Genomic DNA, 57,671 nt, shown 5'->3' on the forward strand with positions numbered 1-57,671 from the left:
TCCCTGTCCCGGCAAATCACAGTACAGTGCAGGCAGTCGGCATTGGCTTGCTCGACAAACCGGTAGTCGGTAATCAGATGCAGAGTATGACTTGCGAGTACGCCATACGCGGCCTCGCCGGTATATCCGGTCAGATATCGGAGATTCTCCGCTGAAAAGACCAGCAGCGCCTCCATGCCATGAGACCGCATCAGCGCCTGGGCATTGGCAATTCTGGATTGATAATTGGGTATTGGCATGGTTAATACTGTCCGATTCAGCACAGCTGCCGACGATCGCATCTTCACGTCGCACCCGAAGCAATAGGCAAGCGATCCGGCGTTCCGGCCGGGGTCCTATTGCGACAGGCGCAACCATATAAACTGCGCGCCGGAATGAGTAATCAAAAAAAGAGGAGCCAGAAGCTCCTCCAATTTGCCATCGATGGGTTGACGCCGATACGCCCAAACCCTGGCAAACGTGGAGACAGGACCAGTATAGGAAGCAGCGCCTGCGCTGTCTTGACCTGGCGCCCGGGCAAAATGCGCTAAAACGGCAGCATCGTATGCAACACCCCGGAAACATGCGCGATGCAAGCGCCAGGTGCCGGCTCGCACACCCTTTCGGCAGAACTGGCCATGCTCGCCAGCCAAGGCAGGAATGGTGTCGTTGACGGCGCGGCACGGTACGGTACGGAGGCTTGCAAGGCGAATCGCATGAGTATCATGCACAATTCGAGCTGCCAGTGATGGGGCCTCGAGCGGCGTAATTGATCTGGGCGTGCGCTGCATGTTCGAAAAGCAGCGGCCGAAGGTCCGCTGGAATTTGAGCAAGCGTGTCTTGCGCAGATACGCTTCGCGCGCGCCGTGCGTTTGCTCGCCCGGCGCGACGACACGCGCATTGCCGATCGCGTTCGCAAACGGCGACGCGGCTGAGAACAATCCATCCCGATGGCGCAGGCGCGCTCGCTATGCCTGCGCCGAACAGTTAATGGCGCAAGGCGGACGGCAGACTGCTTACGCTGAGTCTACTGAAACTATTTGTAAACTCGCCGGTGAGATGGTGCTCCTTTTTTGCCCCGATGGTTTCACCGAGGATAGTAAAGGCACCGGCGAGCCCGACTACCCACAGCATTTTTCTACAATACGCTGCGCCACTGCCGCGATACGCTGGCAGCTCTTCAACCAAGGGACATCATATGAACACGAATAGCAACCCCCAATTTTCCCCAGCATGGCAGGGACGGGTCAATGACGCCGCCGAGGCCTTGCGTCGGTTAGCACTTGATGAAGGCGCTAAGGAGCGCTTCTGCCACGATCCCGCGCTCCAGCCGTTCCTGGCGAAGATGTCAGGCCGCTACGTAGCCGGCAATTCGATCGAGCAGGCCGTTGATGCCGTCCGTGCGATCGGTGCACGAGGCCATGCCGTTTCGGTGGAGTACGTTGGTGAGAGCTGCCGCGACCGCGCGAGAGCCGATGCCGAAACCACGGTATTCCTGCGCGTGGTCGCGGCGCTCGACGCGGCTAAGCTGGCGTCGACGATCTCGCTGGATCTATCTCACATTGGCTCAACAGTCGATCCAGAGCTGGGCTTCGTCAATGCCAGGCGTATTGCTGCCGCCGCCGCGCGCGCGGGGCGCGAGGTAATGATCTCGATGGAGGGATCGGAACGGGCGGACTTGATCTACGCGATCTACGGCCGTTTGCACGATGAGGACGGCGCGGCGCATGTCGGCATCACCGTGCCGGCAAAGCTGCATCGCAGTAAATTGGATTTTCCGAAGCTGATGCAATACCCGGGCAGAATTCGTCTGGTCAAGGGCGCCTTTGCCGAATCAGCCGACATCGCCCTCACGCGCCATGATCCCTTGCTGGAAATCCGCTATCGCGCCTTCGCGGACGAGCTCATCGCAAGCGGCCGGCCATGCTCGATCGCGACGCATGATGGCGCGATCCAGCAATATGTCGCCGAGCGCATCAGTCCCCAGGCGGCGCATCGGCAAGGGGTGGAGTTCGAATCGCTCATGGGCCTTGGAACGGAACAAATCGATGAACTGTGCCGGTGCGGCTACCCGACCCGCGAATATGCGGTATTCGGAACGGAATATTTTCTCTATGTGCTCAACCGGATTGCCGAGGAGCCCTTGCGCGTGTATCAAGCCGTGATCGATTTGCTGGCGCCAGGGCTTCCCGGTAGTGGCCAGGCGTGGCGGCCACCAGCTGTTTGAATGTGTGCTGGAAGTGGGCCTGGTCTGCAAAACCGAGGTCGATTGCCACGTCGGCGAGGGCCTTTCCCTCTTTGAGCTGGACGCGTGCCTGCTGGATCCGTCGATTGATCAGGTAGGCATGGGGACTCATGCCAAAGGTCTTCTTGAATTCTCGCATGAAGTGGGCGGACGAGAGACCGGCCACGTGACTGAGTGTGTCAATCGACACTGCTTGGCGAAAATGCGCATCGATGAATTCAGCGGCGCGCGACAGGCGGGATGTGCCAGGGTTGGCCAGCGGGCGAGACATCGCCAGGCACTGCACCAGTGCGGAAAAAAAATCGATGCTGGCGCACTGTTTTTGCAAAATGCTTGCATGCCTGTCCATGAGTAGCCGGGACAGCCTATTTAGCTGAGCGAAAAGCTTGGCGGTCAGCGCTTGCGCGAATGGCCGGTATTGCGTGTCGGCCTCGCCTGCAAGCATGCTTTGCAATTGGCCCAGCCACGCTGGGTCGACATACAACATCGAATAAGACCAGGCCTCGCCAAGGTGTGGGTTGCAAGCATGAACCTCGCCGGGGTTCATGATCACGACAGTGCCGGCGCCAACCGTTTCAGTACATCGTCCATTGAAGTATGTGCTTGTGCCAGAACGGATCGCGCCGATCGAAAACACATCGTGCGCGTGCTTTCCATAGCAAAGTGCGCGCCCATCGGCTACCGTACGCAGTTCCAGATAGGGCAAGGCAGCGTCGCGCCAGAAAATGCAGTCGGTGGCATCCATGCGAAGCTCTTTTAAGTACATTCGTCATCGGGATCTCATGATACATGCTTTCTAGATCGCTTTCTGCTGGCATCTACCTGTCTCTCGCAACAGCCTGGGGACGACTGCCGTAAACGCTGAGCGCGCTGAGCCCGGCATGCCGTGGCCGGAATGGCGACAGGACAAGAACTGGATACAGTCTACGCGCCGCCGTCACCGCTTTTCCGGTCCAGCGCTGATCCCGCTGCCACAGGAGCATGTTGTCCGAAGGCTGCGAAGACACCGTCTTCTCCTATTAGATCGAAAGTAGCCTCATAGTAGGATTTTCCCCATTCGATAAATTCGTCTGCGTCCATCTGCACCACGCCGAGCAGCCATTCGGCCCCATCATCGATCTCATCGGGAATATGCGCATTTCCGGTTTTCCAAGTTTGACCGTCTTCGCACCAGCAGCAGAATGTGGCGTGCTCGTATTCGGCGGCCTCATCCTGAAGCAGACTCAAAAACTCAGAAGGGATGCCGTCATAAATCCCGGGCCAGATCTCGTATTCGTCGCGTGCATGCGGACTGACTTCTGATTCATGATCAAACCCTTTGATCAACGCCTTTCCGTCCGATGTAAAGAAGGCGACTACATTGTCTCCAGCACCGTTGTCGTATTTACCCATCGAAATGCTGTCGGACCAGTTCTCGTGATACCAGAACGCTCTGAGCCCATCTTTCGAAGTGACCGCTGCGGCGCACATGGCTGCGCATTGCATGGCACGTCGAAGCTGAGCAAGTGACAGTTTTGGGGTATTCATCTGTTTAGCATCCTGAAGTCATTGCAACGGCGCCGCTGAACGTCAGCTCCTGGACATTTCCGGTCGCCCGCCGGCGCGGGCTGCACCAGATTTGAGCTGGACATATGCTGGCACTATACCGCCTCATGCGCCAGCTGCAGCCGACCGGGCGCTTGTGTTTCCGGGCCATCTTCTCGATGAGCGGCAGGAAGCGAATCGCCCACCGGTTAATTGACGCATGGTCGACCGACACGCCGCGCTCTTCCATCATTTCCTCAAGGTGCCGGTAGCTCAGTGGATAGCCGGCATACCAGCGGATGCAGACGAGGATCACATCGATAGGAAAGCGCATCCCTTTGACGTTGAGCATGTCGATTCGTCTTGGGTTTGGACGCCGCAGTTTACATGATTGCCCCGCCGACGTTCGCTAATGCGACAGAACCCCGCGGGCTCACCGGTTACTGATGGCGGGTGGATCAGACTGTCCCGCCGTGGGTTTCAATGATGGCGGCAAGCGGCCTACGCAGGCATTCGCCGTGCCGCTGCCTGATCGCACCGAGGCGCGCGAAGAAAACGATGCGCCGGTCGCCGCCGGCCAGGCGCTGCAATTCGCCGCGCGCCCGGTCGTGCTGCAGCATCACGCTGAGCGGGTGCAGCGCAAGTCCGAGCCGCTGCGCGTTCAGCCATACTTCCATTAGGCGCGCGCCGGCCTGGACCATCACCGTCGATGCAACGTCGTCCGACGGCAGGCTACACAACAGCAGTTGCGCCGAGTCTTCTACCAGCGCCGCCAGTTGCGCCGCCATGTTATGCGGCACGCGCACGATGCGCAGCACTTGCATGACCTCCGGCGCCAGCACACATTGCATGATGCGCGTACGCAGCGGCGACATCGGTCCCATCAGGCTATGCAGATAAAAACCGTCCTCGGCCGGCTTGCGCGGATCGAAATGCAGGTAGCGGTAGGTTTCCTTCCATGCGCGGTAGCTGGAGAAGTCCAGCGCCGCGAACTGCCGTACCAAATCGGCGGCACGGGCAATGAAGGCCGGGCTGCGTTCCACCCGGATATGCAGTGGGTCCCCGGTCAGCTGTTCCGGCCAGTGCCGTTCCAACAATGGCGCGAGCACCATGTCACTGCAACTGCCCTCGGCAAACGGCGCGCGATGAGTACGGCGCTGCCGGACGCTGTCTTGCAACCCGGCTAATGCCGTGGCATCCGGAACGCGCTGCGGCTGCAGAGCAAGCAACACCAGGCCCCGGCAGCCATGCCCTTGTTCCAGCGATTGCAAGAACGGCATGGCTGCCGGGGCCTGGGTATCGAGCATATCCAGCCAGTGCCAGTTGCAGTGAAAGCCCAGCGCATCGAAGGCCGCGCTCAACAAGCCGAGGAACATGCCGCAACTGAGCTGCATTTCCAGCGCAAGACTGGGTAATGCTCTCAACGTACGCTTGCGATCGATGCCCAGCAGCAGCAACTGCTCGTGCTCCGGCCACGCATGTGCCGGCAAAAGTTGCGCCCGCATCCGCCTGTCTTCGATGTGCACCAGCTTCCATGGCTGGCAGTTGTGCGACGACGGCGCCTGGCGCGCAATGTCGGCCGCTTGTAGCAGGTTTTCTTCAAATTCCATGAACGTCCCTTACCCGTGCCCGTGTGACACGCACTGTCCTACCAGCGCCAGCGCGTAATCGCCGATCAGCCCGCCGTAGCCGCTAAGCTGCGCTCCTTGGCTGCTCGGCAACTGTGCCACAAGGCGCGGCGACACGCCCCATGACAAGCGGCCGTCGCAGCCGATTGCTTCGAGCTCAATGTCGGCAAACCAGCCGAATATGCTTTTCCCGTGTGCCTTCATGAAGGCTTCCTTGAAGGCCCAGACCGCGGTACGGACGGCATCGCCGCCGGCGGCGCTGACGCGCAATTCATGCGCAGTAAATGCCATCTCGCGTGCTGCATCCGGAAACTGCCTCACACGCTCTATATCGATGCCGACCGGATAAGCACTGGCCGCAGCCACTGCATATCCTTGCGAATGGCTGATGCTGACATGGCCAGCGGCCGCCTGCGGCTGGCCGCGATTGTGTTCGGCACTGCTGTTGCCGATGACCAGCGCATGCAACGGCGATTCGGCACCGGCCAGCGCATGCAGATGCTGCAATGCGGCCTTGGCGGCGACGCGCCCGGCCATCCATTCGCGGCGCCGCTTGGCCAGCCGCAATCCGTGCAGCCGCTCGCGCTCGGCATTGCCAAACATGCGTGCGAGGTAAACATGATCATTTTCGCGCCGCGCTACCGCGTCGACCGACACTGCGCTGACAACGCAGTCACCGATGCCCACTGTGCAAGCCGTTTCCGTCTGCGGCAACATGATTGCGGCAATGCCGCTCATGCAGGCGCCCGGTAACCGGCGCCGAGCTGCGTGCCGGCGACTTCCTCCACCACTTCCGCCATCGTGGAAAAGCACTCCACCAGCCGCGCGAAGCTCGCGCTGCCCATGTCGCGCTTGAATGCCTCGTTGCTGCTCACCTTGATTACCTCGATATAGTGGAACGGCGCATCATGCGCGCTACTGACCCGGTGCACGTCGAAACTGCGGACACTCGGCAATTCCGGACAGGTCGCATAGTCGGTGTCCAGTACCCAGTTTTCGAAAGCCTGCGCATGGCCGATGTCAAGCAGGCGGATTTTATGGACGATGGATTGCATGTGAGACTCCCGTGGTTAGTGAACGCTGCCGTCTGCTTGCAGCAGCAGGTGGTAATTGATGCCGCCGGTGCCGAAGGAACTGACCGCCGCGCGCCGGCTGCCGTCGATCGCATCCCAGCGCGTGTTGGCGGTCACCAGTTCGGCCGGGATGCCCGCCAGCGGCAACTGCGGATCGATCCGGCGGCGCAGCAAGGTGGCCGGCAGCGCATGCCGCTGCAAGGCGAGCACCGTTTTCAGCAAGCCGGCGGCGCCAGCGGCGGCGAAGGTATGACCGATGTTGGATTTGACCGAACCGATGCGCAGCGGCACCGCGCGCGCGCCGCCGTACACGCTGCCGATCGACGTCAGTTCCGCGAGATCGCCCAGGCGCGTGCCGGTACCGTGCGCTTCGACGTACTGCACGGTCGCTGGCGCATAGCCGGCCTGCGCGAAGGCGCGGCGCATCGCCAGCGCCTGCCCGTCTGGATCGGGCGCGGTCATCGACACTGCATCGGCGGAGCCGCCAACGCCGGTGATCGTCGCATGAATACGGTCGCCGTCGCGCAGCGCATCGCTGAGCCGCTTGAGCACGAACAGCGCCGCGCCATCGCCCGGCGAGAAGCCGTCGGCATGCTCGGCAAACGGCGCTATCCTTTGTTGCGACAGCATCATTTGCGACGAACAGAGCACCAGATCGCGCAGGTTGGCCGGCAATTCGACGCCGCCGGCCAGCACCAGGTCGTAGCGATGCCGACGCAACGCCAGCACCGCATTGTTGAACGCTGCCAGTGACGACGCGCAGGCCGCTTCCACCGCGACCGGCATCGCGCCAAGGCCGAAGCAGGCCGACACCAGTGCCGCACTGCCGCTGGCAAGGTAGCCGTCCAGCGTGAAATGATCGATGCCATTGTCCGCCGTACCGGCATCGGGCACGCTTCCCAAGGTGCGCGCCAGTTCAGGCGCGTGCAGCCGGCACGCGAGTTCGCGCTCGCGGCCCAGGCTGAGATTGGAGGCGACGAACACCGCAGTGCGGCCGAGCTTGCCGCGCTTGTGCGCCAGGCCGAAATCGGCCAGTGCTTCGGCGGCGACATGCAGGGTCAGCTTTTGCGCGATATCCAGCCCGGCAGCGCGCTTCGGGAATATTTTATATGCGGCAAGACCGGCATCGTAAAGCTCGCGCTGCTTGAGGTCAGCGCCGTATTGCGCATAGCTGGACAGCACAGCGGCCTCGCCTTCGCCAAAATAGGCGGAGCGCGGCAGTACGTTTTCCGGCAGCGGCTGCACTGCATCAAGGCCGTCGAACAGGCGCTGCGCGAAGTCGGCGCTATTGCTGCAGGGACCGAAGGCACCGCCGATGCCGACGATCGCAATCGGTTCCTGCTGTTCTTGCGCAGGCGACATATCGGACGACAATGCATGACTGGCACTGTCGGGTGCCGACAGCATCAGATGCCATTGCACGCCGGTCAGGCTACTGCCAAAGACGCCGGCAAGCTGCGGCGCGTCGCCAGGCCAGGCAATAGCAGCATCGGGATACGCAATACCGGCACGCGCATGCAGCGCTGCCGCACTGCGCATCCGCGGCAAGGTTTTTTCGTGCAACGCCAGGCTGCTGCCCGCTACCGCGGCGAGCGCCGCATTGGCAAAGGTATGACCGAATGTGGCGACACTGGCGCCAAGGTGCAGCGGCCGATGCTTGCCTTCCGCACAGGCATCGCTCAAGACGCTCAACAACTGCGGCACCTGGCTGCCGATGCCGGGCAGCACGCAGTCGATATACTGTTGCTCCGCCGCTGTCACTTGCGCCTGTGCACAAGCTTCATTGATCACATGGAACGCCGCCGTGCCATCAACTGCATAAGCCAATGCCCCCGGCACGTCCTGCCTTGCCGCACCCATGCCGCGCAGCACGCTGTAGATGCGGTCGTTGTCGCGTCGCGCATCGGACAAGCGTTTGAGCAGCAGCGCGGTGGCGCCTTCGCCCATGGGCGTGCCTGCTCCGTCCTGCGCAAAAGGGTGGCCGCCGCAGGCGCCAGTAAAACCCTTTCTTGCCAGTGCCAACGGCGTCAGAAGGCTCTCGATGCGTTGTCCGCTGGCGACGATCACTGCCCTGCTCTGGCCGCTGTGAAGCGACAGGCTGGCCGCCTCCAGCAGCGCGTAGCCGGTCGCATCCGCGCATTCCATTGCCTGCACCGGACCACGCAGCGACAGGATCGATGCAATGCGCGCCGGAATGCTGCTTGCCATTTCGCCGACCCGGTCATGCGAGGAGGAACCGAAGCGCTCGCGCAATGTCTCCTTCAGGAGCGAAAATTGATCGGCGCTGCCAGCAAGTTCATGCGCCAGCCGCACGCCTTCCACCTTCAATGCGTTGGCGATGGTGCTGTCGAAGCCGAAGCAGGTGCCGCACATGACGGCCACTTCATCGCGCGGCAGATCGCGCTTGTCATACCCGGCATCGCGCACGCACTCGTCCGCCACCTGCAACAGCATCAACATCATTTGCGATACCGATTTGCGGTAGACCGGCGGAATGCGGAAGCGCTTGAAATCGCATTCCATCTCGTCGAAAAAGGCGCCGTGCCATCCTCGCAACTGGTCGCGCACGTTGCCGTCAGTGTCCCAGTAACGTTCCAGCGGCAGCGGCGCAAAGTGAGACTTCCCCGCCTGCAGCTGCCGCCAGAACGCATCCTTGCCGCGCGCCTCTGGATACAGGCAACCGATGCCGATGATCGCGATCGGCTCGAAATCCGGCGGCTTATGCATCGGCGGTGACGATGTCGTTGCGCTCGTCCGCATGCGGCATGGCTGCGCTGTCGCTGGTGCCGCGAGTCGGTTGCTCCAGCGCGCGGTAGTCGATCTTGCCATTCGCATTCTTCGGCAATTCTTCCAGTTGCCGGGCAAGCCTGGGGATCATGTAGCGCGGAAGCCGGGCGCTGCAGTAGCTCTTGATATCGAGCACGCCAAGTCGTTCGCCGGCATGCCGCAGCGTGTAATAGGCAACGATGTGTTGCGTATCCCCCGCGCACGCCGCCACGACCGCGACTTCTGCGATACCCGGCATCGCGCCCAGCACCGCTTCGATTTCGCCGAGCTCGATACGGTTGCCGTTGAGCTTGAGCATGCGGTCCTTGCGGCCGTGGTAGTACAGGAAGCCGTTCTCGATGCCGACCAGGTCGCCTGTGGCATGCCGCCCGTGCAGGTGGTTGACGTGAGCGGCCGGTTCCTGCCGGCGCCAGTAGCCAGGCGTCACGCACGCGCCAGAAACGACCAGTTCGCCGATCGCACCTTCGCCGCTGACCGGCTGCCCGTCCGCGTCGAGAATTTCCGCAATCACGCCGGGCAGCGTGCTGCCGATATAGACTGGCTTATCGCGGGCCATGTCCTCTTCGCGCACGTGGTAGTACAAGCAGACGTTGGTCTCGGTCGGGCCGTACAGGTTATACAGCGCGCATGCCGCAGGCAGGCAGGATTTCAATGCCTGCAGTTGCCGTATCGGAAATACCTCGCCAGCGAACAGCACATGGCGCAACGATGCAGTAAGCTCGGATGTGAGCTCGCCGCTGCCAGCGAGCAGCGCGAGTGCCGACGGCACGCTGTACCAGACGCTGACCTTGTGTCGCCGGATGCCGGCGATCAGCGCCGCGAGATCGCGCTGCTCGTCCTCGCGCACGATCCATACCGCGGCGCCGACTGCAGCAGCGGCGAAGTAATCGAAGGTGCTCAGGTCGAAATGAAAACCGGCATGGTTGGCGAATACGTCGTGCGGCGTCAGCTTCAATTCCGCCAGTGCCCAAGCGATGAAACTGTGCAGGTTACCGTAGCTGATCTGCACGCCTTTCGGCACGCCTGTGGAGCCGGAGGTAAACAGGATGGCGGCGAGATCGTCCACAGCGGCGGCGAATGGCGGCGGCAGTTCGACCGACGGCTGTATTGCGGCAACCTTCATGATCGCAGTGTTACCAACCGGCGCATCATCGCCAGGCACATCATCAACGATCAGTATCAGTTTCAGCGTATCGCGCTGCCATCCGTCCAGCGCACGGAAATGCGCGGCATCCGTGACCAGCACCGTCGGTTCGGCGCTGTCCAGGATTTTCCTTGCGCGTTCCGCCGGCTGCGTGCCGTCCAGTGGCACATAGACGGCGCCGATTTCCATCGCCGCATACAGCGACAAGGCATAGTCCCGGCATTTCGGCAGCCAGATGGCGACGCGGTCGCCATGCCGTGTTCCATGGCGCGCAAAATGTGCGGCGCGCTGGCGCACGGCCTGGTAGAACTGTCTGTAACTGATGTCGTCAGGATCAACGAATGCAGGACGATCGGGATGTTCCTGCGCGGAGGTGCGCAGGTAATCAATGACTGGGGTGAAGGTTGGAGTAGTCATGTTCTTCTGTTAATTAGATTGAGGTGCTTCACTTCTTTGTAAAAAAGAGGGTAAGCGGTCGTTTGCCGTTCCCGTGCACGCACATTGCTATCCGGGATAGGGCACCTTCCCCCTGACAGAGGGGAAGGAACCGTCAGTCCTTCACCTGAAAACCTATCCCCGCACCGCCACCCCCACCTCCTTCGCCGCATCCACCAGTATCTGCGCCGCCTCATCGAGATCCTCCGCCGTGTGCTCGCTGCTCACGCTGATGCGCAAACGCGCATCGCCGACAGCGACGCCGGGGAACACCACGGTCTGGCAATACATGCCGCGCGCACGCGCCGCGCGTCCAAATTCCAGCGTCTTGCGATCATCGCCGACCACCACCGGGAGGATCGCGCTGGCGGAATGCCCAAGGTCGAACCCAGCTTCCAGCAAATGGCCGCGCAAGTGATGGACGTTGCGCCACAGCTTGCTGATGCGCTGCGGCTCGCGCTCCATCACGTCGATCGCGGCGATCAGGCCGGCCGCGACCGCCGCCGGGATGGTGGCTGCAAACACATAGGAATGCGAATAGAAACGCAGGTAATCGACCACCTCCTCGTCGCCGCAAACGAAGCCGCCGACGCCAGCCAAGGTCTTGCTCATGGTGCCGACTTCCAGGTCCACCGCGCCCTTCATGCCGAAATGCTCGGTGGTGCCCGAACCGGTGCGGCCGAGCACACCGGTGGAATGCGCATCGTCAACCAAGACCCGCGCACCGTATTGCTTCGCCAGCGCGACCAGGCGCGGCAGGTCGACCACATCGCCGTGCATGCTGAACACGCCGTCGGTGGCGATCAGCTTGCCGCCGTCGTGGTCGGCATATTTCTGCAGGATTTTTTCCAGTCCGTCCAGGTCGTGCGGATAAATCTTGCGCGCTGCGCCGGCCAGCTTGCAGCCGTCCTGGATGCTCATGTGGTTCAGCGCATTGGTAAAGATCAGATCGTTCTGCCCGGTCAGCGCGGAAATGCAACCCAGGTTGGCGGAATAGCCGGAGGGGTAGACGATACATGCCTGCCTGCCCTTGAGCTTCGCCAGCCGCCGCTCCAGTTCCATGTGCAGCACATTGGTGCCGCCGATCAGGCGGCAGCCAGTATTCGTGGCACCGTATTCGCGCACGCCCTTGACGATCGCCTCGATCACTTCCGGATGATTCGCCAGGCCCAGGTAATTGTTCGACGCAAACATCAGGAATTCCCGGCGCTCGCCGCTGACCTCGTCGTAGATCACCGCACGGTTGCTGCAGCGCGATTCCAGCGGCATGCCGTACCAGTACAACTGTTCTTGCTGCTTGCGCTGATAGAAGGTATTGAATTCGCGGGCCTTATGGAACAGGTCGCGATGCGGGATGTTGACGAAATCCCTCATCGTACGAGCGTCGTCCGCTGCCGGCTCTGCCGCCACGGAAAGAGCGCTGGCGTCAGCATGGCTGAGGTTGTCTATGAACTCCGACCACTTCTTTTCTTCCGTCTCCGGCAGCACTGCAATTGCCGGAGCTGCCGGTTCCAGCATGTCCAGGTGCACGAGAGGCCGCAGATGCGCGATGACCCGTGCAATGCTGGTCAACCCTGTGGGAAAGGTGACGGCGGCAATCCCAAGCAACTTGGGAAGCTCGGACAACACGGCTGCCTGAGTAACGGAGTCGATGCCGAGATCACTTTCCAGCTCGGCATCCAGCGCGAGGTCGCCCGGCTTGTAACCGGTGTGCCGGCTGTAGGCGGCGACTACCGCCGTCGTCAGCGCATCGGCTGCGTGCTCCGGCACACAGGGTCCCTGCGGCAAGGCAAGCGTCTTTCCGTCCTGTTCCAGGCATTGCCCGATATGCGCCAGCACGAGCGCAATCGTGCTTGTGTGTTGCGGATTTTGCCGGCTGGACAGGCCGAGCGTCTTGTAAAGTTCCGCAAGGGTGGTGGCCAGCGTCACCGAGTCGATCCCGAGATCGCTCTCGAAATGGGCATCCGGCACGAGGTCGGCGCGTGCGTAGCCGGTGTGGGTCTGGAACATGTCCAGCACATACGCCTGCAGTCCTGCGTCCGGCGTTGCGATGTGGTCGATTACCTGGTCGTTCATCATGCTACCCCCGCTACTTGTGCCAGTGCCGGCCGGCTTTCGCTTTGCAGGCGCTCGACCAGATCGAGCATGTGCTGCACCGATTTGAAATTGCTCGGGACGACCGCCTTCAGAGGCACCGTCACGCCGGCTTCCCGCCGCAGCAGGTCGACCAGATCGAACAAGGCACTGGAATCGATGATGTTCAATTCCAGCAAGGGCGTGTCCAGCGCAAACTGCTGGCACTCGCCGCCGAGGTAGTTCTCCGCGATATACGCAAGAAGCTTGTTTCCTAACATGGTGTCCTCTCGTTCGATGATGTTTTCAGGTTTCTGACAGCCGCTCATTTGCGCTTTTCGCCGATGAACAAGGTGCGCGGCCCCGGTATCGCCTGCACCCTTGCATTGACGAAGCCCGCTTCTGTGAAGCGTTGCAGGTATTGCGCGCAGGTCGATTCGATGCCGCCGTCAGTGGACACCAGCATGTTGATCGACAGCAGCGACGTGAACAGTGGGCCGCTTTCGTCATCGGCCAACGGTGTCTCGCTGGCGATGAAGGTGCCGCCCGGCGGCAGCGCCTCGTGGATGTGACGCAGGATCTGCATCTGGATGTCCGGCGCATAGTCGTGCAGCATCCAGCCGAGATGAATCAGGTCGTGTTCCCCCTTGGGGATGGTGCCGCTGATGACGTCGCCCGCCACGATCTTGATGCGGTCGGCATAACCGTTCTCGGCGATCTTGTCGCGCACGAAGCTGGTCGCCTGCGGCAGTTCGCAGATGCTGAGGCCAAGCTGTGGATAGCGCGCAGCGACAGCCATCGGCAAGGTGCCGATGCCGCTGCCGATATCCATGAATTTCCTGTAGCCGGAAAAATCGAATCCCTGCAGCATGCCCTCGATAAAGGGTTGCGCGAACATGCCGAGGAATTCCTGGAAATCAACGACATCCTGCGGGTTCTGGTACAGGATGCTGAACCAGCTGCGGTCATCACCGAAAGCCGCCTGACGCTGGTCCTTGTCGTCACGCACCCCTTGCGCCGTATGCGACCACAGCGGATACAGGAAGGTATCGATATGGCGACCGAGCCAGCCCAGCCATTGCGCCGAACCACTCACCATGTAGTCGCGCGCAGCCTGAGTGAGGCAGAAATGATCCTCCTCCTTCGCCAGCAGGCCGATGGCAGTCAACGCGATCAGCAGGCGCTTGCCGGATTGCAGCGGAATGCTGCGGTGCGCGCAAATGGCTTCTGCCGTTGCCGGGCCTTGCTCCAGGGCGTCGAAGACTTTAAGTTCCAGGGCGGAAGTAATCGTCTTGGTCTTGAAAAATCCCATCATCAAGTCAACGATCTGCTCTTTATTCATTTCCATGCTACGGTTCCCATCAATGTAAAAAGGTGGACATTTCTTCGCAGACGGTCGCGAACGAACGCACGAAGTGATCGATTTCTTCCCGGCTGATCACCAGCGGCGGCTGGATGCGGATCACGGTCGAACTATTGGCCGTGACGAAGGTGAGGATGCCGTGGTCATTGCTGAGCTTGGTGACGAAGCGCATGCAGAACATCTCGGCCAGCGACTCTTCCATCTTGCTCATCGCAGCGGCCAGGTGCTGCTTCACTTCATCGGGGAAGAAACGGTAGGTCAGGTGCCAGTCGCCCGGCAGGCGCGTGCCGAATTCGCGTGCGCAGGCTTCCACCGCGCCCGCGAAATCGTTGTCGAGCTGGATGCCGAGCATCAGGCCGCGCCCGCGCACTTCGGCGATGAACGGATAGTGCTCGGTGGCTTTTTCCAGCTCCGCCTTGAAGTAGGTGCCGAGTTCGTCCGCGCGTTCGGCCAGGCCCTGCTGATGCAGGCCGTCGAGCGCGGCCAGGCCGGCGACCGCGGCGATGTTGCAGCCACCGAAGGTGGATGTGTGCAGCAGGAAACGGCCCATGGTGCCGTAGGCGGCATCCCATACCTGCGCGGTGCTGAGCGTGGCGCCGATCGGGATCAAGCCGCCCGACAGCGATTTCGCCAGCACCATGATGTCCGGCTCAAGTCCTTCCCACTCGCTGGCGAACATGCGGCCGGTGCGGCCCAGCCCGGTCTGGATCTCGTCGACGATCAACAGCGTGCCGGTCTGACGGCAGATCTCCTGCGCCGCCGCCAGGTAACCGGCCGGCGGCATCTTGACGCCACCCTCGCCCTGGATCGGTTCGACAATGTAGGCCGCCACCTCTCCGGATAGTAATTCGCTGCGCAATGCCTCGAGATCGCCGAAAGCGACGCCGACACAGCCCGGCACCAGCGGCCGGAAATGCTTCTTGTGCTTTTCGCGGCCGGTCACCGACAAGGCGCCCAGCGTCTTGCCGTGGTAACTGTTTTCCGCGTACACGAAGCGTGTGCGGCCGGTGGCGGCACGCGCCAGTTTCAGCGCCGCCTCCACCGCTTCGGTGCCGGAGTTGCTGAAGAACACACGCTCGAGTTCGCCGGGCGCAATCGCGCACAAGCGCTCGGCCAGCTTTGAGGTCTCCTGCGGCAAGGACACGTATTGCACGAAGTTGGGCGTCGAATCGCTCAGGAACTTGCGGATCGCCTCGGTCACGATGCGCGGATTGTGGCCGAGGTTCAGGCAACCGTAGCCGGACACCATGTCGAGGAATTGCCGGCCTTCGGTATCGGTAAGCGTGCATTGCTCGGCGCGATCGAACACATGATCGCAGCGCTGCATGCCGAGGAAGTCGGCCAGCATGGGATTGATGTGGCTGCGGTAGCGCTGCAGCGTCTGTGTACGACGCTGTTCGCCGCCATCGGCGGGTGCCGCAGCGGACTCCTGGCGCTGGTGATAACGAGCCAGGCCGCTGATGATTTTCTCATTGATGCGCTCACCCCAGGACGCCAGCGGGAATGCGTAAAAGCCGTGGCGCTCGGCCAGCGCACCGATCTCCAGCACCTTTTCCGGCTCCAAGGTGCGCCCGATGGAAAAGCACTCGGCGCGCCCTTCCAGGGCCAGCACCATGGTCTCGGTCAGGCAGCCGTTGATCTGCTGCTTGATCGCCATGTTCAACGATTCCCCGCCCAGCTTCACCTGCGGCGACGCGGTCATGCAGCCGCCGTCGATCACCAGCGTGTCGGTACGTGGCGGCGTGCTGCGGACCGCATCGCGCGGCAACGCAATATCGACCACGATCGAACCCGGCAGCAGGCGCGCCTCGTCGATCACGTCGCCGGACGAGGTAGCCGATGCGAAGATGCGGTTGTTCACATAGCAGTCGTCGATGCTGTCGCGCAGCGTCACCTGCGCATGCCATTTCGCCGGCAGGTGTTCCAGCAATTCTTCCGGACTGGCGCTGCCGCTGCGGTACAACAGGTCGAGGCGGCAGCCTTGCGCCAGCAGCAGTTTCGCCAGAGACAGGCAGATCGAGCCGGGGTAACCGACAATCGCCACCCGTGCCTCCTGCGGGCGTAGTTGCAGCCATTCGAACACCTGCAGCAGGGCCTTGTAAGCGGCATAGGTAGTGAGCGAATTGCCGCTGGTGACCGGCAGGCTGGCGCGCTCGGCGGTGACCAGGCCGCGCTTGCCGATGATGGACGTGAAGCCTCCGAGGCCGACCAGGTGTGCGCCCTGTTTGCCCAGCGTATCGATGCCTTCGAAGATGCGTTCCTGCACCTCGCGCGCCGACGCCAGCATTTCATCAGCGGTCAGCGGCAGGTAGTGCACGATGCCTTCGCAGGTGGCGCCGGCGGCGGAACGGATCTGGCCGAAGTCGACGAAGGGAACCATGTTTTCGCGGCGCCACAAGTCACGTTGGTAGCCGCTTTGCAGGTCTTTCGATTGACGCTGCAGCAGGTCGAGCATCTTCACGTAACGCTTGAGTCCGACCGACGTCGGATGTGCGATGAATCCAAATTTCATTGTTTTTCCTGATGCTGGTTTCATATGGTGATCATTAAAGTTAACCGCCGTCACTACTTATCCCCTCCTCCCGGCAGAGGAAAGGAGCCCGTCCGCGCACGCGTTGTCTGGCGTCACACGATCAAGGGCGCATCTTCCGCCACGGCAGCCGGCTCAATCGGCATCTCATCGCGCTGCCATCCCGTCGCCGTCGCCAGGCTTATTCCGTCGCCTTCGTTGTTATGCCCAACCACCACCGAGAACAGATTGATGCGCCCCGGCTTCTGCAGCGCCTCGGCCAGCATGTCGGCGTCGAAGCTGTCGAGCGTGCGCGCGCAGACCTCCAGACCGCAGATGTCTTCTTCCCAGTCCGCGGACATCAGGTTCACCAGACGCATCTGGCGCGAGGTGCGGTTGAACAGGATGCGCTCCTGGTAGGTGCTGATCACCGAGTGGCCGCCGTTCATAAAGTAGAAGATGGTGAAGTTCTTACGCATGCGGTCCGGATAATTGAGCGCGTTCTCGATAAAGCTCGGCAGAATGTCGGGCACGAGGCCCTTGGCGCCGTCGCCGATGAAGGCGACAACGTTGGTGCCGCTGGTGTACGCGACGCTCAGCGTAGCCTGCAGCGCATCACCCATCAGCGCCCGTCCGTACCAACCGGAAAAGCCGCGCCGGGTGCGCGCGACATTGCGGATCGCCGAGATGCCGCAGCGGCCGACGTCGTACAGGCCGGTGTAGTCGTATGCGCGCTCGACGATCAGCTTTTCCACCAGGTGATTCAGGCGCGCGAAAAAATAGTTCGGGCTCATCGGTGTCGCCGGCAGTTTGCTTGCCACATCCGACGGCGTGTCCGGCACCGACGCCATCAGTCGGCAGCGGCGTTCGCGCAAGGCCGGCGACACGTCGAGGTGGCGGTCCACATGGCGCAGGAAGCTACGGTAGTCCATCACCAGCCCATGGTCGGTAAAGGGTGACATGTGTGCGGCGTTGCGGGTCAGTTGCACAATGCTCAGCTTGCGCGCCAGCCGGCCTTCCGAAAACGGCGTACTGACCTGCCCAAGCTTGCTTTTCATGAAGAACAGGCATTGCTGCGACTGCGGATTGAGCTTGTCCCTGGTATGCAAGTAGTTGTACACGCGCGGACTGTAGCCGTACACTGCCAGCGTGCCGAGGTAATTTGGAATGCGCTTGCCGTCGCGGTACTTCGGCACCGAACCGGGATGGGTGAGGGAGTCGGTCAGCGCGATGCCGGCACGCTCCGCGATCGACAAGGTCAACGCCAATTCTTCCTCATCCATCGGCCCGCATTGCCACAGCAGCCGTTCCGGCCCTTGGTTGATGATCTGCATCACGTCCTGCAAAACATCCTGCACCGCCTCGTCGGGCGCTGCCGTGCACGCGTCGACCGCGGGTGCAAACAGGGCCGGATCGAGTTCGTCGCCGGCGTCGAGCACTGCCTGCGTCGCCAACAGCACCACCGGCCCCTGCCCTGCGTCGTACAGCGCCACCGCGCGTCGAAGGTCTTCAGCGATATTCTCGGCGTCTTCCATGTACACATAAGGAATACCGCGCGCCTGCAGCACCGCACGCGTATCCTCGTCGCGGGAAATCGTGCCCTGGAACGCAAACCACTGGCTGGCACGGTTTTCCGCGCAGACGATGAAGCCCTTGGCGCGCGCCTCGCGCAGGTTGGCGAGCGTACCCCGGAATTCGTCGATCATGCCGCTGGTAACGATCACTGCGAACGGCTTCTTGTAAAGCTGCCAGTTGGCCATCGCGCCGCAAGCCAGGCTGTGTTCGCTCGGTCCACGTAGCACCAGCGCGCCAAGCCGGTTCGCTTCCACTTCAAAATAACTGATCAGATTGGACACCAGCGAACCGGTGAAGTAAAAACCGAGCCAGTCACTGCGGGCGCGCCCGGACAGGAAGCCGGTCAGGAAGCCGGCCAGCGTATTCCTGCGCGGGCCGCGTGTGTCGGTCTTGACGCGGCGATTGACATAACTGAGTTCGAGGAAATCCATCCACAGGCAGAGCAACTCCGTCTGCAGCACCGCCCTGTCGGACGGCAGGATGCATTCGATGTATTCCATCGGCTGGTAGCGGATGCGGTTCTCGTGCGGCGAGGTGAATACCGCCGTCGAAAACGACGAGCAGAATGCCTGCACCGCCGCCTCCTGCAGGCGCGCGTGGAAGCTGACAAGCTGCTGGTCGATTTCTTGCGGGCTGATGCCATCGTACAGCGGATCGGCGTAATCGATGAACAGCATGCCAACCTGGAAGCCGCCCTGCGTGGGCGCGGCGGTAATCTTGTCGAACGCCGCCTCCAGACTGTCGGCCTGGATCACCTTGATCGCCAAGCGTTCCCGACGCGCGGCGAGGAAGCGCACCGCCTTGTCGCACGCCTCGCGATATACCGGGTTCGACACCGACTGCGCTGGTGCATAGTCGATGTCGGCATCAATTTCCACGTGCTGGAATACCTCGCCGCGCACATCGTTCAACACACTGAAACCGGTTTCAAAGAACTCGCGGCGGCGCGTGACAACAACCACGCCTATAGCCGTCATATCCATATTTTCGTCCTTTAGTGGAAAATTGAAATCTGCGGAGATAACTACCGGATGTTTATGCGATCGCTCTCTGCTCGACCAGCGCTTCGTCGGTATCTGCAACGCGTTCCTCGATGCGCACCACGCCGCCGTCACCGTCGAGGTAGATCAGGTCGCCGGTGCGTATGGTCTGCGTCGCCTGCTTCGCATTGACGACCGCCGGAATACCGAACTCGCGCGACACGATGGAGCTGTGCGACAAGGCCGAGCCGATGTCTGCGACCACCCCGGCCGCCAGCACGAACAGCGGCGTCCACGATGCATCGGTAAAGCGTGCCACCAGAATTTCGCCCTGGCGGAATTCGCCCGCCTGGCGGTTGAGGTCGGTGATCACGCGGGCGCGCCCCACCGCCACGCCGGGGCTGGCGCCGAGGCCCTGCAGCAGGTCGCCCTGCGCCGCATCCAGCAACACCTGATCGTCGCGCTGCGGCACATGGCCGCCGATCAGCGCCATTGGCGGTTCCTTCAGGCGCTCGTTGAGCAGATGCTGCTGACGGTTGCGCGCAATCAGTTGCGGAGAAAATGCCTGCTGCGCCGTTTTGCGCCCGGCCACGTAATCGCGCAATTCGTTGAAATCGATGTACGGCAGATCCTGAATGCCGGACACACCCTCCGCCTCGACGCGGCGCAGCACCTCGACGATGATTTTGCGGTAGAACCAGGTCTCGGCGATGAAGGTCGGACGCGTCGCTTCGCGCCGTTCCGCCATCTTCGCGTAGGCGGCGATCACGAAGCGGAATGTCATCCTTGCCTTGAGCGGCAGTTTGTCCAGCAACTGGCGCGTGTCTTCTTCGCGCGCCTTGCCTATCGTCGCCAGACGCGATTCAAGCTGCACATCGCTGGTCAGGTACAGACGGATGATTTGCAGCAGATAGGTCGGATCGTCGTTCCAGCGCGGAATGCTCAGTTCGAATTCCTGGCGACCACGCGAACCGAAGTCCGTGAGGAAGGCGCCAAAATCCTCGTTCCAGAAACGGCGGCCCTCTGCATGCTGCTGCAAGGTATCCGCCAACTGCGCCAGCGGCGTCTCCAGGAACAGTGCGCGCAGCACCGGCAAGCGCTCGACGCGCGCTGCCAGTTCGCACACGCCACGCGTCACCTCGATGGTACGCAGGTTGTTCATCGATGCCTTGATACGGTTCTGCAGCCCTTTTCCTTCGTTCCCCAGCCACTTCTCGCACAGCTCCGCCAGCGCATCGTACAGCGCGAACGATTGCAGGAAGAACGGCATGTAGGCAGCACAGGATTCGAGGAAGTAGCGGTCGATGCGCTGCAGTTCGGCATCGAGCTGCGGCAGGCTCATCTTCTCGAGCTCCAGCTTGCCGAAGCGCTCGGTTTCGCGCTGGCGCAAGGCGATCATCTTGTTCACCGTGCCGCCAGCAGTGGCCATATTCTGCACCTGGCATGCCAGCCAGTAGAGGCTGCTCTTGAAGAACTGGAACCCGGACACCGGTTCGCCGTAGGGATTTTTGTAGTGCGTGAAGTCGACGTCGGCTGTCGCGTAGCGCCGCGTGAACTTCATCTGCTCGTGCGTGGGAGGGCATTGCGTCAGCAGCCGCGCCGATGCGGAGATGTTCAGGTACACATGACCCTGCAGGTAGCCGACGTAATACTGCGAACTGCCGATGTCGAGCAAGCCCATGGTCTTGACTGCCGGGCCGTGCACGTGGTGCTGGTAGAAGCGGGTGAAGGACAGTCCGAGCGGCGTCATCAGCCCGGTCAGGATTTCGCCGGTGTCCATGCGCGAAAACATCGTGTTCTCGCGCACCTGCTGATTGGTTTCCTGCTCGTCGCCGTACAGCTTGGCGGCGATGGAAGCAGTCACCGTGATCGGCCGCGCCTGCAGTATCCAGATACTGTCATCCTTCAGCGCCCATTCGATATCGAGTTCGCAGCCGTAATGGCGGCGAATGCGTGCGGCACAGGCCGCCAGTTCGGAGGCCTGCCTATCGCTCAGGCTCGGCTGGTCAACGAATTGCGGCGGCACCTCCTGCATCGCGACGCCATCTGCGGTGCGCGCGCACATCACCGGCTTGGCCCGGACAATGCGTTCCATCGGCGCATGACTGTCGCTGTCCACCACATAGGTATCGGTGCTCGCCTGGCCCGACACCACGCCCTCGCCCAATCCCCAGCAAGATTCGATCACCGTGCGTCCGGCATCGCCGCTGATCGGGTCGGCGGTGAACAACACGCCGGCAGTATCGGCAACGATCATCTGCTGGATCACCACCGCGATGCCGCCGTCGGCCCGGCTGCGCCCCTGGTAGGCATGCGCGCGTTCGTTCCACAGCGACGCCCAGCAACGCTTGACGCAATCGAGCAGCGCGCTCTCGCCCTCCACGTGCAGGAAGGTGTCGTACTGGCCTGCAAATGATTGCGCATCGCCGTCTTCATTGACGGCGGAGGATCGCACCGCGACCGGGCCGCTACCGAGTTCGCGATAGGCAGCGACGATCGCATCCTGCAGCGCGGGCGGCAACGGCGCTTGCGCAATGCGTGCGCGGATGTCGGCGCAGGTGTCGCGGTCGACCTTGTCCATGCCGTCGATCCAGGCCGCCAATCCGGATGCCTGCAAAAAAGCATGACAGGCATCGACCGTCACGCAATAGGCGCGTGGCACCGGGAAGCCGGCGCCGATCAAGGTATTGAGCGAGTTAGCCTTGCCGCCGAAACGCTGCACGCCGGTCGCAGGGTTGCCGGCAATTTCCATCACATGCAGGCCGGAAGGCAGTGCTTGCGCCACCATCGTATCGGCCGCCGTGCGCTGCAGGTATGCCTGCGCCTGTTGCGCCGCATCGCACCCTGCGCTCACTGCGCTCTCCAGGTTGCCGATGCCGACGCTGTCCTGGTTCGCAAAGGAAACCCCACCCACCGGCTGCGACGCCCGCACAAACAAGTCGGCTTTCATTTGCCCGAGCGTGGCGACCACCAAGGCACGCGGCCAACGCCAGATCCGGATATCTTCCACCTCGTCGGTGGATAGTCCCTTCGCCTGCAGCATTTCCGACACTTCTTGCAAGGTCGCCTGCTGCAGCTGCGCAAAATCTGTCTTGCCGAGTTTGCCCTGGTCGAGCAGTTCCGCCACCGGCTTGAGCAAGGTCAGCACACCGGCTTTCTTACCGGTGTCGCGGTCCAGCCAGTTGGCGACCACGCACACCCTGCTGCGGCACCAGGCCAGCGGCGCAGCGGCGGCGGTATCTCCTTCGATCACATAGCCGCCGAAGTAGTCAGTCCAGGCGGCGTTGCGCAGGTAGACGTTCGCGATGCAGAAGTCGCGGTGCTGGATCTGACGTATCGCATGCTGCTGCTGCGCCGGCAAACCGGAGAGCGCATCGAGTGCTGCATGCTTGGGCGCGGCCCACACCACCGCGCCGGCGCTGACCTCGCGCTGCACGCCGCCACGTTCAAAGGTGATGCGGTAACGTTCGCCATCACGCGCAACCGTCTGCACGCGCGCACCGATTTCAATACGGCAGTTGCCACGCTCGCGCAACGCCGCCTGCAGACGTTCGCTGAGATAACCGTTCCCGCCGGGGAAGGTCACCAGCGTGCCATACAAGTAGCCGATCAGGAAGTGCAGCCCGACATAGGCGGACACATCCGCCACCGACAGACATTCCACTTTCAGGGTCGTCTCGACCGCATCGCGCACCAGCGGGCCGAACTTCGCATCCGGCACCAGCGCCGTTGGCAGCCGCGAACGCACTTTCTCATCGAACAATAGTTCGGCCAGCGACATCGAGTCGAACTGTTCCATCTCCTCGCGCGTCCAGCCGCATCCGGGTTGCCACGGTACCGCCGGATACTTGCCGCCATCCTTGCGGAAGCGCTGCAGGTAGGCATACAGTTCCGCAAACACCGGATCGCCCAGCTTCTTCGGCGCCGCGATGAATTTCTTGCCGCGCAATGCGGCGCCGAGGAGGTTGAATGTCAGTCCATACATCGCCGGGTTCAGCAACTCCTTCGGCTGCTTCAGCAGCCCCAGCGTGACCTCCCCCAGACCGCGCAGCAGATGGCGTGTGTTGAACAGCACGAATTGACTGTTGCCGGTGGAGCGCCATGCATTGGACAAGCCGAGCCCGCTCAGCAATTGCGCCGTGTCCGAACCGGGCACCGGCTCCTGGAAGCAGCTGCCTGCTGTGGCGAAGCGTAGTTCACCGCGCTGCCCGCTGCGCGCCGCGCCGCCCACCGTGGTCTCCCGCTCCAGCACCAGCACGCGATGGCCAGCAAGCTTCCAGGCTGCCACCAGGCCGGACAGCCCGCCGCCGACCACCACCACGTCGCAAGCGCCGACCGCTTCGCCTTCCCGTACACCGCTATCGTCCGCAACGGGAATGGCCGCTGCACCTTCTTCATAATCCTTGCTGGGGAACTTTTTCTGCGTTGCCATTTTCTGTCTCTACCTTTTCCTGGGTTGAACAGCTGCCTTCAACAAGCCCGCTTTGCAGGACCGTTGGATTACAACTAGCCACGGACAAGCGATGTGTCCGGCGCGTATGCGAAACCGAATGATTCGGGCTAACGCAGCCCCATGTGCCGTGCGATGAACTCGCGCTGTATTTCATTGGTGCCGGAGAAGATGCGCGCCGGCAGTGCATCGAGCAGCAAGCGATCGATGCCGGTCTCGCTGCAGACACCGGCGCCACCAAAGATCTGTATCGCGTCCAGTCCGCATTGCACCGCGCACTCGGACACCCACAGCTTGCTTTGTGCGATCGCCTCTTCATGCGGCAGGCCCTGATCATAGAGCCAGCCGGCGCGGTACAGCAGCAGGCGCGATGTTTCCAGGCGCAGCTTGAAGTCGACCAGCCGGTCCGACACCGCCTGGTTGTGTCCTATCGGACGGCCGAACTGCTGACGTTCGCGCGCATGCGCGACGCATTGCGCAAGCACGCGCTCCATCGCGCCGACATAGGCGGCAAACAGGCAGCCGCGCTCCCAGATCATGGAGTCCTGGAAGATGGTCGCGCCGGCGCCTTCGTCGCCCACGCGCGCCCATACGGGTACTCTGCAGTCGTCCAGATGGACGCTGCCCCAGGGCGAGGTGCACAGGCCCGACTTGCGCTCACCGGTAGTGACTGTGAGGCCATGCGTTCCGCGCGGGATCAAAAAGGCGCTGATGCCGAAATAGGACTGGTGCGCATCGGTCTTCGCATACAGCAGGAAGACATCGGCCACCGGCGCATTGGTGACGAAACATTTTTCGCCGTTGAGGATGTAGTGCTCGCCGTCGCGCCGCGCGCTGCTGCGCATGGCGAATGCGTCGGAACCGGAGCCGGGCTCGGTGATCGCATTGGCGGCAATCAGGCTGCCTTTCGCCATACCAGACAGGTAGCGCTCGTGCAACTCGCGCGAACCATGGCGCCACAGCGGCACAGCGCAAGCGAACATGTGTGCACACAGGGAGAACACCAGCCCCATGTCGACGCAACCCTGGCCGAGCGCCTCCACCGCGAGCATGGTATCGAGCGCACCAAAGCCGGAACCGCCCCACTCTTCAGGCAACGGCAAACCGGCCAAGCCGATCTCTGACGCCTGCGTCCACTTGTCGCGGTCAAAATGGGAAGACGCGATGCGTTCGCTGGCCGAGGCGGACAACACTTCGCGGGCAAAACGATGGATGTGTGAAACAGATTCTTGCTGCTCGCTGCTGAGACGAAAATCCATGCACTTGCCCTATATTTGGTGCAGCGGCAATAGCGGCTGCACATGTATTTATTGGAAGCTCCCTTGGCAATGCATCATCACGCCTGCCCGATCCGTACCGCTACAATTGCACTGTGCTACTGCCTAAGAGCCTGTTCGAGATCCTTTAACCTAGCAACGGCAGTTGACCGCTCAATTTCGAAGCGCTTCCATCTGGAGATCCGCATGAGCATTGACTTTCGCTGCTTCGATACAGTTCACCAGTTGGCTGAGAGCGCTACAGGGTCGATTGCACACTTTTTCGGCTCCCTGGCTGCGTTGTTCGTCGTAGCAGAACGGGCCACACAAACGAGGCGCAACGCCGTAGCGCGCCCATCAGGTGCGTCAAAACCGGGAAGTCAATTCCGACGATATCCTAAGCACTTTAGCGCCACAAATATTAGAATAACAACATTGCGCCACATCATATTGATAAATATCAAACTATGTGAAGATTTAACAAAATTGGGAGTGTTTCAAAAAAGCTCAATTTTTGGTAACAGATGCCGGGCATATTCTTTCCACTTAAGCAATGGAATTTCAGCATTCCGGAAGTGAGGCCAGGATGCGAGATGCCTCCGGTTGATCAGGCTAGCTGTGGCTGAAGCGGGCCCAGGCCAAGGAGCGTGAGCCAGTGGGAATGGTCTTGGCCGGTCATCAGCCGGGCCGGACTGTTACCGACTCGCTGCGAGACACGGCTTCGAAGGTAGCACCGACGATTCAGGAAGAACTGCAGCAGGTCTAGGTATGAACCGCCGAGTTGGCGGCGCAGCGTGAAGTAGTTTCGCAGCCGTGAGTGCAGGTTTTCGACCAGGGCGCTGCTTCTGGGTGTCTGCGCCATGGCCTGCGCCACGGCGTCGAAGGCGGCATGGGGCGTGGCTCAAAAAAACGGCGTGGTTCAAAAAATACCTATTTTGGGTAACACAGGCGAGCGAAATACTTCCACCAAAGCAATGATATTAATGATCCGGGAGTCGTGCCGGGAGGCTTACGGCCTCCGACGGCTCAAGCTCGCTGTGGCTGAAGCGGGCCCAAGCCGAGGAGCGTGAGCCAGGGTGCTGTCGCATTGGCGGCCGCCGGCGGGCGGTCAGGTAAACTATGGCGCCCGACCCCAGGACCAATCGACATGCTCAACTTCAAATCATTTCGCGCCGCCGGCTCCGTGCTCGCCGGCGTGGAGCTCATGCACATGATCCGCAAGAACCAGTTCGCGATCGACGGCGCGGATACGATGTCGTTCGCCGACCAATTTTATGCCTCGGCAGGAATGGTCCGTCCAGTTTGAGGAGCCGCTGCCTGCTCGCGGCAGGCATCGGGTGCTACTGGGACTTTTCCGTGGCGTTACCGCTGGGCGTCAGGCGAACCTGACGGGGAAAGTTCCTTGTCGATTTCTTCGCGTGACAGCGCATCGCGGCGCTCCTGCAGGCCCTTAGAATCTCAGCGTGTACTTCGTTATCTCGCTTGACAGTCAATGGGTCCCGAGCAAGAGCCTCATCAGTACTCGACACGGTTGTTTCAGCCTCTAATAGGAGGTTCTGTCGCATTAGCGAACGCCGAGGGCTAATCGGGTAAACTGCTGCGCCCGAACCCAGGACGACTCGACATGCTTAACTTCAAAAGAATGCGTTTTCCGATCGATGTCATCCTGGTCTGCATCCGATGGTATGTGGCCTACCCGCTGAGCTACCGGCACCTCGAGGAGATGATGGAAGAGCGCGGCGTGTCGGTCGACCATTCATCGATCAACCGTTGGGCGATTCGTTTCCTGCCGCTCATCGAGAAGATGGCCCGGAAACACAAGCGCCCGGTCGGCGGCAGCTGGCGCATGGATGAGACGTACATCAAGGTCAAGGGCGTCTGGAAATACCTGTACCGCGCTGTTGACAAGCACGGCAAGACCGTCGACTTCCTGTTGACAGCGAAGCGCTTCTTCGACAAGGCGATGGGGGCGAACGGCGATCCCGACTAGATCGCGATGGACAAGAGCGGTGCCAACAAGGCGGCGATCGACGAAGTCAACGCTGGTCGCGACGTCCCGATCGTGGTGCGCCAAGTCAAATATCTCAACAACATCGTCGAGCAGGACCATCGCGCCATCAAGCGGGTGACCAGGCCCATGCTCAACTTCAGATCGTTCCGGTCCGCCAGTTCGGTGCTGGCTGGAATTGAGCTGATGCACATGATCCGCAAAGGTCAGTTCCAGATCGATGGTGCCGATGCGATGTCGTTCGCCTACCAATTTTCTGCGATGGCAGGAATGGTCCGTCCAGTTTGAGGGGCGCAGCTCCGTTTTCGGCCAATCTCCGCCGTTTGATCAACAACGCGACAGAACCGCCTACGGCGCGACCACAAGGCGCACCGCGCACAAAACATCACGCCTTGCCGGCTCACGCATCGCGCACACCCATTGTTTTTCGCCACCGCGGACGAGCATCGCAGCATCCCGCATGGACGACGTCCATTGCGCGGCCAGCCCGACAGCGCCGGTCACCCCCCAGGGTGATGCAGCGAAGCGCGCTTCGGCACGTGCGTTATTACCCCATGGGAAGCGCCGTCCGTCGGGACCGCGTGCCGCCATTTCCCATTCATCGGACGTGGGCAATCTGATTTTGAGGCCGGTTGCTGCGCCTAGCCGCTCGCAGTACGCCACGGCCGCGTCGAAGTCCATAAGCGCCGTGCCTGCCTCGCGCGCGATGAAGAAGCCGCTGCTGACCACATTGCGGATTGGGTTCGCTACCTGCATCCTGGGCAGCTCCTCGCCAAGCCAATGTGCAAGCGGCGGCACCCAGCACAAGGCGATGCCGTGCGCTTCCAGCAGAAAGCCGTCCTCGGTAGCGCGAATGCCCGGGGGAACGACGATCGGCGATGGAACCTCGTCCGGCAGCGGCGTTAGCAGTGAAGTAAGGAACAGGAAGGCCTTTTCGTGATGCGCCACTGGGTCGCCGGCGAGGCACCGCAGCAGGTGATCGTGCATCAACGCCCGGGTGTTCGGCGGCGCTTCGGACGGGGCTGGAACTGCGGCACCCTGCAGGAGTTCAATGGCGTACAGCTGGATGGTTCGCAACATCCGCCGCTCGTCGGTATTGACGCCATCGGCGCTCTCTTGCGGCAGCGCGGTGGTCGCGACCTGGTCCAGCAGCTGATTGGCACGCAGCCTGGCGGCGACCACCAGCGCGGTCAAGCGCACCTCCCAATCCGGATCGGCCAGCGCGGTGCGCAGCACGGCATCGATATCCGCGTTGCTCGCGCGACGGTCGTGCCCCAACCAGCGCAGGATCTGCAGCTTGTTGTAAGTACTGCCAGCCAGAAGAAAAATGAGGGACTGGTCCGGGTTTTCCAGCTTCCACTGGCCCAGCGTGCGCAATGCCGCCCCGCCCTGCTCCGCGATCAGGCGCACGCAGGTATGCAGCGCCTGCCGCGCGACGGTGGCACTGGCATCGCTTATCATTGCCGCGACTTCGTCAAGCGACTCGCGAGCCCCGAGCGCCTCAACCATGCCGAGGCCGAGCAATCGCGACGCCACGTCCGGCGCCCTAAGCAGCTCGCGCGCCCGCTCGACTCCCTCGCATGGCAGGCACGCCGCCAGCGCAGCCAGCGCAGCCAGCGCCTCGTCGCCGTCCGGTCCCGCGACGCGCAGTTGGCGCATGCCCGTGGCCGGATCGAATTGATAGTAGAGGCGCGCGCCCAGGCGCTGGAACTCGACGAATTCGGGTTCGTCCTCGATCAGCGGTGACGGCGCTGTCGGATCGGCCGCCCGTTGCCAGCCCTCCGCGTACAAGCGCGCGGCCAGGTCGGCGAATGGCAGGCGGCGGTCGACGATCAGCACATTATTAACCCTGTTTTTCCAGGAGCTGCACGCGCGCATGCAGGTCGTCCGCGATATCGCTCACTTTATCGCCGCGCACGTTGGCAAGAATGCGCGCGAAGTAGAACAAGTCAGGCCACTCGGCCGCATCGGACGCCAGGTGCAGGGGAAACTCCTCGAGGTATTCCAGCCACGCGGGCTCGATCCAGTCGGCCGGGCGCTGCTGATCAAGCGCATCGGCAAGATAGCGAATCAGCTCGTAGAGATTGAATTCGAGGCTCAGCACAGGTTGCGCGTACGTTGCCGGCTCCGCGTCGATGAAGGCGCGCGCGGTTGCCGTATCGTGCATGGCCAGCGCAAGCAGCGCAACCGAGCGTTGTTGCTTGGCGCTGAGCTCCGCGCGTGCGGGTAGCAAAGGTTTCAGCGGCGCGCTGTCGCTAGCTTCGGGACGCGGCACGCCCGTGCATTGCGCCAGCAAGGCAAAACTCAAGATGCGCTTTGCCGTCTGCGTATGCTCCAGCTCGAAGCTGTCGAGCGCCGCCAGCGCGTTCGGGACAAAGGGATGCATCAGTAAAATCAGTGGGCGCGCTTCGGCGTTGCCGCAACACAGAATGGCGCGCGCCAGCACCATGTCGACGCCCGCGAAGGTGCCAGCCAGCACGTCCGTTTCACGGTCGGCAATATCGGCCAAGTTCGATAACTGCGCCTCAATCAAGCCAGGCATGATAGGCGCGTGTTTCGCCAGCAACGCATGCCAGCTGATGGCGGCTGGGGCGCTCGGGCGATTCATGGCAATTGACTCATGGATTGTCCTCCGGTTTTAAAAAGGTCATCGCGCCGTTCGCGCGATCGTGGATCAGAATGTTCTTCGCCCTCTTCCCTACCTTGGCATCTTCCCTTAATAGCTTCAGGACCTCGTCCCGCGTGGCGGGATCCAGGTGACTCATCTCAAGGATAATCTTGCGCTGCCCTGTGGCGCCGACCGGGGCGGGTGCGTAAAGTTGTTTGACGATTTTCGCGGCCACAGCCTGTGCGGTCGGTTGGTTCCCAAGCGCTCCCGGCGTCAGCACTTCAAATAATACTCCAGAACTGTCGACGAATTGGCCCTTTCCCTTGGGATGCGGACTCACCACGCCGTTGGTAAAACTGCCCTCCGCCCGGAGCATCGCCTCGGCGCGCCGATGCTCCGGCGAATTCGCCCTGGCGCCCTCCCCGGCCAGCTGCTCCAAACGCACGGATGGTTTGCCGATGTTGTCGCGGCGCCGTGCCTCCTTGCGCACGGACGTGCGCGCACGATCGGTCACCGTCGCATTCATTGGAACGTGCACGACCTTGACATTGCCTGCGTCCTTGCCCTGAACGCTAATCTCGAGATCTTTTATGATGCTTGAACCAGGGTGATCGCGATGGCCGAGCGGCGTATCCGGAGTCGTGTGAATCTGGATCTCGACATTTGGTGATTTCTGAGTCAAAGCCTGAAGCGCCAGTGCCTGATCCTTGGCGGAAATGCCGAGTTCGTCCGCTGTTGCGCTGTTAAGACGTTCTCTCAGGTCCCTGAGGTTCTTCTTGAACCCGTCGCCCCGCACGGCGGTGAAGCTCTCCAGGCTGAGGCCGCTGGGCTGATTCTTCGCCTCCACGATCACCACGGTCGCGGTCCCGTCGGCATTAATGCGAAGGAAGACACCATCGAAGCCATTGTCCGATGCATTGTGCAGCGCGCTCTCGTTGATCTGCGCGCGACGCGTGCCCGCCGCAGCCTGCCGGGCCTTGACGTCCACCTTTCCTTCCAGCGTCATCATGCCGCCAAACGCCCCTTTCTCAACGGTCATGCGTGATGCTGCTTCACCCACCTTGCCGCTGCCGTGCTTGCCGGATAGCTCCGAACCACGAATCACCCAGCGCTTTTCGTGCTTCCCGGTCGCTTTGTCGAAGGACCGCGTCTCCTCGTGGACCACCGCAATCAGATTATCCGCATCATGCACGACCACACGCCGGTAGTAATATCCGCGTTCCTGCCACTCGTGCCCGATCTGGTAGACCTTCGTGTCCTTGCTGGCCAGTGGGCCGTTGTCCACCAGCGTGAGTGCATGTTCGCGCATCCCCTTGGGGCTTCGTTCGGGAGCCGTGGTCGCAACCCCTTCGATGAGTGGGCGGTCGGGCCTGCCCGTGTTCGCGACATAGCCGCGGCCCGGCTGCTCGCGCAGTTCGGGCGTATCGAGCACATGCTGGTATTCGTCAATTTTCGCGCTGAGGTGATTGATCTCGCTGACCAGGTCCGCGTGCGCTTCGGGGCTCAGTGTGCTGTCGCCCAGCCGCTGCATGCGCTCGTGGATGATCCCCGGCAGCTTCTCCAGTTCGAGCTTGGCCTCCCATCCATTGCTTCCGACGCTCGTGAGATTGAACCAGTCCTTGGCCTGGCGCAGCTTGCCGAGCAAGCCCTGGTAGCGGCGCATGCTCTGGATGGTGTGCGCGTGTAACAGCACATCGGTGGGCGTCGCGCGCGGGCCGACTTCCACGCGCACGCCGTGACCGGGTCCGCGTGGATCGGGAATGACATGCACCGAATTGCTGTCGAGGTCTGTGTTGACGCTCACGTCGACGCGCTCGGTCAGCGTTTTAGGCAGGCCATCGCGCAAAGCCTGGGTCGCGGGATCGATCGCTGTGTCCGGATGCGTGCCTGCCTCGCCACGGCTTGCCGTCTCCGCGGCAGCAGCGAGCTGCCGCTGTTCACCAACCAGCCCGCGACTTTCGACCTCGGCCTGCGCGCGCTTCATCTCGGGCGAATTCATGACCTCGTGGGGGGGCGCGTCCGGATTGGTTGCGCGGTGCTGCGCGCGCGCGTCGTTGAGGATGCGGTTCGCTTCGGTCAGCCGCCCCTCCGGCGTCGACAGACGGACGTGCGACCTGGCCGCGCCGTACGCGGCGCCCGCCCCTTGCATCAGCGCGCCCATTTGCACGGCGCCTTTCACACCTTCGTAGGTCCCTGCGGCCAGATTGAGCAGCGGGTTGCCTTCCCAGGTCTTGTCGTTGAGGGCCGTACCGGCGAACGAGGAAGGCAGTGCACTCACCGCGTTCTCGATGCCCTCGGCCAGGCCTTCTGCCAGGATGCGCAGCGCCTTGCTGTCGCCCTTGGCCATGCGCGCGAGGATGTTGGTGCCCTTGATCCCGCGCGTCAGGAATCCGGATTCCATTTTGTTCAGGTTTGAAGCGACCTTGCCGGCGACCTGGCCTGCACGGCTTTTGGCGACGCTCTGCATGATGTCGCTGCCACCGGCCTTGCCAACCAGGCGCATCAGGCGGTTGGGCTGCGCCACGCGCGCGGCCGCCTGTTCACCCGCGCCAGTGGCGCCGCGCAGCAGTTTGCCGCCCATGCCGGCGGTGGCCGCGGAGGTGATTGCATCGACCACGCCGACCGCCAGGTCGACACCCATGTCTTCCACACCGTACGAGCCACCCTGGACCAGCGCCTTGGTGCCCATGGTCGTGATGGTGGCGGCGACCGAGGCGATCACGGCGATCACCACGGGGCCGAGCGCGCCGCCGCTGAAGAAGGTGAGCGCGGAGCCGAGCGCCACCGCAACCACCATGCTGGCCACCTGCGCGGCCAGGTTGGCCACGCTGTCGATGGCGCGGCGGTGGTCTTCGACACCCTGCTGCACCAGCTCGACGCGATAGTCGAGCCGCTCGCGCAGCAGCTCGCGCTCGTCATCGGACAAATCGCGCCGGTCCAGATCGGACTTGAGTTCGTTCAGACGGCCCATCTGCACGGTCAACCAGTCCGCCTCCCTGCCCGCCGCCGCGCCACCGAGCACGCCGGTCAGCTCGCCGAGCTCGCGTTTGACACGGCGCTGTTCCTGGTCGATCCTGGCCTTGGCCGATTCGGGGGCGCCGTGGTCGTACATGTCCAGGATGTCGGATGCATCACGGCCGCTCAGCTCGTCCGCCAGCAGCTGGCGCAGACTTTGATCCTTGTGTTTCGCCTTCCATTGCTTGTCCAGCTCGTCGATTTCGGACTTGGTCATGCTGCCGATACGGGTGCGTAGCGCCTGTTCGTCGGTGCCGTCACCCTTGGTGGCGTAGTCGACTTCCTGAAACGCGTCGAGCCGGCCACCCTGCTTGTGCAGGTCGCGGGCCTTCTCCAGATCGGCGCCCGACATGTTCGCTTCGATGGTGTACGACAGCGGATAGAAGTATCTTTTCTGGTAGGCGTCGTTCAGTACTTCCATGCTGATGTTCGAGCGGAGATGCGCCTCCGCGCCGATTTCGCGCTCCATGACGCGCTCGAACGCCATGATCTTTATGGACAATTCCTGCTCGGTGATCTGCGGATCCTGTTTCAGGATCTCGTTGCGGTAGCGGTCCACGCGCATCTTGCGCGCCGGCCCCTGGTCGAGACGGGTATCCTGCAGCGCATTCTCGTACTGATTGGTCAGCACCTTGTTGATGGCTTCATCGCTGGCCCACACCCCCTGGCGTTCTATCTCGATGCGCGCGGCATCGGCCTTGACCATGTCGCTGTCGGCCAGCGCATTGGCCAGATCGCGCTCGGGGCCAGGATCCATCTCGCTGGAGAACGCGCGGCGCAGCACACTGGTGCCCGCAAGCCCTGGCTCGTTGTACTCCTCGACGTTTTCATAGCGCTTGTTGAACTTTGCCTCGATCAGGGCGCTGCGCCGGCGCACCTCGGCCTTCATCTGCTCGGCACCCCAGCCCTCGCGCTGCGCCTGCGCCAGCACGTCGGCGTGCACGCGCTTGTAAGTCGCCTCGATATCCTCTTCCTTGGTGCCCCACCCCATGAAGCCGCCGCGCATGGCCTCGTCGATCTCGATGGCGGCGGCAGCTTCCTTGTCGCCGGCGATCAGTGCCTTGGCCTGCTCCTGTTCGTTTCCTTCATCGAGGTTATCGAGCAGCGCCTTGTTCAGTTCCTTCCCATAGCGCCGCTTGTACTCGGCGCTGATCTGTTCGATCTCTTCCTGCGATCTGCCGCGCAGCAGATCCATGATCGCCTTCTCGTCGGTGTCGATGATGCCGAAGGCATAGTCCAGCGCCGCTGCGTCCGCGGCCGCGCCCTTGCCTGCCAGGCGCAGCTCGGCCTGATCCATTTCGTCAGAGTCAAAGGCCTGCGTCATCGCCAGGTCCATGTCGATGCCGTGCTTGGCGCGATACATCCGGCGCACCAGCGTTCCTTCGAATGCCGACAGGCCTTCAAGGCTGCGCAGCATCGCCGATTCGTCGCTGTCGAAGTTGTCGAGCTGCGCATGCACCTCCATGACGATCTTCGGTCCATCGAAGGTCGGGCGCATTGATTTCGCCATTTCGGCCACGTTGTCGAGTGAGCCGTCCGGCTGCGCCAGCAGTTCGGCGTCGAACGCCGGCCTGGCAACGTCGACGTACTGCCTGGCCAGCCGCTGACGCAGCGCCCCGGCCGCGATGTCGAGCTGGTGGGCCCCGGCCGGCTGCGCGAAATACTCGGTGACGACCGCGCGCTGGTCTTCCGTCAACCCTTGGCTTTGCAGCAGTTGTTCCTTGGTCGCACCGTTCGCAACCGACTGCTGCACCGCCGCGACGCTGCCCAGATCCGCGTTGATGCCGTTACGCGTCTCTTCCGTGCGATTCACGCTCCACTGCTCGTTGGATTTCTGCGCATCGCCGAACCAGCGCCCCAGCTTTGCCTTGAACCGATCCCACCAGCTCTGCCCCTCGAGAATACGGTCCTCGGCCCACAGGTTTGCGGCGTCGATGGCGTCGTTGCCCGCTATTTCGACGGCCGCACGGTTCTCGCGCGTGGTGTCGCGCGCCGTCTTGAACAAGGGCCGCATCGCAGTGCGAACCGTCTGCACGGCCTCACGCGCGGCGGCCTGCAGCGCCGCGGCGAAATCGGCAAGCTTGCGCACGATCTCGGGCTTGCTGCGATCGTGCGGAGCGGCCGGCGGCGCCGGGTTCAGTCCCTGGTACTGCTCGCGCTGGGCCAGCGCGTTAAGCGCCTCGACCCGGTCGGTTTGCGCCGAGCCCAGTTCCTTTTCGCGCTTTTCGCCCGCCTTCTGATAGTTGGTGGTCTGCCGGTTGACGTGAGCGCGTACCCAGCGGATCACCAGGTCGCGCCGCGCGTTGATCACTTCCGGATCGCTGCCGCCGGTGGCCGCTTCCTGGCGCTTGATGATTTCTTCGTCGGTAAGCTGGCGTGCGCCTTCAATTTGGTCCAGCGCTTCCTGGCCGGTCTCCGATACGCCCTGGGTGGCCTTCTCATGGCTGGCGGTGATCGCCTTGTTGATGTCGGCAGCCTCTTTTTCGAGCTCCGTCTTGCGCGTCGCGACCATCTGGTCGAGTTCAGCGCCGCTCACACCTGCCGCCGTGGCGATCTCGCGCAGCTCACTGTTCATGCGCGGGCCCAGCGTGCCGCTCAACGCGCTGCCGATGTTCGGGAAGTACTTCGTATTCTCGCCCCTCGGGTAGACCAGGCGTCTGAGCCGCACCAACACATCCGCAGTGGCGCTGTCGCTCGATGCGAGCAGGCGGGCGACCACATTCGCCACGGGCGTGCCTTGGACCGGCGGTAGCGGTGCAATGCCCAGCGGGCCCTTGTCGATCAGCGGCGACGGCGGCCCGATTGCCCGCGCTGGCTCCTCCTTAATCGGCTTGGCAAGTGCGGCGCGCGCGTCCTCGAGGGCCTTGCGCTCGGGATTATTCTTATCTTCGGGGATCTGTGCCAACGCCTCCGCGCCCTCGGTCGACAGCAGCTGCACCCATTTGTCCCGAACGGCCCGATCCCCGATGGTCGGCATGTTGCCGCCCACCCGCAGGCCCGGCACCACCTCGATTTCCGCGCTCTTGCTCAGTTCCGGAAGGAAGGCGTGCGGAAGCGTCTTGCCGGAGGCCGCTTCGATCGCGGCTGTGAAATTCGGAATCGGATTGCTCCTGGGCGCCGGCGGCGGCTCTGGCACCTTCGGCGGCGCCTGGATATTGGCCGCCGCATCGGCCGCCACGTTGCTGGTCTTGGCGCGCCGATCCGCGTTGGCTTTGTCGGCCGCGGACGTGATCTTTCCCGGGCCACCGGCGAGCGCCGACATGTTGCGCCGCGGCAGAGCGGCGCTGGAGCTGGATACGCCTGCCTGCCAGCGCTGCACGATCACGCGCGGATTCGGGACATCGCCACCACCGTCGCCACGGTCGACACCCTGCGTCGCGCCGCCGTGCACCGTTTTGCCCGAGGGCGCGGTTGTCCCGGTATCGAGCTCGATGACCTCCTCTTCCTCGGCCGGCGCTTCTTCTTTCGCGTCATCCTGCTGACGCGCCTCCTTGTCGGCTTCCTCGCTACGCTGAGTTGATGCGTCATCCCAGGTTTCGGCCCGCGCCGGCTTGGGCAGCGCTGCCTTCGCGCCAGTGTCGGGTGTGCTGGTGTCTTTGTCGGCAAGGTCGGACGCGACCTGCGGTTGTGCCTTGACCGGATCGTCAGCGACAGGTTTATCGGCATCATGCGCGGTGACGATCTCTGGCGGCATGAACAAGATACGCGTGCCGTTGCCGGTGCCGGCAGCAAACGGCGCCGCCTGCGATGAGAATGACACGTAATGGGCGGCCTGCCCGTTACCCATCGAAATGCGTATGTCCGAGTCGCTAACCGCCGGCGCGGCAACGGCTGGGGCACCGGGCCGCCGCCTTTCCACACCTTTTTTCCGCGCATCGCCGCCCATGACGATTCATCGCGGCGGCGAAGCCGTCGCCGCGCCAACGGTGCCGCGAAACCTGGCCAGGTCGGCCGGCGCCAGGATCCGCGCCTCGCGATGGAACTGGCGCGCGATCGCCGCCCCGAGATGCTGAGCGGTGATGTATTGGCTGCCCGCATCGACGGCAATCAAGGCGGCCGTGTGGCCGGCCGAAACGATGCCGGCACCGGTCAGATCGATATTTGCCAGCGAGCTCAGGTCCAGGCCCGGCTGCAGCGGCGCATCGGCTGGAAACGCGCGCGCCCACAGCCGCAAGCGCTCCGCCACCTGCGGTCGCGGGAAATGCAGCAGCATGTGGAAACGGCGGATGAACGCCGGATCGATTTCGTCGCGCTGATTGCTAGCCAGGACCGCCAGCCCGCCGAATGACTCGACCCGCTGGAGCAGGAATCCCACCTCGAGCGCCGCATAGCGGTCACTGCCCTGCTGGATCTCGCCGCGCTTGCCGAACAGCGTGTCTGCCTCATCGAAGAACAGGATGGCGTGGCTTGCCTCGGCCTCGCGGAAAGCGGCGTCGATGTTTTTTTCCGTTTCACCCACCCACTTCGACACCAGCTGGGCCAGATCGATCTTTAGCAATGGCAGGTCGAGTTCGCGCGCAATCACCTCGGCCGCCAGCGTCTTGCCGGTTCCACTGTCGCCGGTGAACAATGCCTTCAATCCGCCACCGCTCATAAGACGCCCGAATCCCCAGGATTCGTTGACACGGGCCAGGGCGCGGTAGAAGCGCGGAATCTCCAGCACCTGGTTGCGCAGGCTGTCGGGCAGGATCAGATCGTCCGGACCACGGCGAGGCACCACGGCGCGCGCGAACCGCCCGGCGTTCTTCTGCGCCACCATGCGGCAGGCGTCGCCAACGCCCGCAGCCTGGCTGCCCTGCGTGCGCGCCACCTGCGCGACGGCCAGCTGCTCGCTGACCGACATGCGATAGCGCGCCGCCAGATCCCGGGCCGCGCCCGGCGCCAGCGCGGGCAACTGCCGCTGCCACTGGCGCGCGCACATGTCCGCCGTCGGCGCCGCCAGGTTCGCCTCCAGATAGCGGCGAAACCCAAGTACGCCGGTCGGCCGCCAGGCGTGTTCGCCACTGATGATGACGGCAATCGCGCAATGCTCAAGTTGCGCGGCGACCTGCTCGGCCAACTGCGGATGCGCTTCGTCCTGCAGGCGGCGCGTCTCCACCCACAGGACACTATCGGTATCGGCCGCCAACGCCAGCGCCGCGGCCAGGTCCATGTCGGGCAGCCAGCGCCGCAGCGGCCGGCCCGCAGCCTGCGCCACCGCCTTGACGGCGTCGTCGACCGGCGTGGCCGGTTCGCCCCAGATGCCGATCAGATTCGCCGTGCCGCTGCCCAGGGCGCGCGCCAGTTCGGCCAGCAAGGGGGCTTCGCCAAAACACTCGGGCAGCAGCGCCGGTGCAATCGGCACCAGACTCGCATCGCAGAACAGGTCGCGCCAGTCGCGGCGCGGATCGGTCAGCGCCTGCAAGGCGCGCGGGGCCAGCCGGCACCCATGGGCGAGTTCGGGTCCGGTGACCTGGTCGGCCACCAGCAGGCCGACGCGCCGCAGCGTACCGTTGGTACTCAGCGCGACGCGGCGCGCCATCCACTGCGCCTCGCTCTCTGACGTGAGCGCGCTCAGCAGATCGATGCCCGGTAGCAGGCGCGCCACGTCGTCCTGGATGAAAGCGAAGATGCGCGCGTACGCGCGGTGAAGCTCGGACGCGGCGCAGACCAGAAGCGTGTCGACGTCTGCGCTGTCGAGCGCGAACGCCGCGGCCACCGAATCGAGCGGCAGCGCCACTCCGAGCGCCGCGGCGCGGGCGCGCAGCCGCGCCTCGTCCTGCTGCTCATCGTCGCGCAGCCTGCGGGCGGCGCCGTAGACCTGGCGCGCCGGCGGCCCGCCTATCTGCTCGATCAACTGGTCGACGTGGGGATCAGTGATGCAATAGGCCTTCACGTCCGGCCGGGTCAACGCCTTGTTGAGGTCTTTCTGCGCCGCGACCGCGATGCACAAGGCACGCCGCAGTGGCCGCAAACGCAGCTCCAGATGCTCGAGCGCGAGTTCAACTAAGGATGCGCAAGGCGTGGCGGCGTGGTTCATGGCCCGGCAAACTCGATCCGCCGGCCTGGCCACCAGGGAATGTCAACGATGTCGCGCAGCAGTCCGTGCTCGCTCAGATCCATGAAGCGCCGGCCCAGCGCCGGGCGCACCAGCACCCTGCCCTCCTCGATACTCACCGTGCCGCCCAAGTCGCCGAAGCGCCTCAGTGCCAGCAATGGCTGGGTGGGCTCGCGCTCGCGCCACAAGGTGTCGGCCAGGTCACCCAGCGCGCTGCATAGGGCGAGCGTGATCGAAAACTCCGCCGCCCGGCATATATGGCCGCGGTTGGGCAGCACCAGTGGCCGCTGCTCGATGAATTCCGAGTGCGTCGCCGTGATTAATTCGTGCGCTTCGTCGAAGACGCGATGCAGCTGCGCGCTGTGGCGCCGCAGCAGAGGCTCGTTGGTCCATAGCCCGTCGCCGGCGCTGCGCCAGCCGGCGGCGCGCGGACTCGCTCCCATCGCGATGGCACGCAGGCCACGCCGCCCAAGTGCCTCGGGAAGTACGCAGTCGGCGACGCCGGGGGCCAGCCACCACATCTGGCCAGGCAGCAAGTCGGCCACCCGCAGCACGCCATCGGGATCGCCGAACCACCCGAGCGGCTGTGACGAGCCGATATCGAGGACCGCCCACACGCCGCCTTCCAGCCGCTCGACCAGGACGCCCGGTCCTGTGCGCGCCGCGCGATCTGTCGGCCACAGCGAAGCGTCCAGCGGAGCGCAGGCGCTCGACAGGCCGCGCAGAAAATCATCCATGCGGGCGTTGTCGGGCGCTTCGTCCCGCCCGCACATCACCGCCGCGAGCCGCTCGGTGGCGGCACTGCGGGCCCAGCCCCGACTGGGCGGCGGTGCAAGCTTGTACGCCAGCGCCGCCGCAAAACAGCCCGACTGCGCGAGCAGAGCGCTGCATGCCAGGGCGGCGCGCAGGCCAGCAAAATAATTCCGACGCGAGAGAATGCCCATCACGATGAACGGCAGCACCGATTCGACCACCACGCTTTCGCGGCGCGGCTGGCGCGCGGGCGACACGCGCGGCCGCAGATCCGGGGAACGCAGCGCGCCGCGCGGGGCACGATCGGCTGCGACCTTGGCCCGCGTGGCATCAGCCAAGGGCCGCGCCGGCACGCTTGGTGCACTACCGCCACCGGCTTGGTCCGCGCTTGCACGTGCCTGCAGCGAGACAAGCGCCGCGACCAGAAGGTCGATTTCATCGGCCAACGCTGCGGCGCTTGCGCCGGGGTCGCCGAGCGTGCCTTCAATTCGCTCGATCAGAGGCACCAGAGCGGCGCCAGCGCGCGCACGGATGGCGCCGGTGGCCCCGAGCTCGGCGAGCATTTCGCGCGCCCACACCTGCAGGGTGGCGCCATCCGCGGTGGCGAGCATGCGCGTCAGACTGCCCGCGTGCTGCCATGTCGTCAGCGTGTCGGTGACAGTGGTTGGCGACACCAGCTCGCTTGCCGTATTTTGGGCCGGCACAGTCTCTGGCATGTGGCTGGACGCGGGCAGCTGGCGCGGAACGTCCTTCAGTGCCTCCGCCAAAATCGTTTGCGCGCGCTGCGCCAGCGCGCCGCGCGGGGCATCACCGCCCTGGTGTGCGGCGTCGGCGGGCCAGTCGCACAGCTCCGACAGCCGCACCGGAATGCGCAGGTGCAGGCGCTCAATGGTTTGGTCCGGCGCGCAATCGGCCAGTTGCGCGGCCAGCGCGCGCATCAGCCAGGCCGGCAGATGTTGGGTCGCCTGCGCCACCAGCCGGCGCGGGTCCGCGCCCCAGCTCCAGCCGCCGTGGCGCAGCAAGCGCAGGCGGCAATGCCGTATGCGGATCGCCTCCACGTCAGGGCACCGGTTCCGTGACGATGCGTGGGGTATATCCCGGCGCAAGAATCACGACAGTGTAGCTGCCCGCGCCCAGCACCAGGCTGACCATGCCGACTGCGCTTGCCTTGGGAATGGGCACGGCGCGCAGCGCCGGTTCCGCCAGCGCACCGCCCGTCAGATGCACGAACACCTCGATGTCGCTCGGCGTCGTGAGCGGCAAGGTGACCGTGATGCTGATGCCGTCCAGGACCACGGCCAGGGCGGCGCCGTCACTCTGCTGTTCCGCGCGCAGATCGTCGGTCAGGGCGAACAATTGCGGGCGGTAGAGCAGGCGCGTGTCGTAGTCGACCAGCGCGATCATCAAGTGACTCTTGTCGATGAGCGCCTGCAGCCCGGCATTTTGAGTGTCGCGAACCACGATGCCGTTGGCGACCACGTCCTCCACGGTGAGCGCCTGGTCGGGCTGGGTGCTGCGAGTGGCGGCGCCCAGCACGTGACTGGTGGCCTGAAAGGCGACGACGTTCATCTTGTTCATCAGGCACCCTCCGCAGGTTTGACGAAACCCATCACCACGTAATCGCACACGCCGGGAAGCACCAGCGCCCCTGACGCGCCTGCCGTTGGCACCCATCGGACCAGGCACACGACGCGGCGGCCGTCGACCCGGCAGTCGAGTGGCTGCATAAGCCAGTACTCTCCGGCCGCGAGTGGCGGCAATGAAGCCGGTTGCTGATAACGCGGCTGCACCTGGATCTGGAATGACGCTTCGCCGTCGTCGACCTGCGCCTGGGTGATACCCGCCGGCAGCGGCACCTCGAGGCCATCACTGATGACGCCCGACTCGACCTGCACCCCGCCAGCGATGGCGCCGAAGATCCTGCCTGCGGCGAACACGTCGCCCTGGGCATTCACGGTGAACACCGGCTCAACCTTCCCCTGGCTGCCGTGCAGCCCGAATCGCAACTGGCCGCCATCGGTGTTGTCAATGACCAGTCCGGCTTTTTTGGATTCGCTGCGTGGCGCCGAGCGCAGCACCAGGCTGTCGCCCAGGCCCGTGACTTCGCCGGCGCGCGCGCCGACATAGCGGCGGGTGATACCGCTGCCGCTTATGTCGGTATTGCGCACCTCCACGAAGCGCGTGCCATTCCAGCTCACGTAGCCGAGCAGGAGTCGCCACGGCTGTTGCCCGCTGCCCACCGGCGCATCCGGATCGGGCACCTCCTGCTGATCGAGTTCTGCCGCCGTCCCAAGCCTGCCAAAGCTGATCACGAACGACTCGCTGACCCGCGCGGACGGATTCTCCAGGCACATGGCATTGCGGTGCCCCGTGGTGCTGGTCTGCTCATCGCGGCCGTTGATGAATACCGGGTAGAAGTGCTGTTCCGGATCGTTGGCGCTGTCGGTGATGTTGCGCTGGTCGAATTCGTCCTCGCTGACGCGGACCGCCTCGGTCACCACGATCTCGCGGCCCGCGCCGTCGGTGGCAAGGCCAGGCGACACGGTCACTTCGATGTATGGACCGAGCGTATCGGTGCGCGCCGTGCCGATCAGCTCAAGCCCGTAGGCGATGCCCCAGCTGTGCAGGTATCGGTCGTGGCGCGCGCGTGCGCTGCGCGCATGCGATACGATGGCGTTGACGTCGGCGGCGCTGAGGATCTGGTTTTCCGCGAACACCGGCCTGCTGATGGGGGTAGTCACTGCGGTTTCCTTTTCTCGAGCGCGTCGAGACGTTTGGTCAGTTTCGCATTGGCCTCGCGCTGGGCATCGAGCTCCTGCTTCAGGTCCATGAACACCTGTGCACCAGACAGCGCTTGCGGCGACAGGCGCTTGTCGATCTGGTCCGTCACATCCCTGAACTGCGCTTCGACCTCGCTGCGCACCAGCTCCGAGGCGGGACTCGACGCGAAAGCCCTGGCCACGGCGTCGCTGCCCTTGATCCGGAGCGTATCGGTGTCGGTGTAACGCGCGGCCAGCGAAGTGATAACGGGATCGCGTGCGGTGACGCGCCCGACATTGGCGCCGATGTTAAGCGAGCTACGCACGTCGTTGACGTCAAGACCGGTGAGCCGCACCAGGTTTGGAAATGCCTCGCCAAACGCGCTCAGATCGCCGAGCCGGCTACCCGACTTGAAGAACGCGGTCTGCTTCTTGAGCGCCCCGTGCGTGCTTGACAGCTCGTGCGGATTTGGCGCCGGCGTTGGGGAGTCGCGACGAAAGCGATCGGCGAAGTCGCAGCACAGGCGCTCCAGGCCCTCCCCGAAGGTGTGCAGCAATGGCATCCAGTAGCGCAGGTTATGTTCGGTCAGCAGGAAGGTGCGCTCCAGGTTGCAGATCTCGCAGACATTGCAGTCGTCGATCCGCACGCATGCGAGTTTGACCGCGGCATCGTCGCAGGTGGGACACGGCGGCAGCAAGGCGGCGCAGATACAATCGAGCAGGTAACGAATCAGGGCGCGCACCAGTTTTTGCGTTGCACGCTGGGTTTCTTCGGTACTGTCCTCGCCGCCGGGAATGTGGATCGCCTCGATTTCCGTCGCAAGGCAGCATTGGCCGGTAGGCGGGCATTCATCGATCTTGCGCAGCAGCCAAGCCTTGAACTCGGCCAGCGACTGGTGCGCCTGCTGGTTGGCCGCCGGAGTGGCGACGCCGTTATAGGCGTAGACATAGGCCTGCTGCGAGCGGGCTTCGGGTTCGGCGAGGTCCGGATTCGCATACTTGAGCGTCTCGGCGATGATCGAGCGTGCCATCGTACGTTCGAAGGTCGACGCCAGCAATTGGTCGGCCTGGCTGCCCAGGGCGGGCGCGGCCTTTTCGAGCGTCTCCCGATTGGTCGCCATCGCGGCGTCGAGACCGTGGTGTGCCGCCAGCGTCTTGACGCGCTCGTCGGGCGACAGCATGTTAAAGCGCGCCGTGGCGGCGCCGACCGCGTGCACCTTGTCGAGCGCAGCGCGCAGTATCTGCTCCTGCAACGGCCCCGGGTCGCTGGCCTTCATGAACTCGGCGGCCACCTTGCCAAACGTCGCATTGGCGCCACTGATCAGCGCAGCATCCTCGGCGCCGAACGGCGGCGGCGCCTTGAGCTTGTAGGCGGCGACGCCAAGTTCATTGCGCTGCGCATAAACCTGGGTACGCTCGAGGGCCGCCGACTTGCGGTCGGTTTCGCGCAGATCGCCGATGCAGCATTCCAGCCGATCGATGAAGGTCAATGGCGCGGGGTCGTCGGCGGGGCAGCGCAATTCGAAGGTGAATCCTTCGCGTATCCGGCTCGGCTGGCAAGTGACGGCGCAGGAATCATCCTGCGAATACGGCGCCACCAGGTCGCCAGGTTCCTCGCAATAGTTAAGGTACAGGCAATAGCGCCGTCCGCGCGCGCTGGCCTGGCCATCGGCCGGCACGCTTGATGCTTCCGCCGTGCCAGCGGTCCCTGCGGTCGCCGTACCCGTCGCCCCGATGCGTGACTGCTTGCTGCGATCCTTGACCGGCGCGGCGCATGGATCGCCACAATCCTGGCCGTGCAGCGAGATCCGGAGCGCACGCACCATCGCGTTGATGTCGAGTTCCACGGCGCAGGGCACGACAATCTCGTTGCCGCAGCAATCGACCGCATACCCGGGCTGCACGATGACCCGCCCTCCCGGACAGGGAGCGCAAGTAACGGCCAGACCGCAAGCCACGCCGCTACCCACCAGGAAGCGGTTGTGCATGCGCTGCCTGGTGACGACGTAGTTGGTCAGCGCCTGCAGGTCGTCGTCGGTCAGCAGCTGGCCGGCGAAGAAGGAAGGCCGTACCATCACGCCGGCGTTGCAGCCGCAACTGCCGCCGGACGATCCGCAACCGCAGTCGCCGCCGCCGGAACCGGCGCAGCCACAACCCGCGCTTGCCCCGCTGGTTCCGGCAGCACGACCCGCCGAGCGTACTCCCGCCTGATAGCCACTCTGCGGCCCGGCGCCGATGCCACGGCTTTTGGAACCTCCGCCAGCGCAGCCGCAGCCCCCGGACCCGTCTTTATTGGTAGTCATGTGTATATCTCCCGGGACTAAGCGTCGATGAAGAACCAGCTTTCGAAGGTCGCGCCCGGCCGTCCATTGCCCGACGTCCAGGGCTGAGGGCGGTCCGCGCAAGGCGCCCGTGGCGGCTTGCAGCTTGGCGCCGGGGCGTTTTGGTATAGCGCCAGTTGCGGCACCAGGCCGCCGATATGCTCGCCGTCGAGCGGCTTGCAGCAAGCGTCGAGAATAAAATTACCGCGCACCTGAATCAGTACCCGGTCACCGTGATTGAGCGTCTCGCCGCTGTCGTCGCGGAACCTGAAGCTGTCGATGAGTCCCGTCTCCGGCTTGTCGACATAGCTGCCCTCGATCTGTGAGATCACACCAGCAAGGCCTCTGCCGCCCTGCACGCGCCACAGGTCGACGACGCCCGGTTGCAGCGTCTCGGCATACACCGGCTTGGAAAAATGGACTTCGATGCCGTCGCTGCGGGGGCCGCCGCTGCGCCGGGTGCCGAGCACAGTTTTGGCGCCATCGGAGTCGTAGTGCGCCCCGTGCGCCCAGCTGATGCCGTCGATGGTCGCCGCTTGGTAGACGCTGACCTCGCGGCGGGCGCGCCAGTCGATGTCGGCTTCGAGAATCGGTCCCTCGAGCGGCCAGGCGATGTGGGCCAGTACGATGCACGCCTGTGCGCACGGCTCGCAGCAGTTGCTGCAGCGCGTATCGGGCGCTTGATGGGTGAGACTGGCGCGCCAGCGGTAGCCCTCGCGGATACGGCCGTAGCGGCAGTTCTGCGGCAGGTCGCAATTGTCCCGGGTGATGGGGCGCGACGGATAGGTCTGCTGCTCGCAGTAGCAGATCGTCAGTTCGACAATCGGGCGCGTCGAGCAGTCGCCGCGTTCGGCTTTCTCGATCTCGCGCCGGTCTTCGCGCGACAACAGGCTGCGCAGGTCGACCACCTGGTCCGCACGCACGATGATTTCGCGCCCCTCGCAATCCAGGGCCCAACCACAGTCCACGCTCACGTTCACTGCGGGGCACTGGTCGTGAGGGTGATCGCAGCGCCAGCGCGCATACTCGCGCTGCAGATTTTCCTGCTCGCCGGCGAGCTGCTTGCGCTGCGCTTCGGCGCCCTGCTCCTGTTCGAGCAGCGTGAGCTTCGCTTCGATGCCGCGCAGCTGGCGCGCAACCTCATGGCGGTGCCGCTCGTCCTCGCTCTCGCACCCTTGCGGCACCGGCACGGGTCTTACGCCAAGCCCGCACACGATGCCAACGCCGTAAAAACAGCGTGCGTGCAGACGCAGCTTCTCCAGAAAATACTGCTGCTCCGACTGCAGGTCGGCAACCGTCAGATTGCGTCCGTAATAGAACTGCAAACGCTCCAGGTCGGGCATCGTCATGCAGAAACCGGCCTTATCGAGATTCGTGGTGTTCATGTGAAGTCACTCCATGGTCTGCATCAGGCGCCGGGGTGCGGCGAATCGGCGTCCGAAGCGCGCGCTCCGGACAAAACGGTGGCGCGGGCGAGCCGTATGTTGCCGCCACTGCCAAGAACACTCGCTTCGAAAGGCGCGAGGGTGGTGTCGACCCCTACGCTCACCACGCCGTCGAGCAGGAATTGCCCGCGGCTGTCCAACAGCCGCGCCACGGTGTGCGCGGGCTTCTGGGCATCGATCAGCTGCTGCACGCGCTGGCGCATGGTCACGTCCAGTTTGACCGGCACCTGCACATCGAAGCGGTAGGCCACCGAGCTGAATGGGTCGAGTTCGACCTGCCCGACGCTGCGCAGCGGTGCCCGCCCAAGGCGCGAACGGTCCAGCCTGAAGCGCCACTGCGCAGGTCCGAACAGGCGCGTGCCGCCGCTCAGTGCAATGGCGCCCAGCGCGCCCCAGGCCCGCTCGTTGGCCGCTTCGCGGATCACCGGCTCGACGTCGAACACCAGGCGAATCACGGCGCGCATGCCGTCGACCGTGCCGCGCATGCGATACAGCTTGGGCGCGGCCTGCAGCAGGCGGCGCCGGCGCGCGGCGTCCCAGGCCGGATCCATCGCGATGTCGAGAAAGCTGCCGAGCCAGGGCAGCACGCCGTCGGGTACGCCGTCGACATCGAGCAGCGCCGGCATGCGTGCGATCTGCTGGTCGACGTCGTCCAGAAAGCTGTCGAACAGGGCCAGGAAGCGTTCGCTGAAGTCCTCGGCCTCCGGGCTGTCGCGGAACACCAGCGGCAACTGGTCGAGACTGGTCTGGCGCGGAAAGTCGATCTGCATGCGAGCGATGCGCGGCGTGTGGCGCCCGTCCCCGGTCATGCGGATGCGCAGGAACAGGTAGCGCCCTTCCGGCTGGCGGATCAGGAAATCGCGCTGGTTGTCGACGCGCTGCCAATCGCCAGGGTGCGGCCGGCCCGGCGCGAATGCGCTCCAGGCGCCCTCGGCGACGCCCTGCGCCGCGGGGGTCGGCTGATCATGCGCCGACAGCGCAATCGACACCGTGGTCCCCGCCGGGATACTGCCCTGCCAGCGCACGCGATGCCAGCGGCAGCGCGTTATGCCGCTATCGATGGCCAGCGTCATCAGCTGACCCTGGGCCACGTATTGCGCGCCAGCTTCCGGCGCCGTGAGCGACGTGGTCAGTTCGCGTCCGTACCAGGAGAAGCAAGGTCCGCAGCCGGCTTGGGTCTGCGCCAAGCAGAATCCTTTGGCATTCGTCACGGCGATGCCGTTCGGCGCAAAAGCGCGCCGTAGCTCGTCCAGGGTGGCCCGGGCGAATGCGGCGTCGGTGCGGGCGGCGAACCACAGGCTGACCTGCTGGCGGACGTCCAGCGGCGCCTCGTCGACGGCCAGCCAGATGCGTTCGTCCTTGTCCACGGCCATGCGATTGACCGGTCCCGGCAACTCGGCCTCCAGAGGCCCGCGCTCAAAACCTGCCAGGTCCAGACGGGCGATCCGGGCCTGTGCGGTGTCCACCACCAACCACTCCTGCCAGGGCGCGTAGGCGATCGGTCCGGGCCGCGCGAAGGCGACCCGCGTCACCAGCCGGCGCCCGTGATCGGCGAACAGCAGCACGGCGTTCTGCGCCGGATCGGCAACAGCGATATTGCGGCCGGCAGCCGCCAACGCCACGGCGCCGCGCAGCACACCGACGGCACCCGGCTCCGCCTCTGTGAAACACGGCGCGCACAGATCCTTGCGCAGCAGCCGTGACTGCGGCGAAACAGTGGTAACGGCAGGCGTCACGAGCAGCCATTCACACGGCGCACAGCCGCGCGCCAGCACCGCCGGGGCAATCCATGCGCTGACGTCATCAAGCGGCACGGTCTGGCCGGCGCCGGCGAAGGAGAGCTGCAATCCACCTGAAAGATCAAGACCGCTGATGCCTTCGGCGCTGTCGACGTCCCAGCCCACCAGCGCATCGAGCAGGCGGAAGGTGGCGGGCGCAGGCAGGCAGCTCATGGCAGCTCCTTTTCAACGACGCGCAACTCGTGCGGCAGCGGCCACAACAGGCTGTGCGGCTGCGGCGTGAAGTCGCTGCAGGCGCCCAGCGCTTCGCCATCCACGGTGAGATTGAGGGTGGACAGGGCAACCAGCCCGGGTACGTGTGCGATCAGGTGCCGCACCAGCGCGGCGTACTTGATGACACCGCCGAACGGCCAGCCGCGCCCGTCGCCGCCGCCGGCCAGCGGATCGAAATACCCATCGAGCTCGCGCAAGGTGGCGCGCAGCACCTCGCCGAAATCGGCATGGATGGCGACGGCCAGCGTGGCGCGTACGCTCACCTCATGGAAATGCGGGGCCGCCGCGACCACCTCTACACCGGCTGGCGCCACCTTGCTTGACAGGTGGCTGGCAACCGCATCGAGGCTGGCCTGGCTGGGGTACGGCGGGGTCGCCACCGCCCGTGGCCCCAGCAGAAACACGCTGACGGTTCCCGGCACGCGCGCGTTGTTCAAGCCGGCGTGCGTGCCACCGACGCCGTGGGCGCGCGTCACATCGGCGCCCTGCGCCGCGAACGACTCGAGCTCATAGTCAGCCACCGTGACCGCGCGGTTGCGCGCGCGCAGGCGCTGGGGACCCAAGCGCGAGGCCTCGGGAATCGACATGGCATCGTGGCCCCCGCTGGCCGGCAACGCGTTGCCGACCTTGGTTACGAACGGCACCGAAGACATCAGGCTGGTAATCTGGCCGGCCGCCACCGCACCGGCGGCCCCGGTGGCCACCTGGTAGCGCTGCGCGACGACGTGGCGCATCCCGCGCGGCAGCTGCATGCCGTGCATGCCGTCGCCGAACTGCAGTTCACCGGTGACTTCGTCAAGTTCGAAGACGCGCTCGTCCGGACCACTGGCATCGAGACCGGCGATCTCCAGCCATGGCTGCGCACCGACGGCGGCGGCGCCGATGGCGCCCTCGTCGACGGTCAGCTGCAGCGACCCGGGCAGCACCGGCCGCTGGGTCACGCGCATGCGCCGGCCATCGCTGTCGGGCACGTAGTCAAGGACTTCGCCGCGTACCGTGCGCGCGGCGGACGCCGTGACGGCGTTCAGTTCAATGAACGCCAGCGCCGGCGGCGCCGCGAAGGCGCCGGCGACGAGCTGCAGGCGCAGCCAGCGCAGCGGCTTTGGCGCCGTCACACCGGCCGGGATGCCGGTGCGCCAGGTGCGCGGGCAACGCAATTCCACCAGGCCGCTCTGGAGCAGCCCGCGCGACTCGTCGCGGATGACCTCTGCCGGTTCGAAGCGGCCGCCGTCGAAGAAGCTCCAGCCCACGATGGGCTGCGCCACCACCCCGCCGGCTGCCATGCCGCCGTGGGCGATGACCGGCGGCGGGCCGCCGCGCGCGGTCAGATGCACCATGAAGGTGATGTTCGGAGCCGGCGCGGACGCTCCCGACAACCCGATCAGCAGCGCCGCGCCTGGACGCGGCGCAGCACCGAACACCAGGTTGCTGGCGGCCGGGTCGGCGCCGCCGAGCTGCATGGCGAAAAAGCGCTTGCCGTCCTGCGCGAAGGTCGCGGCGATTTTGCCGGGCGCGGCGTACAGGGCACGCTCGGTTTCGAACACCACGCGCGCGCCGGAACCGTCGGCCGCCGCTGCGGAAACCTGGAATCCGGGCGCAATGAGCGCACTGCCCGGCGCGGCATCGGCCACCGTGAAGCTGAGCGTGGCACGCGCCGGCCGGGCCGGCACGGCGGCGATACCGGCCGCACGCAGATACTCGCGGAAGGCCTTTTCGGGCATGCGATTGAGCCGCTCGAGCAAGGGCTCGGCCAGTTCGCCGTGCAGGCCCAGCAACGCATCGCCGGCGTCGCCGGGCGTGTGGCGCCGCCATTCGGGCGTAAAGGCCGCGATGCGCGCCGCCAGCGCCGCGCGCACGGCGGCGCGGCCTGGCGTGGCCAGTTGCGGCGGCTCGAGCGGGTCCGGCACCAATGGGTCCAACGACTCCCGCCCCCACCAGGCGGCGCTCATCGCAGTCCCCCTTGCGCCAGCGGTGCGCGTTCGAAGCGCGTGGTCAGCCCGGCCAGATACACCAGTTCGTGCGGGCGAATCGACACGTCGGCGCAGTCTTCGAACGTCGCGGGTTGGTCGAGCGCGATCGCGACCCTGGTGACCGCCACTGCCCCGGGCAGCACAGTCTGCACCTGGTGCATCAGCGCAGTTGGCCGAAGTGGATCGCCGAAGGGCCAGCCGGTGCCATCGGCGCCACCCACCAGGGCGTCCAGGTGGCGCGTCAGCAGTGCGCGGATAGCCGCGCCGAGCGCCGCCTCATCGAGCACGACACCTTGCAACTCGACCGCGACGAACACCGCCCGGTAACTGGCCGGCCGCACGTACACTTCATGCGTAAGCAGGCGGCGCGCTTCCAGCCGTGCGCCGATGGCGCGCAGCGCGCCCGGGTCCATGCGCGGCTTGGCAACGCCGATCTGCGCGCTGGCCGGATCGCTTGTGCGCGGCACCTCGGGCACGACGAACACGGTGGTCACGCCGCCCATCTTCTGGCAAGGAAAACTCGGATTGAAGCCAACGGCGGCAAAGGCGCGCGCGACCGCGACGCCTTCGGTGCCGAGCGCCAGCGCCTCATGGTCGGGGGCGGTGACCGCCCGTTCGACGCGCTGCAGGTCGCGCGCCACGCGCGCATTGGCCTCGTCGAAACTCTCCGAGGCCAGGCCACCGACCGCCGCCACGGTGTTGATGGGCGCGAGTGGCGTGTCAGCCGACCACCACTGCTGCAGGGCCACGTTTCCACCGGTGTCGCCGCCCGCGAGGTAGCACAGGCGGGCGCGCGGCGTCGCCGACGCGGCGGCCAGCACCGGGATGCGGCCGTTCAGGCCATCGCCGAATATCAACAGCTTGCGCGGCCGGTCGACAACGAAGACGCGGTCCTCCGCTCCGTGCCGGTAAAAATCGTCAGTGGGGAGCCAGCACCGCCATTGGCCATCGAACTCGCGCAGTTCCAGCTGCACCGAGTCCTCAAGCGGTTGCGCCAGGCTGCGATCGAGCGCGAGCTGCTGACCTGGGAGCTTGATCCAGTTGTCGAGTTGCGGTTCGATGAGGCTACTGTCGGGCCGCACACTTTGCACCTGGGTGGCCATGGCGACGTTGGGCACCATGCGCACCAGCAGCGGGGGTGACGCGTAGTTGGCTTCCTCGCACTCAATGCGCAATGCATATGGCACCAGGCCGTCCTGCGCGGGGCCGGACGGCGCCCAGTCGGATGGAATGCGGATGCGCCACAGGCCGGAACGGCGCAGCCCTCCTGTGCCATCGACCAGTGCATCGGCCAATAACGCCCTCCAGGCGGCGATGCCGGTACTGTATGAAAACGTCAGCACGGCTGGTGCCTCCACCTCCACGGCGTGCATCGCCCACTGGCCGGAAATGTCGCCGAGCAGCGCATCGGGAACCGCGGCGGCCGACGCAACGCCCGCCAGGCCGCAGGTGCCGGCCACCGCCTGCTCCGGCGGCAGCGGCGCAAATCCGTCGCGCGGCACACGTGCGCTCCAGCGCGCACCGCTCGTGCGCGGCGCCCACTCGGGCGCGCAGGCCGCAGGGGCGTCGAGCTCGATCAGCAGCGTGAAAGTACCATTGCGCTCGGCGGCAGCGATGGGGCGATCCAGCCACACGGTTACTTCGAAACTGCCGGCGCCGCCGTCGCAACCGAGCAGCGGTACCGGGTGCAGCGTTTCCAGCTGCGCGCTGCGATCATGCCCGCTGACCGACAATGACAAGGACCGCCCGGGCGCATCCAACTGCTGTTGATGTACCGGCAGCACAGCGAGCGGTTCGAGCGTGGTCATGGGCAGCACGCTGGCGCCGAGGGTGGTGGTGAACAAGGTGCCGGCATCGATATGCGCGGGGATTGCCCCTTGCGGAGGGGGGAACTCGAGCACGGTTCGGGCCGCTTGGGTCGGCTGCGGCGCGTCATCCATCAACGCGAGCAAGGCACGCGCAAGCGGCGCGTGCACCTGGTCGAGCCAATAGATGCGCTGCTCGAACAGATAGGCAAACAGCTCCAGCAGCGCGACCCCGCTGTCCGACGGACCGTGCATGGTCCACTGGCCACGCGAGTTGGCAACGATGCGCGTACGGATCGCATCGACCATGGCCGGCCAGTTCAGGTCGTCGAGCTTGAGTGCCGGCAGCGTCATGTTGGCCCCTCGTCGACGCCGAGATAGAACGGGAACACCAGGTTACCGCGCGAATTGGCGCCGCGGATCCGGTAGCCGATGCGCACGGCGACATGGTTCTGTTCATCCTGGTCCAGTTCCGCGCTGGCGAATTCCAGCTCAACGCGCGGCTCGAAATCGCGTATCGCATTGCGTACCGAGGCCTCGAGCAGGCGCAGATACTGCACGCTGCCCGGCGCGAACACCAGGTCCGGCGCCTCGCAGCCGAAGCTTGGCCGCATGACACGCTCGCCGAAGCTCGTCATCAGGATGTGCCGGAGCGAGTGTTCGATGTGTTCGGGGCCTTCGCTGTAGCCGAGTGCGCCCGAGGCATCCGGCATGATCGGAAAGCGCCACCCGCGCCCCAGAAAGTCGGCGCGGCTCATGACGGGCACCCTCCCAGGCCGTCGACGATCTTCTGGATCGTGTTCATCACCTCGTCGAGCTGCGCGACGACCTTGTTCATGCCTTCCACATCCTCGGCGCTGCCGATGGCCGGCAGCTTGATCTCGGCCACGCCGGCGATGCTCATGAAGGGCGCCGCCAGGTCCATGATCGCCTCGACGGGGCCGAGCCCCTGCATCAGATGTCCCATCGAGGTGATGGTGTTCTGCTGCGCGCACTCGACGGTCGCGGCCAGGTCGTCGTCGCCGCGGGCACGCGCATCCTTGAGCGTGATGGCCAGCCCGCCGAGCACTTTTCCCATGTTCTTCAACTGCGCGACGAGGCAGCTGAGCACCTTCAGGATCAGGCACAGCACATCGCGCACGAACGGGATCATGCCGGCCGGCGTGAGCATCAGAAAACAGGGGGCGAGATCGGCGACGGCCTTGCCGATGTCCGCGACCAGCTTGGGCGTGGGCGGCGGGCTGGTGACGGCCTCGCTGAGCGGCTTGAGCAGCTTGAGGATCTTCAGCACGCACTCCATGCTGGCCATCATCGGCATCACCTGCATCATCAGGCTGAAGGTGAGCGAGCAGTCGTTGGGAATGTTCTGTCCGAGGTTGGAGAGCGAGCTGAAGGCCGCGCCGGATGGCAGCGTGACCGTGAGCTTCTTCGGCTTGGGCAGGCTGAGGTCGAGGCACACCGGCGCGCTCAGCGCCTTGCGCAGCGACTCGGGGACGGGGATGTCTACCTGGGCCATGGCTCACCTAGATGGAATTGATCGACGGCGCGACGATGCGGCCGTTGATCCGGATCGAGGCGCCTTCAAGCTCGAGCGCGCCCTTGGCGACGATGCGCACCGTGCCGGTGGTCGACATCGAGATATAGCTGCCATTCGAGGTCTCGATGACGACCGCACCCATGGCGCCCGGCTGTTCGGGATCGAGCATGCTGATGCGATGTCCGGTCGGCGACTGGATGCGCAGGTGGCGCACGTGCGTGTCGAGATCAGTGTCGGTGCCCGGCGGCTGGTCGACGCCGTTGTACAGGCCACCGATGATCACGGGCCGGCGCATGTCGCCGTGGATGAAGGCCAGCAGCACCTCGCTGCCCTTGAGTGGCATGAAGAAGGCGCCGTGGCCGGGCCCCGCCAGAAACTGCGCGACACGGCTCCATTCGCTCACCATTTGCGGCGTGCCGCCGGTGGCGCTGCCATCAAGCCAGGGATAGGTCACCCTCACCTTGCCATCGTTGCGAACTTCCTCGACCAGCGCTTCGACCACGCCGAAGAAGCGGCGGTCGGTGTGCAGCGCCTTCAGTACGGTACTGCTCATGTGGACCTCCGGTGTAACATGCGACGTGCTTCGAAAGTGGTCAGGTAGCCGTTCTGATCGATTTGATGCTCGACGCGCGTGACGTAGTAGGCGCCGTCGAAGCGGCCCAAGCCACTGAGCTCGAGGCTGTGGCCGGGGCGCAGCTCCGGCTTGCCGATCACCTGGCCGCTGGCGGTGATGAACTTGTAGGCGCGGTGCAGCAGCAGGCTGCGCGCCAGCACCGCGGCTTCCTCCTGGCTGGCCACCGGCGCATCCACCACCACGTCCTGTTTGCCGGCCTGGGTGCGCTGCGCCATTTGCGGTCCGCTTTCGCCGCTCTCGCCGCTATTGGCCTGCTTGGGCAGATCTTCCGGCCCGGCCTTGGCAACGATGGGCAATTTGGTATCGGGATCCCAGCCATGCACGGTCACGCTCGCGACCTGGTCGGACAGATTGATGGTGGGGGTAAAACTCAGCAGATTCTCGCCCCAGCGGTAGGCGAACGTGGTCGGGCGCGTGCCTTCGCGCCCGTCCGCGGGCTTGACGAAAAACAGGGTTGCCTCGTTCGTGCGCGCATCGGTGACGATGTGGCAGTCGAAGTCGATGCGCGCCGCCCGCTCCTTCAGAAAGGTGGCGTCGTCGGTCATGCGCTGGATCACCTCGTGATGGATCGGGGCGGACTCCTGGACGACATAATCGAGCTTGTTACGCACGGCGATTTCGATGGCGATCTCCGAGTCGCGCATGTCGAGATACTGAATCGACTGCGCGGTCTCGGGCCGATTGTTCTTCAGCTTGAACATGCCATCCTGTCCGCTCACGGTAAGGGTCGGCGCGCCGGCCTGCGGAAACTTGGGCGCGACGCTGGTGATCTGGCCATTGATCATCGACAGCAAGGCGTCGGCGTAACCCATCTTGATGTGCACCTGGCGGCCGATGTCGAAGCGATCGCCATCGCTGTACTTGAATACCTCGCGAGCGCTGCGGAAGGTCGCGATATTCGCCACCGTCATGTCGAAGCTGGCCATCTGCGTCAAATCCATCTTCACGCTCAGGTTCAGGATGTCGCCGTTGGTCGCCGGCGACAGTTGTTCACCGTCGATCTCGACGCGAAAGCCCGGCGCGTAATAGTCGACGTGCGGCAGGCCGGCTTTGATCGGGGTAGCCATCTAGCGTAACCTCGGAATCTGCAGGGTCTGTCCGGGTGTCAGGCGGCGCGGATCCGCGATTCCGTTGTTGGCGGCAATGACGCGCCACTGGGTTGGATCGTTGTAGGCCAGGTTGGCCACGCTGGCCAGCGAATCGCCGCGCCGCACCACGTGACTTTTCTCCACGTCGGGCGAATGGCGCGGGGTCTCGGCGATCTGCTCCTCCACCGTGCGGTATTCGATCAGCGCCAGGTTGATTTTGGCGCGCAGCGGCACCCCGGTCGGCATGAACAGCACAAAGTTGATCGTGAGGCTTTCAACCACGCCCAGGAACACCTCGCCATCCCATACCAGCCGCAGGATGGGCGGCGCGTGCAGCTCGCCGTTGATCTTCATGAGCTTTTGCAGCGGGTCGGTGCGCTTGCGCACGTCCTCCAGCGTGTCGGAGGTGTCCAGCAGCAGCTCGGTCGTGAGCTTCTTGGCCGAACCGCGAATGTACTGCAGCGGCGGCGTTTCCAGGCCGGGAATGGCGATTTCGGCGAAGTTATTGGACTTCTGCAGCGAGTATTCGGTCGGATTGAACATCAGCGTGATGGGCGCGATGCCGGTCGGGCGCACCACCTGCAGCACCACTTTTTTGGGGCCCTGCCTGGCACTTGAGAGTGGCGTCTCGATCATCCGTAGCTCCCGTCGTCGCCCAGCTGCTGGTCTTTGCGCAGCCGTTCCTTCAGCTCCTTCTGCTGTTGGTCGGCGCGCGCCCACTGATTGATGTAGCGGCTGAAGTAGCGCGCAAACACCGCCTCGTCGTCATCGCCGGCGACGTCGAACTGGACCTCAAGATGTTCAATGGTGATCATTAGCTGAAAATTCCCACAACGGTGTCGATGGCCTTCCCGATATCGAAGGTGCCTCCTGCCAGGGTGATGCCTTGGTGGACGATTTCCAGGCTTTCGGTGACCACGCCCGATTCCATGGCGTTCATGTCGGGCCCCACCCACTTGGCGGCCAGCGCGCCACGGAACTCCCACGCCATCACGCGCGTGCCGGCGTGATCGAGCAGCACGATCGAGCCGTCGCGGCGGGCGCCGAGCGACTGCGTCAGGCCAACCCGGTACCACTGCCACAAAATGGGATCGCGCACGAACCCATGCTTGAGGGTGATGCGGCTCCAGCTATGGCGTACCGGCAGCTGGTGCACGAAGTCGTTGCTCCCGCCTTCGGGATAAGCCATCACTTCCAGGTCCCCGCCCAGGCCGGTGGCACTCTGAAAGGCGCCGGCCGCGACCTTCGGCAGCAGGCGCGCCTGGCGTGCCGGCAGGTAGGCGTCCGCGGCGTCGAGCGTGACGAAGAAGCGGAAGTTGGGCAGCAGGTCGCTCATGGCTCGATCATCTCCAGTCGGCCGTCGCTGCTCAGCGAAATGCGCAGCGTGATGAACTCCATGGGCGTGGCCGGGGCGACCTGGATTTCACACACCACCATGCCAGCGTTGATGGATGCCGGGGGATTGTTGGACTCGTCGCACAGCACGCTGAAACCCTCGCTGGGCCGCTCACCCTTGAGCGCGCCGGCGCGGTAAGCCTGCATCAGCACGGTCGAGACGGCGCGCACCAAGGCCAGCCACACGTCGGGCCCGTTGGTCTCGAACACCAGCGGCTCGGCCGCGCGGCGGATGGCGCGCACCAGCCGGTGCACCAGGCGCCGGTGCGCCAGGTACAGGTTCTCCGGTTCCAGCGCGGGATCGGACAGGGTCCGGCCGCCCCACACCAGCAGACCGCGCCCGGCCTGGCAGCGCAGCACATTGGCGCCGATCCCGGTGAGCAGCGCCTGCTCGGGGTTGTTGAAGTGATTGGCGACGTCCACCGCGCCATGCAAAGGCACGTTGGCCGGCGTGTGATGCGCGCCGCGCTCGCGATCGAGGCGGCTGATCACCCCCGCCACGTGGCCCACGGCGGAGATGCGCCGCAGCGGCGCGATGATGCCGCCGAAAGGATCATCCACATCGACGCGCGGGTGATACACCGCGATGGCGCGCACGCCGCGCTCGCCGAAGCGGTCGCGCTGCGCGGCGAGCCAGCCGGCCACTTCCCCGGTGCGCTGCACGTGCGGCGGCGCACAGGCGATGACCTGCCGGTCCATGCGCCGCTCGGCGCCGATAACCGCCGCCGCCAGCACCGCGTCGCGCTCCGTGACCGGTGCGTCCATCGCGTCGATGTCGGGAAACGCCAGCAGCGCCGCTTCGGGTTCGGCCAGCATCAGGGCCAAAGCTGCCAGGTATTCGGCGCGGCCGGGCGGCTGCTCAGTGCCGCCGCCCAGGCGCAAGGTGGGCCAGGCAATGCCGAGCGGGCCGGCATGCGCCGCCGGCTTGGCAGCCGCGCCGGGATCCGCGACCAGGCGGATCAATGCCGAGCGCGCGGCGACGTCGTCGGCCAGCGTCGCCGGTGACAGCCCGCTCAGCACTTCAGTGGTGCCGTGGCGCGTGCGGATGATCATATCCACCTCGGCCGTGGCGCGCACGCCAAAGCGCCGGTACGCGATGGTCACGTCGAGTCCATTGGCCCACACGCCCGGGCTGCTCGCTTCGATGCGGTAGCGCCCCGCTGTAAAACCAGCGCTGGCCGGTGCGCTGGGCAGCCACGCGCCGGTTACCGGGTCGCGTGCGCCGACGGTCCAGTCGGCCCAGGCAGGCAGCGCGGCCGCGAC

At 64.4% G+C, this 57,671-nt stretch carries 37 protein-coding genes and 3 pseudogenes (2 of these 40 cut by a window edge); 3 read left to right on the forward strand and 37 right to left on the reverse strand.

Features of this window, described 5'->3' with window-relative positions:
* Both F2P45_RS11355 and F2P45_RS11360 read right to left on the reverse strand, forming a co-directional pair.
* Positions 1 to 239, reverse strand: the 5' end (the start) of a protein-coding gene (locus tag F2P45_RS11355) for a M24 family metallopeptidase (RefSeq protein ID WP_166874393.1). Its footprint begins 856 nt before the window's first position; 239 of the gene's 1,095 nt are visible here — the first part of the coding sequence; the start codon lies at positions 237 to 239; its stop codon lies off the left edge, out of view.
* A gap of 96 nt (positions 240 to 335) precedes the next feature.
* Positions 336 to 920 carry an erythromycin esterase family protein gene (locus F2P45_RS11360; RefSeq protein WP_166874396.1) on the reverse strand — a complete coding sequence of 195 codons (585 nt, stop codon included), beginning with the start codon at positions 918 to 920 and terminating at the stop codon, positions 336 to 338.
* Positions 921 to 1,177: 257 nt separating this feature from the next.
* Here F2P45_RS11360 and F2P45_RS11365 point away from each other — a divergent pair, with 257 nt between their 5' ends.
* Positions 1,178 to 2,206 (forward strand): proline dehydrogenase family protein, encoded by a 1,029-nt coding sequence (locus F2P45_RS11365; protein WP_166874399.1) that lies wholly within the window; start codon positions 1,178 to 1,180, stop codon positions 2,204 to 2,206.
* Here F2P45_RS11365 and F2P45_RS11370 read toward each other — a convergent pair.
* From F2P45_RS11370 to pigA, 15 genes and pseudogenes are all read right to left on the reverse strand, one after another.
* On the reverse strand, positions 2,100 to 2,969 hold the full coding sequence (locus tag F2P45_RS11370; RefSeq protein ID WP_166874401.1) for an AraC family transcriptional regulator: 870 nt from the start codon (positions 2,967 to 2,969) through the stop codon (positions 2,100 to 2,102). The genes F2P45_RS11365 and F2P45_RS11370 overlap by 107 nt on opposite strands.
* Positions 2,970 to 3,148: 179 nt before the next feature.
* Complete coding sequence (locus F2P45_RS11375) at positions 3,149 to 3,751, reverse strand: hypothetical protein (protein WP_166874404.1); 603 nt, start codon at positions 3,749 to 3,751, stop codon at positions 3,149 to 3,151.
* A gap of 124 nt (positions 3,752 to 3,875) precedes the next feature.
* Positions 3,876 to 4,100 (reverse strand): annotated as a pseudogene (locus tag F2P45_RS11380) (IS6 family transposase); the annotation flags it as partial.
* A 106-nt stretch (positions 4,101 to 4,206) separates the two neighbouring features.
* Positions 4,207 to 5,358 (reverse strand): nitroreductase family protein, encoded by a 1,152-nt coding sequence (locus tag F2P45_RS11385; RefSeq protein WP_166874406.1) that lies wholly within the window; start codon positions 5,356 to 5,358, stop codon positions 4,207 to 4,209.
* Positions 5,359 to 5,367: 9 nt separating this feature from the next.
* Entirely contained in the window at positions 5,368 to 6,114 is a 747-nt protein-coding gene (locus F2P45_RS11390) for a 4'-phosphopantetheinyl transferase family protein (protein WP_166874409.1), read from the reverse strand.
* Positions 6,111 to 6,431 carry a RedY/HapK family protein gene (locus F2P45_RS11395; protein WP_166874412.1) on the reverse strand — a complete coding sequence of 107 codons (321 nt, stop codon included), beginning with the start codon at positions 6,429 to 6,431 and terminating at the stop codon, positions 6,111 to 6,113. The genes F2P45_RS11390 and F2P45_RS11395 overlap by 4 nt, the downstream gene beginning before the upstream one ends.
* Before the next feature lie 15 nt (positions 6,432 to 6,446).
* Complete coding sequence (locus tag F2P45_RS11400) at positions 6,447 to 9,176, reverse strand: beta-ketoacyl [acyl carrier protein] synthase domain-containing protein (RefSeq protein ID WP_166874415.1); 2,730 nt, start codon at positions 9,174 to 9,176, stop codon at positions 6,447 to 6,449.
* Positions 9,169 to 10,797 (reverse strand): D-alanine--poly(phosphoribitol) ligase, encoded by a 1,629-nt coding sequence (locus F2P45_RS11405; protein WP_166874418.1) that lies wholly within the window; start codon positions 10,795 to 10,797, stop codon positions 9,169 to 9,171. Before F2P45_RS11405 ends, F2P45_RS11400 begins: the two co-directional genes overlap by 8 nt.
* Positions 10,798 to 10,950: 153 nt before the next feature.
* On the reverse strand, positions 10,951 to 12,894 hold the full coding sequence (locus tag F2P45_RS11410) for an aminotransferase class I/II-fold pyridoxal phosphate-dependent enzyme (RefSeq protein WP_223164716.1): 1,944 nt from the start codon (positions 12,892 to 12,894) through the stop codon (positions 10,951 to 10,953).
* A complete protein-coding gene (locus F2P45_RS11415) occupies positions 12,891 to 13,217 on the reverse strand; it encodes an acyl carrier protein (RefSeq protein ID WP_223164717.1) in 327 nt (108 codons plus the stop codon). Before F2P45_RS11415 ends, F2P45_RS11410 begins: the two co-directional genes overlap by 4 nt.
* Positions 13,214 to 14,236 (reverse strand): methyltransferase, encoded by a 1,023-nt coding sequence (locus F2P45_RS11420; RefSeq protein ID WP_166874421.1) that lies wholly within the window; start codon positions 14,234 to 14,236, stop codon positions 13,214 to 13,216. Before F2P45_RS11420 ends, F2P45_RS11415 begins: the two co-directional genes overlap by 4 nt.
* A 13-nt stretch (positions 14,237 to 14,249) precedes the next feature.
* Positions 14,250 to 16,763: a prodigiosin MAP biosynthesis aminotransferase PigE gene (gene pigE, locus F2P45_RS11425; protein WP_166874424.1), complete on the reverse strand. Its 2,514-nt coding sequence runs from the start codon at positions 16,761 to 16,763 to the stop codon at positions 14,250 to 14,252.
* 113 nt (positions 16,764 to 16,876) lie between these two features.
* Positions 16,877 to 19,318, reverse strand: a complete 2,442-nt coding sequence (gene pigD / locus F2P45_RS11430; protein WP_166874427.1) for a prodigiosin MAP biosynthesis protein PigD — start codon at positions 19,316 to 19,318, stop codon at positions 16,877 to 16,879.
* 52 nt (positions 19,319 to 19,370) lie between these two features.
* Positions 19,371 to 23,747, reverse strand: coding sequence for a prodigiosin ligase PigC (gene pigC / locus F2P45_RS11435; protein WP_166874430.1), 4,377 nt, complete (start codon positions 23,745 to 23,747; stop codon positions 19,371 to 19,373).
* 128 nt (positions 23,748 to 23,875) lie between these two features.
* Positions 23,876 to 25,024 (reverse strand): prodigiosin MBC biosynthesis dehydrogenase PigA, encoded by a 1,149-nt coding sequence (gene pigA / locus F2P45_RS11440; protein ID WP_166874433.1) that lies wholly within the window; start codon positions 25,022 to 25,024, stop codon positions 23,876 to 23,878.
* Positions 25,025 to 26,168: 1,144 nt separating this feature from the next.
* Between pigA and F2P45_RS11445 the strand changes: the two are divergent.
* Positions 26,169 to 26,327: pseudogene (locus F2P45_RS11445) on the forward strand (IS6 family transposase); the annotation flags it as partial.
* Between the two features lie 318 nt (positions 26,328 to 26,645).
* A pseudogene (locus F2P45_RS11450) lies at positions 26,646 to 27,317 on the forward strand (IS6 family transposase).
* A 60-nt stretch (positions 27,318 to 27,377) separates the two neighbouring features.
* Here F2P45_RS11450 and F2P45_RS35640 read toward each other — a convergent pair.
* The 20 genes from F2P45_RS35640 to F2P45_RS11550 form a co-directional block, all read right to left on the reverse strand.
* Complete coding sequence (locus F2P45_RS35640; protein WP_223164719.1) at positions 27,378 to 28,868, reverse strand: formylglycine-generating enzyme family protein; 1,491 nt, start codon at positions 28,866 to 28,868, stop codon at positions 27,378 to 27,380.
* 4 nt (positions 28,869 to 28,872) lie between these two features.
* A complete protein-coding gene (locus F2P45_RS11460) occupies positions 28,873 to 29,571 on the reverse strand; it encodes a hypothetical protein (protein ID WP_166874435.1) in 699 nt (232 codons plus the stop codon).
* A 76-nt stretch (positions 29,572 to 29,647) separates the two neighbouring features.
* Positions 29,648 to 36,538, reverse strand: coding sequence for a hypothetical protein (locus F2P45_RS11465; protein WP_166874438.1), 6,891 nt, complete (start codon positions 36,536 to 36,538; stop codon positions 29,648 to 29,650).
* Between the two features lie 6 nt (positions 36,539 to 36,544).
* Positions 36,545 to 38,671, reverse strand: coding sequence for an ATP-binding protein (locus tag F2P45_RS11470; protein ID WP_166874440.1), 2,127 nt, complete (start codon positions 38,669 to 38,671; stop codon positions 36,545 to 36,547).
* Complete coding sequence (locus F2P45_RS11475) at positions 38,668 to 40,500, reverse strand: hypothetical protein (protein WP_166874443.1); 1,833 nt, start codon at positions 40,498 to 40,500, stop codon at positions 38,668 to 38,670. Before F2P45_RS11475 ends, F2P45_RS11470 begins: the two co-directional genes overlap by 4 nt.
* A 1-nt stretch (position 40,501) precedes the next feature.
* On the reverse strand, positions 40,502 to 41,020 hold the full coding sequence (locus tag F2P45_RS11480) for a hypothetical protein (protein ID WP_166874446.1): 519 nt from the start codon (positions 41,018 to 41,020) through the stop codon (positions 40,502 to 40,504).
* Positions 41,020 to 42,183, reverse strand: a complete 1,164-nt coding sequence (locus F2P45_RS11485) for a hypothetical protein (RefSeq protein ID WP_166874449.1) — start codon at positions 42,181 to 42,183, stop codon at positions 41,020 to 41,022. The genes F2P45_RS11480 and F2P45_RS11485 overlap by 1 nt, the downstream gene beginning before the upstream one ends.
* The gene (locus F2P45_RS11490; RefSeq protein ID WP_166874451.1) at positions 42,180 to 44,276 is read right to left on the reverse strand and encodes a coiled-coil domain-containing protein; all 2,097 of its coding nucleotides are present in this window, start codon (positions 44,274 to 44,276) and stop codon (positions 42,180 to 42,182) included. Before F2P45_RS11490 ends, F2P45_RS11485 begins: the two co-directional genes overlap by 4 nt.
* 245 nt (positions 44,277 to 44,521) lie before the next feature.
* Entirely contained in the window at positions 44,522 to 45,907 is a 1,386-nt protein-coding gene (locus F2P45_RS11495) for a hypothetical protein (RefSeq protein WP_166874453.1), read from the reverse strand.
* Positions 45,908 to 45,930: 23 nt separating this feature from the next.
* Positions 45,931 to 47,919 (reverse strand): phage tail protein, encoded by a 1,989-nt coding sequence (locus F2P45_RS11500; protein ID WP_166874456.1) that lies wholly within the window; start codon positions 47,917 to 47,919, stop codon positions 45,931 to 45,933.
* Positions 47,916 to 49,898, reverse strand: coding sequence for a putative baseplate assembly protein (locus F2P45_RS11505; protein WP_223164720.1), 1,983 nt, complete (start codon positions 49,896 to 49,898; stop codon positions 47,916 to 47,918). Before F2P45_RS11505 ends, F2P45_RS11500 begins: the two co-directional genes overlap by 4 nt.
* 26 nt (positions 49,899 to 49,924) lie before the next feature.
* Entirely contained in the window at positions 49,925 to 52,108 is a 2,184-nt protein-coding gene (locus tag F2P45_RS11510) for a putative baseplate assembly protein (RefSeq protein ID WP_166874462.1), read from the reverse strand.
* On the reverse strand, positions 52,105 to 52,512 hold the full coding sequence (locus F2P45_RS11515; RefSeq protein WP_166874465.1) for a GPW/gp25 family protein: 408 nt from the start codon (positions 52,510 to 52,512) through the stop codon (positions 52,105 to 52,107). Before F2P45_RS11515 ends, F2P45_RS11510 begins: the two co-directional genes overlap by 4 nt.
* Positions 52,509 to 53,270, reverse strand: coding sequence for a hypothetical protein (locus F2P45_RS11520; RefSeq protein ID WP_166874468.1), 762 nt, complete (start codon positions 53,268 to 53,270; stop codon positions 52,509 to 52,511). The genes F2P45_RS11515 and F2P45_RS11520 overlap by 4 nt, the downstream gene beginning before the upstream one ends.
* 7 nt (positions 53,271 to 53,277) lie before the next feature.
* Entirely contained in the window at positions 53,278 to 53,844 is a 567-nt protein-coding gene (locus tag F2P45_RS11525; RefSeq protein WP_166874471.1) for a phage baseplate assembly protein V, read from the reverse strand.
* On the reverse strand, positions 53,841 to 54,992 hold the full coding sequence (locus F2P45_RS11530; protein WP_166874474.1) for a phage late control D family protein: 1,152 nt from the start codon (positions 54,990 to 54,992) through the stop codon (positions 53,841 to 53,843). Before F2P45_RS11530 ends, F2P45_RS11525 begins: the two co-directional genes overlap by 4 nt.
* Entirely contained in the window at positions 54,993 to 55,649 is a 657-nt protein-coding gene (locus tag F2P45_RS11535) for a CIS tube protein (RefSeq protein ID WP_166874477.1), read from the reverse strand. It lies immediately after the preceding gene.
* Positions 55,646 to 55,828: a putative phage tail protein gene (locus F2P45_RS11540; protein ID WP_166874481.1), complete on the reverse strand. Its 183-nt coding sequence runs from the start codon at positions 55,826 to 55,828 to the stop codon at positions 55,646 to 55,648. The genes F2P45_RS11535 and F2P45_RS11540 overlap by 4 nt, the downstream gene beginning before the upstream one ends.
* Positions 55,828 to 56,349 (reverse strand): phage tail protein, encoded by a 522-nt coding sequence (locus F2P45_RS11545; RefSeq protein ID WP_166874483.1) that lies wholly within the window; start codon positions 56,347 to 56,349, stop codon positions 55,828 to 55,830. Before F2P45_RS11545 ends, F2P45_RS11540 begins: the two co-directional genes overlap by 1 nt.
* Positions 56,346 to 57,671: the 3' portion of a phage tail sheath family protein gene (locus F2P45_RS11550; protein WP_166874486.1), read on the reverse strand. Its footprint extends 258 nt past the window's final position; 1,326 of the gene's 1,584 nt are visible here — the last part of the coding sequence; its start codon lies off the right edge, out of view; it ends in the stop codon at positions 56,346 to 56,348. Before F2P45_RS11550 ends, F2P45_RS11545 begins: the two co-directional genes overlap by 4 nt.

It is taken from the genome of Massilia mucilaginosa, from assembly GCF_011682145.1.
Lineage (GTDB): Bacteria > Pseudomonadota > Gammaproteobacteria > Burkholderiales > Burkholderiaceae_D > Telluria_A > Telluria_A mucilaginosa.

What these genes read in the sequence shown, in the direction of transcription:
- F2P45_RS11385 (WP_166874406.1), bottom strand. Translation starts at nt 5,358, where the DNA reads ATGGAATTTGAAGAAAACCTGCTACAAGCGGCCGACATTGCGCGCCAG.
- F2P45_RS11515 (WP_166874465.1), bottom strand. Translation starts at nt 52,512, where the DNA reads ATGAGCCGCGCCGACTTTCTGGGGCGCGGGTGGCGCTTTCCGATCATG.
- F2P45_RS11495 (WP_166874453.1), bottom strand. Translation starts at nt 45,907, where the DNA reads ATGAACACCACGAATCTCGATAAGGCCGGTTTCTGCATGACGATGCCC.
- F2P45_RS11530 (WP_166874474.1), bottom strand. Translation starts at nt 54,992, where the DNA reads ATGGCTACCCCGATCAAAGCCGGCCTGCCGCACGTCGACTATTACGCG.
- F2P45_RS11540 (WP_166874481.1), bottom strand. Translation starts at nt 55,828, where the DNA reads ATGATCACCATTGAACATCTTGAGGTCCAGTTCGACGTCGCCGGCGAT.
- F2P45_RS11395 (WP_166874412.1), bottom strand. Translation starts at nt 6,431, where the DNA reads ATGCAATCCATCGTCCATAAAATCCGCCTGCTTGACATCGGCCATGCG.
- F2P45_RS11465 (WP_166874438.1), bottom strand. Translation starts at nt 36,538, where the DNA reads ATGGGCGGCGATGCGCGGAAAAAAGGTGTGGAAAGGCGGCGGCCCGGT.
- F2P45_RS11525 (WP_166874471.1), bottom strand. Translation starts at nt 53,844, where the DNA reads ATGAGCAGTACCGTACTGAAGGCGCTGCACACCGACCGCCGCTTCTTC.
- F2P45_RS11400 (WP_166874415.1), bottom strand. Translation starts at nt 9,176, where the DNA reads ATGCATAAGCCGCCGGATTTCGAGCCGATCGCGATCATCGGCATCGGT.
- F2P45_RS11390 (WP_166874409.1), bottom strand. Translation starts at nt 6,114, where the DNA reads ATGAGCGGCATTGCCGCAATCATGTTGCCGCAGACGGAAACGGCTTGC.
- pigC (WP_166874430.1), bottom strand. Translation starts at nt 23,747, where the DNA reads ATGGCAACGCAGAAAAAGTTCCCCAGCAAGGATTATGAAGAAGGTGCA.
- F2P45_RS11410 (WP_223164716.1), bottom strand. Translation starts at nt 12,894, where the DNA reads ATGATGAACGACCAGGTAATCGACCACATCGCAACGCCGGACGCAGGA.
- F2P45_RS11460 (WP_166874435.1), bottom strand. Translation starts at nt 29,571, where the DNA reads ATGCCTGGCTTGATTGAGGCGCAGTTATCGAACTTGGCCGATATTGCC.
- F2P45_RS11510 (WP_166874462.1), bottom strand. Translation starts at nt 52,108, where the DNA reads ATGACGCTGCCGGCACTCAAGCTCGACGACCTGAACTGGCCGGCCATG.
- F2P45_RS11490 (WP_166874451.1), bottom strand. Translation starts at nt 44,276, where the DNA reads ATGGTACGGCCTTCCTTCTTCGCCGGCCAGCTGCTGACCGACGACGAC.
- pigA (WP_166874433.1), bottom strand. Translation starts at nt 25,024, where the DNA reads ATGGATTTTCGTCTCAGCAGCGAGCAGCAAGAATCTGTTTCACACATC.
- F2P45_RS11415 (WP_223164717.1), bottom strand. Translation starts at nt 13,217, where the DNA reads ATGAGCGGCTGTCAGAAACCTGAAAACATCATCGAACGAGAGGACACC.
- F2P45_RS11370 (WP_166874401.1), bottom strand. Translation starts at nt 2,969, where the DNA reads ATGGATGCCACCGACTGCATTTTCTGGCGCGACGCTGCCTTGCCCTAT.
- F2P45_RS11480 (WP_166874446.1), bottom strand. Translation starts at nt 41,020, where the DNA reads ATGAACAAGATGAACGTCGTCGCCTTTCAGGCCACCAGTCACGTGCTG.
- F2P45_RS11420 (WP_166874421.1), bottom strand. Translation starts at nt 14,236, where the DNA reads ATGGAAATGAATAAAGAGCAGATCGTTGACTTGATGATGGGATTTTTC.
- F2P45_RS11535 (WP_166874477.1), bottom strand. Translation starts at nt 55,649, where the DNA reads ATGATCGAGACGCCACTCTCAAGTGCCAGGCAGGGCCCCAAAAAAGTG.
- F2P45_RS11405 (WP_166874418.1), bottom strand. Translation starts at nt 10,797, where the DNA reads ATGACTACTCCAACCTTCACCCCAGTCATTGATTACCTGCGCACCTCC.
- F2P45_RS11365 (WP_166874399.1), top strand. Translation starts at nt 1,178, where the DNA reads ATGAACACGAATAGCAACCCCCAATTTTCCCCAGCATGGCAGGGACGG.
- F2P45_RS11375 (WP_166874404.1), bottom strand. Translation starts at nt 3,751, where the DNA reads ATGAATACCCCAAAACTGTCACTTGCTCAGCTTCGACGTGCCATGCAA.
- F2P45_RS11545 (WP_166874483.1), bottom strand. Translation starts at nt 56,349, where the DNA reads ATGAGCGACCTGCTGCCCAACTTCCGCTTCTTCGTCACGCTCGACGCC.
- pigE (WP_166874424.1), bottom strand. Translation starts at nt 16,763, where the DNA reads ATGAAATTTGGATTCATCGCACATCCGACGTCGGTCGGACTCAAGCGT.
- pigD (WP_166874427.1), bottom strand. Translation starts at nt 19,318, where the DNA reads ATGGATATGACGGCTATAGGCGTGGTTGTTGTCACGCGCCGCCGCGAG.
- F2P45_RS11520 (WP_166874468.1), bottom strand. Translation starts at nt 53,270, where the DNA reads ATGGCCCAGGTAGACATCCCCGTCCCCGAGTCGCTGCGCAAGGCGCTG.
- F2P45_RS11500 (WP_166874456.1), bottom strand. Translation starts at nt 47,919, where the DNA reads ATGAGCTGCCTGCCTGCGCCCGCCACCTTCCGCCTGCTCGATGCGCTG.
- F2P45_RS11470 (WP_166874440.1), bottom strand. Translation starts at nt 38,671, where the DNA reads ATGAACCACGCCGCCACGCCTTGCGCATCCTTAGTTGAACTCGCGCTC.